The 53,537-nt window shown below is 46.0% G+C and carries 67 protein-coding genes (2 of these 67 only partly in view); 31 read left to right on the forward strand and 36 right to left on the reverse strand.

All coding sequences use genetic code 11. The features are described from left to right. From ICV36_RS02995 to ICV36_RS03020, 6 genes are all read right to left on the reverse strand, one after another. Positions 1-647, reverse strand: the 5' portion of a protein-coding gene (locus ICV36_RS02995) for a branched-chain amino acid ABC transporter permease (protein ID WP_215401059.1). It extends 313 nt beyond the left edge of the window; 647 of the gene's 960 nt are visible here — the first part of the coding sequence; the start codon lies at positions 645-647; its stop codon lies beyond the left edge, outside the window. Between the two features lie 14 nt (positions 648-661). After that, positions 662-1,546: a branched-chain amino acid ABC transporter permease gene (locus ICV36_RS03000; RefSeq protein ID WP_215401060.1), complete on the reverse strand. Its 885-nt coding sequence runs from the start codon at positions 1,544-1,546 to the stop codon at positions 662-664. 86 nt (positions 1,547-1,632) lie between these two features. After that, positions 1,633-2,868 carry an ABC transporter substrate-binding protein gene (locus ICV36_RS03005; RefSeq protein WP_251375060.1) on the reverse strand — a complete coding sequence of 412 codons (1,236 nt, stop codon included), beginning with the start codon at positions 2,866-2,868 and terminating at the stop codon, positions 1,633-1,635. 74 nt (positions 2,869-2,942) lie between these two features. Then, positions 2,943-4,184 (reverse strand): FAD binding domain-containing protein, encoded by a 1,242-nt coding sequence (locus tag ICV36_RS03010; RefSeq protein WP_215401061.1) that lies wholly within the window; start codon positions 4,182-4,184, stop codon positions 2,943-2,945. A 9-nt stretch (positions 4,185-4,193) separates the two neighbouring features. Next, entirely contained in the window at positions 4,194-4,652 is a 459-nt protein-coding gene (locus ICV36_RS03015; RefSeq protein WP_215401062.1) for a VOC family protein, read from the reverse strand. Positions 4,653-4,663: 11 nt separating this feature from the next. Then, on the reverse strand, positions 4,664-5,359 hold the full coding sequence (locus ICV36_RS03020) for a TetR/AcrR family transcriptional regulator (RefSeq protein ID WP_251375061.1): 696 nt from the start codon (positions 5,357-5,359) through the stop codon (positions 4,664-4,666). Positions 5,360-5,471: 112 nt separating this feature from the next. Between ICV36_RS03020 and ICV36_RS03025 the strand changes: the two genes are divergently transcribed. From ICV36_RS03025 to ICV36_RS03050, 6 genes are all read left to right on the forward strand, one after another. Then, positions 5,472-5,927, forward strand: coding sequence for a CoxG family protein (locus ICV36_RS03025; protein WP_215401063.1), 456 nt, complete (start codon positions 5,472-5,474; stop codon positions 5,925-5,927). Positions 5,928-6,073: 146 nt separating this feature from the next. After that, positions 6,074-6,928 (forward strand): xanthine dehydrogenase family protein subunit M, encoded by an 855-nt coding sequence (locus tag ICV36_RS03030; RefSeq protein ID WP_215401064.1) that lies wholly within the window; start codon positions 6,074-6,076, stop codon positions 6,926-6,928. 31 nt (positions 6,929-6,959) lie between these two features. Further along, entirely contained in the window at positions 6,960-7,469 is a 510-nt protein-coding gene (locus ICV36_RS03035; protein ID WP_215401065.1) for a (2Fe-2S)-binding protein, read from the forward strand. Positions 7,470-7,487: 18 nt separating this feature from the next. Continuing rightward, positions 7,488-9,884 (forward strand): xanthine dehydrogenase family protein molybdopterin-binding subunit, encoded by a 2,397-nt coding sequence (locus tag ICV36_RS03040; protein WP_215401066.1) that lies wholly within the window; start codon positions 7,488-7,490, stop codon positions 9,882-9,884. Positions 9,885-10,008: 124 nt separating this feature from the next. Next, positions 10,009-10,785 (forward strand): 3-hydroxybutyrate dehydrogenase, encoded by a 777-nt coding sequence (locus tag ICV36_RS03045; RefSeq protein ID WP_215401067.1) that lies wholly within the window; start codon positions 10,009-10,011, stop codon positions 10,783-10,785. Positions 10,786-10,895: 110 nt separating this feature from the next. Beyond that, positions 10,896-11,489 (forward strand): urate hydroxylase PuuD, encoded by a 594-nt coding sequence (locus ICV36_RS03050; RefSeq protein ID WP_215401068.1) that lies wholly within the window; start codon positions 10,896-10,898, stop codon positions 11,487-11,489. Positions 11,490-11,565: 76 nt separating this feature from the next. Here the strand turns inward: ICV36_RS03050 and ICV36_RS03055 are convergent, their stop codons facing one another. The 3 genes from ICV36_RS03055 to ICV36_RS03065 form a co-directional block, all read right to left on the reverse strand. Beyond that, complete coding sequence (locus ICV36_RS03055; RefSeq protein WP_215401069.1) at positions 11,566-12,735, reverse strand: NAD(P)/FAD-dependent oxidoreductase; 1,170 nt, start codon at positions 12,733-12,735, stop codon at positions 11,566-11,568. Positions 12,736-12,828: 93 nt separating this feature from the next. Further along, positions 12,829-12,996, reverse strand: a complete 168-nt coding sequence (locus ICV36_RS03060; RefSeq protein WP_215401070.1) for a rubredoxin — start codon at positions 12,994-12,996, stop codon at positions 12,829-12,831. A 61-nt stretch (positions 12,997-13,057) separates the two neighbouring features. Further along, positions 13,058-13,543 (reverse strand): rubrerythrin family protein, encoded by a 486-nt coding sequence (locus ICV36_RS03065; protein WP_215401071.1) that lies wholly within the window; start codon positions 13,541-13,543, stop codon positions 13,058-13,060. 146 nt (positions 13,544-13,689) lie between these two features. Between ICV36_RS03065 and ICV36_RS03070 the strand changes: the two genes are divergently transcribed. Beyond that, positions 13,690-14,598, forward strand: a complete 909-nt coding sequence (locus ICV36_RS03070) for a hydrogen peroxide-inducible genes activator (RefSeq protein WP_215401072.1) — start codon at positions 13,690-13,692, stop codon at positions 14,596-14,598. A gap of 28 nt (positions 14,599-14,626) precedes the next feature. Here ICV36_RS03070 and ICV36_RS03075 read toward each other — a convergent pair whose 3' ends face one another. The 5 genes from ICV36_RS03075 to ICV36_RS03095 form a co-directional block, all read right to left on the reverse strand. Next, complete coding sequence (locus ICV36_RS03075; RefSeq protein ID WP_215401073.1) at positions 14,627-14,803, reverse strand: hypothetical protein; 177 nt, start codon at positions 14,801-14,803, stop codon at positions 14,627-14,629. An 18-nt stretch (positions 14,804-14,821) separates the two neighbouring features. Further along, positions 14,822-15,358 (reverse strand): cytochrome b, encoded by a 537-nt coding sequence (locus ICV36_RS03080; protein ID WP_215401074.1) that lies wholly within the window; start codon positions 15,356-15,358, stop codon positions 14,822-14,824. Positions 15,359-15,456: 98 nt separating this feature from the next. Further along, on the reverse strand, positions 15,457-15,648 hold the full coding sequence (locus tag ICV36_RS03085; protein WP_215401075.1) for a hypothetical protein: 192 nt from the start codon (positions 15,646-15,648) through the stop codon (positions 15,457-15,459). A gap of 24 nt (positions 15,649-15,672) precedes the next feature. Then, the gene (locus ICV36_RS03090) at positions 15,673-16,320 is read right to left on the reverse strand and encodes a hypothetical protein (protein ID WP_251375062.1); all 648 of its coding nucleotides are present in this window, start codon (positions 16,318-16,320) and stop codon (positions 15,673-15,675) included. Positions 16,321-16,473: 153 nt separating this feature from the next. After that, a complete protein-coding gene (locus ICV36_RS03095) occupies positions 16,474-17,619 on the reverse strand; it encodes an alpha-hydroxy acid oxidase (protein ID WP_215401076.1) in 1,146 nt (381 codons plus the stop codon). 145 nt (positions 17,620-17,764) lie between these two features. Here ICV36_RS03095 and ICV36_RS03100 point away from each other — a divergent pair, with 145 nt between their 5' ends. After that, entirely contained in the window at positions 17,765-18,667 is a 903-nt protein-coding gene (locus ICV36_RS03100) for a DMT family transporter (RefSeq protein ID WP_215401077.1), read from the forward strand. Between the two features lie 115 nt (positions 18,668-18,782). Further along, on the forward strand, positions 18,783-19,931 hold the full coding sequence (locus ICV36_RS03105; protein WP_215401078.1) for an aminotransferase class V-fold PLP-dependent enzyme: 1,149 nt from the start codon (positions 18,783-18,785) through the stop codon (positions 19,929-19,931). 69 nt (positions 19,932-20,000) lie between these two features. Here the strand turns inward: ICV36_RS03105 and ICV36_RS03110 are convergent, their stop codons facing one another. Beyond that, positions 20,001-20,630, reverse strand: a complete 630-nt coding sequence (locus ICV36_RS03110) for an FABP family protein (RefSeq protein WP_215401079.1) — start codon at positions 20,628-20,630, stop codon at positions 20,001-20,003. 81 nt (positions 20,631-20,711) lie between these two features. On the opposite strand from ICV36_RS03110, the gene ICV36_RS03115 reads away from it, so the two are divergent. Further along, entirely contained in the window at positions 20,712-20,996 is a 285-nt protein-coding gene (locus ICV36_RS03115) for a hypothetical protein (protein WP_215401080.1), read from the forward strand. Positions 20,997-21,013: 17 nt separating this feature from the next. On the opposite strand, the gene ICV36_RS03120 is transcribed toward ICV36_RS03115, so the two are convergent. Together ICV36_RS03120 and ICV36_RS03125 are read right to left on the reverse strand one after the other, a co-directional pair. Further along, on the reverse strand, positions 21,014-21,991 hold the full coding sequence (locus tag ICV36_RS03120) for a DMT family transporter (protein ID WP_215401081.1): 978 nt from the start codon (positions 21,989-21,991) through the stop codon (positions 21,014-21,016). Between the two features lie 6 nt (positions 21,992-21,997). Next, entirely contained in the window at positions 21,998-22,882 is an 885-nt protein-coding gene (locus ICV36_RS03125; RefSeq protein WP_215401082.1) for an NAD(P)H-hydrate dehydratase, read from the reverse strand. Between the two features lie 64 nt (positions 22,883-22,946). Between ICV36_RS03125 and ICV36_RS03130 the strand changes: the two genes are divergently transcribed. Further along, complete coding sequence (locus tag ICV36_RS03130; protein WP_215401083.1) at positions 22,947-24,362, forward strand: MBL fold metallo-hydrolase RNA specificity domain-containing protein; 1,416 nt, start codon at positions 22,947-22,949, stop codon at positions 24,360-24,362. Positions 24,363-24,374: 12 nt separating this feature from the next. Here ICV36_RS03130 and ICV36_RS03135 read toward each other — a convergent pair whose 3' ends face one another. After that, the gene (locus ICV36_RS03135; RefSeq protein WP_215401084.1) at positions 24,375-25,112 is read right to left on the reverse strand and encodes an ABC transporter substrate-binding protein; all 738 of its coding nucleotides are present in this window, start codon (positions 25,110-25,112) and stop codon (positions 24,375-24,377) included. A gap of 79 nt (positions 25,113-25,191) precedes the next feature. Beyond that, a complete protein-coding gene (locus tag ICV36_RS03140) occupies positions 25,192-25,392 on the reverse strand; it encodes a hypothetical protein (protein ID WP_215401085.1) in 201 nt (66 codons plus the stop codon). Positions 25,393-25,556: 164 nt separating this feature from the next. Between ICV36_RS03140 and ICV36_RS03145 the strand changes: the two genes are divergently transcribed. The 3 genes from ICV36_RS03145 to ICV36_RS03155 are packed head-to-tail and all read left to right on the forward strand — an operon-like array spanning position 25,557 to position 28,184. Continuing rightward, positions 25,557-26,414, forward strand: coding sequence for a TIGR00730 family Rossman fold protein (locus ICV36_RS03145; RefSeq protein ID WP_215401086.1), 858 nt, complete (start codon positions 25,557-25,559; stop codon positions 26,412-26,414). 26 nt (positions 26,415-26,440) lie between these two features. After that, entirely contained in the window at positions 26,441-26,953 is a 513-nt protein-coding gene (locus ICV36_RS03150) for a hypothetical protein (protein WP_215401087.1), read from the forward strand. 13 nt (positions 26,954-26,966) lie between these two features. Beyond that, positions 26,967-28,184, forward strand: coding sequence for an aminoacetone oxidase family FAD-binding enzyme (locus ICV36_RS03155; RefSeq protein ID WP_215401088.1), 1,218 nt, complete (start codon positions 26,967-26,969; stop codon positions 28,182-28,184). 40 nt (positions 28,185-28,224) lie between these two features. Here ICV36_RS03155 and ICV36_RS03160 read toward each other — a convergent pair whose 3' ends face one another. Further along, positions 28,225-28,980: a TerC family protein gene (locus ICV36_RS03160; RefSeq protein ID WP_215401089.1), complete on the reverse strand. Its 756-nt coding sequence runs from the start codon at positions 28,978-28,980 to the stop codon at positions 28,225-28,227. A gap of 63 nt (positions 28,981-29,043) precedes the next feature. On the opposite strand from ICV36_RS03160, the gene ICV36_RS03165 reads away from it, so the two are divergent. After that, positions 29,044-30,021 carry a tripartite tricarboxylate transporter substrate binding protein gene (locus ICV36_RS03165; RefSeq protein ID WP_215401090.1) on the forward strand — a complete coding sequence of 326 codons (978 nt, stop codon included), beginning with the start codon at positions 29,044-29,046 and terminating at the stop codon, positions 30,019-30,021. Position 30,022: 1 nt separating this feature from the next. On the opposite strand, the gene ICV36_RS03170 is transcribed toward ICV36_RS03165, so the two are convergent. After that, positions 30,023-30,412, reverse strand: coding sequence for a group II truncated hemoglobin (locus ICV36_RS03170; RefSeq protein WP_215401091.1), 390 nt, complete (start codon positions 30,410-30,412; stop codon positions 30,023-30,025). Positions 30,413-30,516: 104 nt separating this feature from the next. Between ICV36_RS03170 and ICV36_RS03175 the strand changes: the two genes are divergently transcribed. Beyond that, positions 30,517-31,044, forward strand: a complete 528-nt coding sequence (locus ICV36_RS03175) for a hypothetical protein (protein ID WP_215401092.1) — start codon at positions 30,517-30,519, stop codon at positions 31,042-31,044. A gap of 53 nt (positions 31,045-31,097) precedes the next feature. Here the strand turns inward: ICV36_RS03175 and ICV36_RS03180 are convergent, their stop codons facing one another. Continuing rightward, positions 31,098-31,319: a TIGR02450 family Trp-rich protein gene (locus ICV36_RS03180; protein ID WP_215401093.1), complete on the reverse strand. Its 222-nt coding sequence runs from the start codon at positions 31,317-31,319 to the stop codon at positions 31,098-31,100. Positions 31,320-31,340: 21 nt separating this feature from the next. Next, on the reverse strand, positions 31,341-31,658 hold the full coding sequence (locus ICV36_RS03185; RefSeq protein WP_215401094.1) for a hypothetical protein: 318 nt from the start codon (positions 31,656-31,658) through the stop codon (positions 31,341-31,343). A 126-nt stretch (positions 31,659-31,784) separates the two neighbouring features. On the opposite strand from ICV36_RS03185, the gene ICV36_RS03190 reads away from it, so the two are divergent. Continuing rightward, positions 31,785-32,834 (forward strand): fumarylacetoacetate hydrolase family protein, encoded by a 1,050-nt coding sequence (locus ICV36_RS03190; protein WP_215401095.1) that lies wholly within the window; start codon positions 31,785-31,787, stop codon positions 32,832-32,834. A 50-nt stretch (positions 32,835-32,884) separates the two neighbouring features. On the opposite strand, the gene ICV36_RS03195 is transcribed toward ICV36_RS03190, so the two are convergent. Both ICV36_RS03195 and ICV36_RS03200 read right to left on the reverse strand, forming a co-directional pair. Further along, on the reverse strand, positions 32,885-34,474 hold the full coding sequence (locus tag ICV36_RS03195) for a rhodanese homology domain-containing protein (protein WP_215401096.1): 1,590 nt from the start codon (positions 34,472-34,474) through the stop codon (positions 32,885-32,887). Between the two features lie 41 nt (positions 34,475-34,515). After that, entirely contained in the window at positions 34,516-35,490 is a 975-nt protein-coding gene (locus tag ICV36_RS03200) for a tripartite tricarboxylate transporter substrate binding protein (RefSeq protein WP_215401097.1), read from the reverse strand. Positions 35,491-35,648: 158 nt separating this feature from the next. Between ICV36_RS03200 and ICV36_RS03205 the strand changes: the two genes are divergently transcribed. Next, a complete protein-coding gene (locus ICV36_RS03205) occupies positions 35,649-35,837 on the forward strand; it encodes a hypothetical protein (protein ID WP_215401098.1) in 189 nt (62 codons plus the stop codon). A 77-nt stretch (positions 35,838-35,914) separates the two neighbouring features. Here ICV36_RS03205 and ICV36_RS03210 read toward each other — a convergent pair whose 3' ends face one another. Continuing rightward, positions 35,915-36,208 (reverse strand): DUF1330 domain-containing protein, encoded by a 294-nt coding sequence (locus ICV36_RS03210; RefSeq protein ID WP_251375063.1) that lies wholly within the window; start codon positions 36,206-36,208, stop codon positions 35,915-35,917. Positions 36,209-36,265: 57 nt separating this feature from the next. Between ICV36_RS03210 and ICV36_RS03215 the strand changes: the two genes are divergently transcribed. Next, complete coding sequence (locus tag ICV36_RS03215) at positions 36,266-36,544, forward strand: cupin domain-containing protein (protein WP_215401099.1); 279 nt, start codon at positions 36,266-36,268, stop codon at positions 36,542-36,544. Positions 36,545-36,568: 24 nt separating this feature from the next. Then, complete coding sequence (mmsB, locus tag ICV36_RS03220; protein ID WP_215401540.1) at positions 36,569-37,450, forward strand: 3-hydroxyisobutyrate dehydrogenase; 882 nt, start codon at positions 36,569-36,571, stop codon at positions 37,448-37,450. 38 nt (positions 37,451-37,488) lie between these two features. On the opposite strand, the gene selD is transcribed toward mmsB, so the two are convergent. The 5 genes from selD to ICV36_RS03245 form a co-directional block, all read right to left on the reverse strand. Continuing rightward, positions 37,489-38,556, reverse strand: coding sequence for a selenide, water dikinase SelD (gene selD / locus ICV36_RS03225; protein WP_215401100.1), 1,068 nt, complete (start codon positions 38,554-38,556; stop codon positions 37,489-37,491). Between the two features lie 26 nt (positions 38,557-38,582). Beyond that, a complete protein-coding gene (locus tag ICV36_RS03230) occupies positions 38,583-39,863 on the reverse strand; it encodes a DEAD/DEAH box helicase (protein ID WP_215401101.1) in 1,281 nt (426 codons plus the stop codon). 143 nt (positions 39,864-40,006) lie between these two features. Then, a complete protein-coding gene (locus ICV36_RS03235; protein ID WP_215401102.1) occupies positions 40,007-40,585 on the reverse strand; it encodes a hypothetical protein in 579 nt (192 codons plus the stop codon). 16 nt (positions 40,586-40,601) lie between these two features. Beyond that, positions 40,602-41,033 (reverse strand): YbgC/FadM family acyl-CoA thioesterase, encoded by a 432-nt coding sequence (locus tag ICV36_RS03240; protein WP_215401103.1) that lies wholly within the window; start codon positions 41,031-41,033, stop codon positions 40,602-40,604. A gap of 6 nt (positions 41,034-41,039) precedes the next feature. Continuing rightward, a complete protein-coding gene (locus ICV36_RS03245; protein ID WP_251375064.1) occupies positions 41,040-41,477 on the reverse strand; it encodes a GNAT family N-acetyltransferase in 438 nt (145 codons plus the stop codon). Between the two features lie 162 nt (positions 41,478-41,639). Between ICV36_RS03245 and ICV36_RS03250 the strand changes: the two genes are divergently transcribed. Continuing rightward, a complete protein-coding gene (locus ICV36_RS03250; protein WP_251375065.1) occupies positions 41,640-42,221 on the forward strand; it encodes a hypothetical protein in 582 nt (193 codons plus the stop codon). Between the two features lie 100 nt (positions 42,222-42,321). Here ICV36_RS03250 and ICV36_RS03255 read toward each other — a convergent pair whose 3' ends face one another. Together ICV36_RS03255 and ICV36_RS03260 are read right to left on the reverse strand one after the other, a co-directional pair. Continuing rightward, positions 42,322-42,546, reverse strand: a complete 225-nt coding sequence (locus ICV36_RS03255; RefSeq protein WP_215401104.1) for a molybdopterin-binding protein — start codon at positions 42,544-42,546, stop codon at positions 42,322-42,324. Positions 42,547-42,575: 29 nt separating this feature from the next. Next, the gene (locus ICV36_RS03260) at positions 42,576-43,391 is read right to left on the reverse strand and encodes a substrate-binding domain-containing protein (protein WP_215401543.1); all 816 of its coding nucleotides are present in this window, start codon (positions 43,389-43,391) and stop codon (positions 42,576-42,578) included. Positions 43,392-43,476: 85 nt separating this feature from the next. Here ICV36_RS03260 and ICV36_RS03265 point away from each other — a divergent pair, with 85 nt between their 5' ends. Both ICV36_RS03265 and modA read left to right on the forward strand, forming a co-directional pair. After that, positions 43,477-44,499, forward strand: coding sequence for a substrate-binding domain-containing protein (locus ICV36_RS03265; protein WP_215401105.1), 1,023 nt, complete (start codon positions 43,477-43,479; stop codon positions 44,497-44,499). 55 nt (positions 44,500-44,554) lie between these two features. After that, positions 44,555-45,304 (forward strand): molybdate ABC transporter substrate-binding protein, encoded by a 750-nt coding sequence (gene modA, locus ICV36_RS03270; protein ID WP_251375066.1) that lies wholly within the window; start codon positions 44,555-44,557, stop codon positions 45,302-45,304. Positions 45,305-45,315: 11 nt separating this feature from the next. Here modA and ICV36_RS03275 read toward each other — a convergent pair whose 3' ends face one another. Beyond that, positions 45,316-45,948, reverse strand: a complete 633-nt coding sequence (locus tag ICV36_RS03275) for an FMN-binding negative transcriptional regulator (RefSeq protein WP_215401107.1) — start codon at positions 45,946-45,948, stop codon at positions 45,316-45,318. A gap of 174 nt (positions 45,949-46,122) precedes the next feature. Here ICV36_RS03275 and ICV36_RS03280 point away from each other — a divergent pair, with 174 nt between their 5' ends. The 3 genes from ICV36_RS03280 (at position 46,123) to ICV36_RS03290 (ending at position 48,745) form a co-directional block, all read left to right on the forward strand. Further along, positions 46,123-46,368, forward strand: a complete 246-nt coding sequence (locus ICV36_RS03280) for a FeoA family protein (protein WP_215401108.1) — start codon at positions 46,123-46,125, stop codon at positions 46,366-46,368. Next, positions 46,361-48,274 (forward strand): ferrous iron transporter B, encoded by a 1,914-nt coding sequence (locus ICV36_RS03285; RefSeq protein ID WP_215401109.1) that lies wholly within the window; start codon positions 46,361-46,363, stop codon positions 48,272-48,274. Before ICV36_RS03280 ends, ICV36_RS03285 begins: the two co-directional genes overlap by 8 nt. 78 nt (positions 48,275-48,352) lie before the next feature. After that, positions 48,353-48,745, forward strand: a complete 393-nt coding sequence (locus ICV36_RS03290) for a cytochrome c5 family protein (protein WP_215401110.1) — start codon at positions 48,353-48,355, stop codon at positions 48,743-48,745. Positions 48,746-48,750: 5 nt separating this feature from the next. Here the strand turns inward: ICV36_RS03290 and ICV36_RS03295 are convergent, their stop codons facing one another. After that, positions 48,751-49,752, reverse strand: coding sequence for a tripartite tricarboxylate transporter substrate binding protein (locus tag ICV36_RS03295; protein WP_215401111.1), 1,002 nt, complete (start codon positions 49,750-49,752; stop codon positions 48,751-48,753). A 106-nt stretch (positions 49,753-49,858) separates the two neighbouring features. On the opposite strand from ICV36_RS03295, the gene ICV36_RS03300 reads away from it, so the two are divergent. Both ICV36_RS03300 and ICV36_RS03305 read left to right on the forward strand, forming a co-directional pair. After that, positions 49,859-50,140, forward strand: coding sequence for a SemiSWEET transporter (locus ICV36_RS03300; RefSeq protein WP_215401112.1), 282 nt, complete (start codon positions 49,859-49,861; stop codon positions 50,138-50,140). A 35-nt stretch (positions 50,141-50,175) separates the two neighbouring features. After that, the gene (locus ICV36_RS03305) at positions 50,176-50,868 is read left to right on the forward strand and encodes a fumarylacetoacetate hydrolase family protein (protein WP_215401113.1); all 693 of its coding nucleotides are present in this window, start codon (positions 50,176-50,178) and stop codon (positions 50,866-50,868) included. Between the two features lie 56 nt (positions 50,869-50,924). Here the strand turns inward: ICV36_RS03305 and ICV36_RS03310 are convergent, their stop codons facing one another. Next, complete coding sequence (locus ICV36_RS03310) at positions 50,925-51,704, reverse strand: enoyl-CoA hydratase/isomerase family protein (RefSeq protein WP_215401114.1); 780 nt, start codon at positions 51,702-51,704, stop codon at positions 50,925-50,927. Between the two features lie 111 nt (positions 51,705-51,815). Between ICV36_RS03310 and ICV36_RS03315 the strand changes: the two genes are divergently transcribed. From ICV36_RS03315 to ICV36_RS03325, 3 genes are all read left to right on the forward strand, one after another. Continuing rightward, positions 51,816-51,974, forward strand: coding sequence for a DUF5993 family protein (locus tag ICV36_RS03315; protein WP_215401115.1), 159 nt, complete (start codon positions 51,816-51,818; stop codon positions 51,972-51,974). A 5-nt stretch (positions 51,975-51,979) separates the two neighbouring features. Next, a complete protein-coding gene (locus ICV36_RS03320) occupies positions 51,980-52,543 on the forward strand; it encodes a disulfide bond formation protein B (RefSeq protein ID WP_215401116.1) in 564 nt (187 codons plus the stop codon). A gap of 90 nt (positions 52,544-52,633) precedes the next feature. Then, positions 52,634-53,537, forward strand: the 5' portion of a protein-coding gene (locus ICV36_RS03325; RefSeq protein WP_251375067.1) for a tripartite tricarboxylate transporter substrate binding protein. 41 nt of this gene lie beyond the right edge of the window; the window shows 904 of its 945 coding nt (coding positions 1-904); its start codon is at positions 52,634-52,636; the stop codon falls past the right edge of the window.

Raw genomic sequence — 53,537 nt, forward strand, 5'->3', positions numbered from 1 at the left:
ACAAATACCAATAGTTTGGTGCGAGCCACGTCGAATCCACAGGCTGCGGCGCGTTTTTCATTCTCACGAATGGCCTCCATCACGGCGCCTAAAGGAGAGCTCAGGATGCGAGAGATTAACCAAATTGCGATCACCACAAAAAATAGAATGATGTAGTACTTCACTAAAGGGTTTAAGAAGTCAGTCGGAATGCCAAGGATGTTGAATTCATTGACGCGAACTCCGCGCAAACCATTCTCGCCACCAGTAAGGCTTTCTGCTTTGTAAAAAATGTAATACACGATTTGACCAAGCGCTAATGTCACCATGGAGAAGTAGATACCCCGAGTGCGGATAGCTAGATAACCCATGATGAGCCCACCAATGGCAGCACCAATAATCCCAACCAAAATTGCGGCACCCCATGGCATTCCGTAGTGAACAATGCCGATACCAGTGAGGTAACTGCCAATACCTAAAAATGCGGCATGGCCAAAAGAGAGAAGGCCCATATAACCAAAGAGCAAGTTGAAGCCCATGGCGAACAAACCAAAGATCAAAATATTGATTGCCAAAGCTTCGTACGGCATGATGAACGGAAAGATCGCCAAGAACAGCGTGCTAGCGAGTACGCGATGGCGTGCGATGAGTTGTAAAAATGATTTCATATATATACGGAGCCTTAGCCCATCGCTCCTGCTTTGCCAAATAAACCTTGTGGGCGAATTAACAACACGACCGCCATCAATACAAAGATGGAGAGCTCTGCCAAGTCAGGGAAGAATAGAGAAGTCATGCTGTAGACAATACCTACAAATAAGCCGGCAACAACAGCGCCTACTGGTGAGCCCATACCACCGACGACCGTTACTACAAAGGACTCAGCCAAAATCGGAATGCCCATTTCTGGATTAACTGAACGTGTTGGTGAGGCCAGAATGCCAGACAAGCCAGCAATTGCACATCCCAAACCAAAGACTAAGAGCCAAACCTTGGCAATATCAACGCCAAGCACCTTCACGATTTCTTGATCTGCTGCACCTGCTTTGATGATGAGGCCATAGCGTGTTTTCTGAATGAAGAACCAGACACCCAGAATGATGATGGCAGTCGCAACTATTAAGAAGAGACGGTATTTGGGGAAAAAGCCAATGCCTACGTTCAATGTTCCGCCTAGACCCTCTGGGGTGATGGAAGGTAAGCCTTCGATGCCAAAGGTGACGCGCATCACTTCGATCAATACATAAGAAAGACCGAAGGTGAGTAGTAGAGGGTAATCTAGGCCGCGACCATAGAGCGGTCTCACTAAGAAACGCTCAGTGAGAAGTCCTATGCCGCCTGTTATCAAAGGGGTGAGCACTAAGCTAAACCAAAAGCTTCCAGTGACGCCCAGGAAATAAACCCCTAAAAAAGCGCCCACCATAAAGAAGGCTCCATGAGCGAAGTTCACCACATTCAGCATGCCAAAAATTAGGCATAAACCTAGTGCTAGAAGTGCATAAATACTGCCTAAGGCGATGCCTGTAAGCAATTGCATGCAAAGAAGTTCAAATGTAAGACCAGTCATAAATGTACTCAGAAAAACTCCCCGCTACCGACTGGTTTTGGGAAGTGGATCAGGGTGAATGATTAATCCACCCTGAAATTTTTGGATTAGGCTTTGTGGCCTAGCTCTGCGCAAGAACGCATGTTTTTCTCAGTAGTAGGTTCAATCGTCAAAATATTGAAGACGTCATACTTGTCTTTCATATTCTTAGATTTGGACTCTACGATGATGACGGTTTGAACAGCTTGATGATCGCATTTGCGATAGTACTCAGGACCCTTGTACCAGTCGTATTTCATGTTTTCCATTGCTGTAACCACTTTTAGCGTGTCGGTGGACTTTGCAATCTTCACTCCAGCCAAGACGCTCTTCACACCTGCATAACCCAGTGCGCCGTAATCAGATGGCACGGAGCCGTTATACATTTTGCGGAAAGCATCATTAAATGCTTTTGCAGTCGGAATGCGATCCTCAAGACCCCAGTAATAGGAGGTGCCACCGATGATGCCTTCAAAAGCTTCGGGCCCACCTGCTAGACGTGAGGTGTAAAGCAGTACCGGTGTCACAATCTTCATACTGGATTTAAGGCCGAAGTCAGTGCACTGCTTAGCGGCATTTACCAAGTCGCGACCAAAGTTACAGAGCACCAAAATGTCTGGGTTTAAGGCTTTAATACGTGGTAAGAAAGCGGAGTAATCAGATGCGCCTAATGGGTGACGAATGTCAGCCAACGTTGTTGCGCCCATTTCTTTGCCAGCACGCTCAAAAGCACGAACCATTTCATGGCCGTAAGCATAGTCAGCCGTTAAGAACACAATCTTTTTGCCAAAGCGAGGAATGGAGTAGCGTGCTACAGCACCAGCAGTCATTGTTGGGTTTAGTGCTTCATGGAACGTATACACACTCCAGTCTTTTGCTTCGTTAATCGCATCAGATTGGCTGATGGAGTTAAACAGAACCTTACGCTCTTTACATACTGCATTGATTGAGAGTTGTGTAGCAGCAGAAAGTGAGCCAACAACAAAATTCACTTTATCTTTTTCAATCAACTCTAATGTGCGAGTTGCCGCCTCACCAGGATTGAGTTTGTCATCGCGCACCAAGAGTTCTGCTTTGCGTCCATTGAAACCGCCGGCATCATTAAATTCTTTGATAGCTAATTCAGCAGCTTTTACCTGGTCTTGCGCTTCCGCAGAGAATGGACCAGTTAAGGGTGTTGGAAAGCCGATCTTGATGGTGTCGGCTTGCGCATTTGCAACGTTTAACCAAAGTGGGGCGCTTGCTGCAGCTGCTCCACCAATCAACATCTGGCGTCTAGTTTGATTCGTTACTTTTTGTTTCATGGTTGTCTCCTCCATATAAAACTTTGTTAAATAAGAATACTTTTGTTTTTCTAAATCTTAACTGAATGCGCCTTTCAATGTGCGGACTCAGGCACTGCTTTCCCTTGGGCTAATAGATCGCTGATATCAATCGCGGTTTCCGCCATTACAGTATCGGCATTTCTTTTGAGCTTCTCGTTATCCCTATTACCCTTGCTGCCCTGGGCTTGCATATAGCGTCCCAAATATTGCGCTCTAGCCACTACTTGCTGTCCTAGTTTGAGTCGCTCATCGCTATAAGCATTCAGTGCTGCTGGGGTGGCTCCAAGTACGGCAATGTGCTTTGCAATTACCATGGCTTCATCGCCTGCTTTGGTGACCCCCATTCCCACGTGAGGTCTGCCAACAAATGCTGCATCACCCATTAAGGCAATTCTGCCAAATACAATTTGTTCTGATCGCACGTCATAAATTGCTTGTAAGAAGGGGGCTGCTGTTTTTTCAAGAATCTCGGCGTATTGCGGCGCCAGAATTTCTTGTGCCACTTTGCGCATATGCGCAATATGCTTCCAGGAAACCTTGAGTGGTGGGATACCGGTGGGGTAATAATGGCCATCATCATCGGTCAGAAGACTTACCAGCTCCTCATGTTCCGATGCGGGGCGATACCATACAAAGTTATAACGACGCTTGCCTGGGCGAGTGTCATTGCCTGTGCCAGCAACTGGATACCCGAGCATTTGCTCGCCATTCGGTAAGCAAAATCCAAAGCGATTAAATAGGGTCTCCAAGGTGTACTGAGATAAGCAGGCCTCATCGCACACACCACGCCAAGCAATATAGCCAGCGTATTCAGGTTGAATCTGCGGCGCGACTTGTGCTCTTACTGCGGAGCGTATGCCATCGGAAGCGATTAATAGCTCCGCATCATATTTACTGCCATCCTCACACAGCACATGCACAGCGTTCACATCTTGAGTAACGGTCTTTACTGTTTTGCCTTGAAGGTAGCGCTCGCTTGGGAAGCTTTCTTTGAGCATGTGATAGAGGCGGCTCCAGGAGGTAAGTACCTGAGGTAGATCCATTTCACCGAGGCTTTGGCCGTCTGCGCCTAAAGTGATGCGTTTGGTCACAGGAACGCCCAGAGTTTCGTCAACGGTGACCCCAGCTGCTCTTAATGCTTCTGCTAGGGCATCGTGCGTCACAATACCGGCGCCACGACCGTCTAGAGAGCCAACAGTCTTCTCTAGTAAGGTGACGTCATGACCTTGTCGCAGCAAAATGTTTGCCGCAAATAATCCGCCAAGAGAGCCGCCAACAACTAGAATTTTTGCCATCAATTTCTCCTATGCTGCTTTCGCATCTAAGGCAGTTTTTTCTGCTGCTGGATAGTTCAACTCAATCACAATGCCATTCGGATCATCCAAAAATATTTGATGGAGCCCTATAACAGGAACGGTTCGCTCGCGATAGGCAATATTTAATTTTTGAAGTAGGGCAATTTTTTCTTCCAAGCCAGTTGCAAAAAATGCGATGTGATCAACCGCCCCAGATCCATGTAGGGTACTAGGGTCGCGATCTCCTAAATATTTTTTGAGTCCATTCGGATCATTTTTATCAATAGCAATCAAGTGCAAGACTGCGTTAGCCCAACTACTTTCATCGCCGTTGTAAAGCCATACACCGGGAAACGGAAACTCTGGCCTTGGTCCAACAGTTAAGCCAAGCAATTGCTCATAAAACTCAGTTGTTTTTTCGATTTCGAGGCTGCGAATGGAGAAGTGATTGAGGCTTAAGTTAGACATGATGACCTTTGTTATTGGGCAAATAGTGATTTGGCGGAATGAAGGTAAGACTGCACTCGATCTCGAATGATTTCTTGTTCTGTATTAGGGCTCTCAGCTGCATAGATAGCTTGTCCGTAGATCCAGCGTCGCATACCGATATAGAAGATTCCACCATGCAGACCCATCAAAAATTCAAGCTCACGTTGCGTCGGCTTGGATGTATCTGATCTACCGCAATACTTACGAGTTTCGCGAATCAGTCTTGGTAACAAGCGTTTACGTAAAAGTTCGAAGAAGCGATCACTGATGGAGTGATCGCTCAGTCCCGAGAAAATCAAGATGCGAACAAAGTCATACGTCAAGACTGTGTTGGAATAGTCCAAGTAAAACGCATTGAATTTTTCTTCGGGCGTAAGTGACTCATCATCAAGTAACTCTTCCCACTCCGGTTTCCAACGAGACTCAAAAACCTCTTTGTAGACTTCCTGAATCAAAGCGTCTTTGGTTGGGAAATAGTGATAGAGCAGGGTATGGGTGATCCCGAGCTCTTTGGATAAATTTCTGAGCTGCCCATCAACTCCATTTCTGGCAAAGAATTGAATGGCGCTGTCGACTATTTGGCGTTTCCGTTCGGCTGTCCCCATCCGCTTTCGGATTGGCGTTGTTCCACCCGCTGAAATTTCAGCATTATTTGGGCTGGAAACGCTATCTTCACTAAATCGCATGGATTCTCAGGGTTTATCCGAATTTGGACTTATTGACCAAAAGTTAAATAATGGTACATTGTTGAACAATTGGTAGATAAGACTCTATTCGTACAAACCCCAAGGAGATCAAATGGAATTAAATGGCGAGCAACTGATATCGGCTCCAATCCCAGAAGTATGGAAGGGTTTGAACGATATTGACGTCTTGGCCAAGTCTATTCCTGGCTGTGAGGAGATCAATCGGATCTCTCCAGATGAGATCCACGCCAAGGTGATGTTCAAGATTGGGCCCGTAAGAGCCCGTTTTGCCGGGAAATTACTCCTGAGCGACATCATTCCAGACCAATCTTGTTCAATGGCTTTTGAGGGGTCTGGCGGGGCGGCTGGATTTGCCAAAGGAAAGTCACGGGTAGAGCTAAAGCAGGCTGAAGGAGGCACTTTGGTTTCTTACACAACCGAAGCCTCGATTGGCGGCAAATTAGGTCAAATTGGCGGGCGCTTAATTAGCGCATCGGCCAAAAAGATTGCGGACGACTTTTTTCAGAAGTTTGCAAAAGAATTAGGCGGGGAGACAGTGGCGTTGTAGTCATACGCTAGCAGTGAATAAAGAGTAGCAGCAAGACTCTAAAAAATAAAACTACAAAAAGTAGTTGTCGTAAACCAAGTAGCAAACAGAGCGGTACAAAAATATAAAGCTAAAAAAGCTAATGACATTGGTGGTGGAGGAGACGAATGAAATCTGCAGCATTTGATTATGTAAAGCCTAAGGCATTGCAGGAGGCATTATCTTTGCTTGAACAGGGCGGTGATGATGCTCGCTTAATTGCGGGCGGCCAAACTTTACTGGCTACCTTGAATATGCGCTTGTCTGAACCTAGCGTATTAATTGATATTACCGATGTAGCTGAGCTGAAGGGCATTTCTATTGTTGGTAACAGCCTGCGTATTGGTGCGTTAGTAACGCATACTGAAATTGAAGATTCGGAGTTGGTGGCAAAACATGCTCCGCTTTTAAAAGCAGCCGCCCCACATATTGCTCATCGGGCAATTCGCAATCTGGGCACCTGGGGCGGATCTTTAGCCTACGGTGATCCAGCCGCTGAGTGGCCTGCCTGCAGCTTGGCCTTGCGTGCAACCATGATTATTCATGGTCCAGCCGGCGAACGAAAAATTCCAGCTAAGGATTTTTTTATCGATCTCTACACAACATCTTTAGAGTCCGATGAAATTTTGGTTGCCACTGAGATTCCGCTTGCAAGTCAGCAAGAGGTTTTTTATTTCCATGAGCTGGCCAGGCGTCATGGTGATTACGCAGTTGCTGGATTAGCTGCAACAGCACAAAAGCAAGGTGATGTTTTATCTAATTGTGCTTTTATATTCTTTTCGGTTGGCGCCACACCAGTGATGGCAACAAAAGCGCAGGACTTGGTAAATGGTCAAAAATTAAATGATCAATTGATTGCCAAAGCGGTAGCTGAAGCTCGCAATGAAATCGAAGCGATTGCCGATATCACTAATAGCGCAGAAGCCAAGCAACATTTAATTGGTGTTTTGCTTGAGCGTGGTCTCAAGCACATGATTGCTTAAGCTCAATCATTATAAGAATTTGGAGATCAGAATGAGTTTGAAGAAAAAAATTTCAATGACTGTGAATGGTCAACTGGTATGCGCAGAGATTGAGCCGCGCCGACATTTGGTGGATTTTTTACGTGAAGACCTTCATCTCAAAGGGCCTCATTTGGGTTGTGAGCAGGGCGCATGTGGAGCCTGCACTGTCAAAGTGAATGGGCAAATTATTCGTGGATGCCTTTTTTTGGCAGTCCAAGCAGACGGCAGCGTGGTTGAAACGGTTGAAGGGCTTACTAAGAGCGGTGTCTTAACCGATCTACAAGAGTCTTTTATGCGTCACAACGCAATGCAATGTGGCTTCTGTTCTTCCGGAATGTTGTTAGCTGCAGCGGAATTAATTGAGAGGCAGCCTAAGGCAACTCGCGAACAAGTGCGCGAGTGGATCTCCGGCAATTACTGCCGTTGTACTGGCTACCACTCGATTGTGGATGCGATTGTCGACGTATTAGAAGTCCGAGCTAAGGGCCAAAAAATTAAACCCGTCCTCGCTAACGCTTAAGGTATTAAGGAACGCATTATGAATAAGCCAAGTGATTTAAAAGGAATGGTGCTTGATCCGGTAACAAACGATCAGCGTTATATCGGCCATAGTGAGCCGAGACATGGTGCTCGCCGTTTGCTTGAGGGTCAAGGTACTTACATTGATGATATTCAATTGCCGCGCATGGCTCATGTAGTGTTTTGGCGCTCTCCAGTGGCACATATGAAGATCGGAAAAATTCATACAGATCATGCTAGCAAGATGCCAGGTGTGCTTGCAGTTGTTGATGGCGTGCAAATGGCAAAAATCTGTAAGCCTTGGGTTGCAACTTTAGGGCATCTCGCTGGCATGAAGTCTGCACCACAACACGCGCTCGCAATTGATCGTGCGTGCTGGCAAGGTGAGCCGGTGGTTGCGGTGGTTGCTGAAACCAGAGCACAGGCAGAGGATGCTTTGCAGCACATTGAGGTTGAGTGGGAGGAGTTGCCGGCGGTTGTTTCTATGGAAACTGCGTTAGATGCGGACACTCCAGTCATACATCCAGAGCTTGGTGACAATCTATGTTTTACCCGCAGTCTAGATGTTGGTAATGTAGATGAGGTATTTGCGACAGCAGATGTGGTGGCTGAAGCTACCTTCGGATTTGGTCGCCATACTGGTGTCACCCTTGAGCCACGCTGCCAAATTGCGGATTACAGCCCTGGCGATCGTCGTTTGACGGTGTATCACTCTCAACAAGCGCCACACATGATGCAGGATTTATATTGCCGTCAGTTTGGATTATCTGAATCTGACGTGCATGTGATCTGCAAAGATGTAGGTGGCTCTTTTGGCATTAAAGTTCACGCATATCCAGATGACTTTGCAACTGTGGGTCTCGCCATGATGTTAGAGCGCCCTGTAAAGTTTGTGGCGGATCGCTTGGAGTCATTTACAAGCGATATTCATGCGCGCGAGCATCGCATTAAGGGCCGTATTGCTGCCAATAAGGCGGGCGATATCTTGGCTTTTGAGATTGATGACTTAACTGCTATCGGTCCTTATTCGATGTTCCCAAGAACCAGTGCCATTGAAGGTAACCAGGTAGTGAATCTGGTTGGAGGTCCCTACAAGCATCAAAATTACCGTGCACATTTAAACGTAGTCTTCCAGAACAAAACCCCAACGTGTCAGTATCGCGGGGTAGGCCATCCGATTGCCTGTGCAGTTACAGAAGGCTTGGTTGACTTGGCTGCGCAAAAATTGCAAATGGATCCACTGGAATTCCGCAAGCGAAATGTTATCCCTGATGATGCTTATCCATGCTCTGGAATTTCTGGGATTAAGTTAGAAGTTCTTTCGCATCAGCAATGCCTCAATACCATTGAAAAAATGATGGACTATCCAGCATTGCGTAAGGAGCAGGCTGAATTGCGAAAGAAAGACATATATCGCGGGATTGGGTTTGCAACCTTAATTGAGTTAACGAATCCGAGTCCCGCTTTCTATGGAGTAGGCGGTGCTCGTATTGCTTCTCAGGATGGTGCTACCGTGCGCATGGACCCTAGTGGTGTGGTTTCGGTATTGATTGGTGTTGGAGAGCAAGGTCAGGGGACCGAAGGTATCTACACGCAAATCGCCGCTGATTCTGTGGGCGTCTCCATTGATCAAGTTCGTATTGTTACTGGCGATACTGATGTCACTCCTTATGGCGGCGGTACTTGGGCGTCACGTGGCGCTGGCGTTGGTGGTGAAGCAGTTCTCTTGGCGTCACAAGCTTTGCAAGAAAATATCCTAAAGCTTGCTGGTGCTATTTTGAATCGACCAGTTACAGAATTAATGGCGCGCCGTGGTCACATCCTAGACAAAGCAACTGGCGAGCAGTTGCTGCCATTTAGTGAGGTGGGAAGAGTAGGTTATTTCCGCACGGATACTCTGCCAGCGGGGTTCTCTGCTGATCTTATGGTGACACGTCACTATACCCAAAAAGATTACCCATTTATTTTTACCAATGGCGTTCAAGCCTCTTATGTTGAAGTCGATCCAGACACTGGTTTTGTGAAGTTATTAAAACATTGGGCGGTTGAGGATTGTGGTCGAGTAATTAATCCGATGTTGGTAAATGAACAAGTCCGTGGTGCAATTGTTCAGGGTATCGGTGGTGTTCTATTCGAAGAGTGTCTCTATGATGAAAGTGGTTTACTGCGGAACGGCAGCATGGCTGACTATTTAGTTCCAATGGCTAATGAGATGCCAGATATTGAAGTTGCTCACGTAGAGACTCCAACGCAATCATCCAAATTGGGCGCCAAGGGGGCGGGTGAGGCTGGTACAGCAGGTGCGCCGGGTGCAGTTCAAAACGCTATCAATGATGCTCTGGCACCATTGAACGCAAGCGTCTTTGACCAGCCCATCACCTCCGAAAAGATCCTGCGGGCGCTCAAGAAAATTTAAGATCCAGTCGATCCTGGCACCCCCCAAGGATTGTCTTGCGGGGTGGTCCTTTACATCCTGTAACATCAAGTTTTGGGGTAAATCAGCTGATGCGCCCTCTGGTTAACTTGATACGGTAAAAGAAATGTCCACATTAAAAGGTAAAACAGCCCTCGTCACTGGCTCCACTAGCGGTATTGGTTTAGGTATGGCTATCGCATTAGCGAAGCAGGGTGTCAATATTATGGTTAATGGTTTTGGCGAGAAAGATGAGGCTATTGCCAAAATTAAAGCTTGTGGAGTGGAGGTTGATTACCACGGCGCTGATATGAGCAAACCTGCTGAAATCGCAGATCTCATTCAGCAAACAGAAAAGCGCTTTGGATCATTGGATATTCTTATTAACAATGCTGGCATTCAGTACACGGCGAACATTGAAGAGTTTCCGACAGATAAATGGGATGCCATTATTGCGATTAACTTGAGCTCTGCATTCCACACAACGCATCACGCATTGCCTGGTATGAAAAAACGTAATTGGGGCCGCATCATCAATATTGCCTCGGTACATGGTTTAGTGGCGTCTACTCAGAAGTCCGCCTATGTTGCCGCTAAGCATGGCATCGTTGGTCTTACCAAAGTGACTGCGCTAGAAAATGCACGCACTGGAGTTACTTGTAATGCAATTTGCCCAGGTTGGGTTTTAACGCCATTAGTGCAAAAGCAAGTAGATGCTCGTGCAGAGCGCGAAGGTATCTCCAATGAGGCAGCTAAGACTGCTTTGGTTTCTGAAAAGCAACCATCTGGTGAATTTGTTAGTCCTGAACAACTAGCTGCATTGGCAGTATTTCTTTGTGGTCCGGATGCTTCAGAGGTTCGTGGTGTGGCCTGGAATATGGATGGCGGTTGGACTGCCCAATAAAGCGTCCTAAGTGTCTATTTTTAGTAAGAATTCTGGATTTTAGGGTGCTCAAACAAAATTAGCAGAATCGTTTATAGTTAGACCCATTATTACTTATAGGAGATCCTTAAATGGCCTCAATCTTGACCTCTTTAGGGCGCACCGTTTTAGCGGGCTTTGTCCTTCTTGTTTTAATTATTCTTGCTTTGGGCGGCAACTTTAGTTCTGCTGAGCTCCCATTTGTTTTCCGTTGGTTGCACGTGATGTTTGGTGTGATGTGGATCGGTTTGCTTTGGTACTTTAACTTTGTGCAAATTCCGTCTATGCCAAAGATTCCAGATGAGCAAAAACCAGCAATTGGCAAAGTAATTGCGCCAACAGCATTGTTCTGGTTCCGTTACGCAGCATTATTCACGGTAGTAACAGGCTTGATTGTTGCTGGCTTGAGTGGATATTTGCATCAAGCTTTCACATTGCAAGCACCGTTCCGCGCAATCGGTTTAGGTATGTGGATTGCTTTGGTAATGGCTTTCAATGTTTGGTTCATCATTTGGCCAAATCAAAAACGCGCTCTTGGCATTGTTGCTGTTGAAGCTGATGTCAAAGCAAAGTCAGCTCGCGTTGCAATGTTGACATCCCGTTTGAATACATTGTTATCAGTACCAATGTTGTTCTTGATGGTTGCTCAATCCCACAACACCACTTGGTTTGTGATCGTTTCTTAATCACTGCCAACTGCATATTAAAAAGGCCCGCAATTGCGGGCCTTTTGTTTGCTCAATCGATTTGATTTAAGGATGCTTAAGTCAGAATTGGAGGGAGCTCCTTCGTCAGGGTGCTACGTTGTGCAGTAGCGGTACCCATCAACGCAAAGCCTAGCAATTTGCCATCAGGAGATTCAAAACGAGCCTCAAGACCCCCTTCAACTGGAGTGGTAGACCATTTGCCTTGAGCGCCTTTGGCTGGAGGAGAAACTACAGTAGCTAAAGCAGGTGTCTTCACCATCACTGGCATCGCTGGATACGTTAGCGAGGTAGTTTGTCCAATTAATGTGAGGGCTAATGCTCTTGCTGCTTGCATGATAGGCATGACGTAAGGCAACACCAAACCATCAACCTCTGCACAATCTCCAAGAGAAAAAATATTTTCGATATTGGTTTCCAGTACTCGATTAACTTGAATGCCAACTCCAGTATTGATGCCAGTAGCCTTTGCTAATTCCACTCTGGGTTTTAGACCAACGGCCGAGAGAAATACGTCACAAGAGATGCTGTTGCCATTGGCTAGAGTTACTTGCAACGAATTGCCTTGGCGGTCAATTGTTTGAACAGTTGTAGAAAGGTGCCAACGCACACCAGCTGCGCTTAATTTTCCCTGTAGCTCCTGGGCAGCAACCTCCGGCAGTAGACGTCCTAAAGCCTGAGAAGCCAAATCAATTACATCTACTTCATATCCGCCTAGCACTAGATCGTTGGCAAACTCACACCCAATCAGACCTGCGCCCAGAATGGCAATTTTCTTTTTCCCAGTAATCGCGGTGCGAAAGCGCGCATAGTCTTCAAGATCATTGACAGTGATGACTTCGTTAGCAGCACTGCCTTGTAGCGGTAAGCGTATTTGATCTGCACCCAAAGCTAGGACAAGCTTACCGTAGGGCACTTCACCTTTATTGGTTTGTATGGTGCGCGCACTAGGATTAATTGAGCTGACATCACATTCACCAATGACGGTCATCTCTAGTTGCGCTGCCATACCATCAGCGGGCGTAGAGATTAATTGCGCTGCTTCTTTCTTGCTAGCCAATGCAGTAGAAAGCATTGGCTTTGAATAGAAGTATCCAGGCTCTCGCGTTACCAGTGTGATGGGCACCGCCTTATCCAATTTACGAATTTCTCGAATCAGGGTGTAGCCAGCCAATCCGCTGCCAATGATGACGATCGCGGATTGGGATTGAGGGGTGGTTTGATCCAAAGCTAGGCTCTCCAAAAAGACGAGTGGTGAATAGGGTGTAAAGGACGTAAAGGACGTAAGGGCGTAAAGAGTATTAAGGGTTCTGAGCTGAAATTAGCTTATTTGAACCATCTCGAAGTCTGCTTTTGCAACGCCACAGTCCGGGCACTCCCAGTCCTCGGGTACATCAGCCCAAAGGGTACCAGCAGGAATGCCGTCTTCTGGGATGCCTTTTGCTTCGTCGTAAATATAGCCGCATACGATACATTGGTACTTTTTCATCTAGATTCCTTAAATAGTTTGTTCATTTTAGATTTAATTTCTAAATATTTCTGCTGTGCTCTTATTGAGTTGCAAATGCCTTCGCTTTTTCTAGTGCTTGCTTGTAATGATTAGCATGGCGCTCTTCAACGTTTGCCAATGCTGCAAAGCGTTTTGCTGCTTTTGCCAAAGTCGCTTGAAACTGCTCAGCATGTTCTTTTGATTCCGCAATTTGCTCATCAATCTCTTGGATTGCAGCAGCGTTACCTTCCTCTGCTGCCGTTTTACGAAAGGATGGATACATTTCTGTGTATTCATAAGTTTCGCCCTCAATCGCAATCTCTAAAGCGCGCGTTGGGGTGATGGTGTTTGCGGGGTAGAGTAAGTCCAAGTGACCAAAAGCATGCATGACCTCCTGTTCCGCTGTCGCTTCAAATATCTTAGCGGTTTCTTCATCGCCGGCAGCGCGGGCCAATTTTGCGAAGTAGCGGTACTTTATGTGGGCCATAGATTCGCCAGCAAAGGCGGATTCTAAGTTTTGGATAGTTTTGATTGCTGGTCGTGTCATTTCAATTCCCTTTTAAATTCAATGTCCGTTTGTTGAGGCGTATTTACTTCTTTCTCAACCATGCATGAAGTGTGCGCTGAATTTATTAATCAGTCCAATGAATCATTGTGATAGTATTAATCTAATAAATCGATAACGGAGGCGGTATGGCTTATTTACCATCTTTAAGGCAGCTGGGCTATTTCGTCGCACTGGCTAAGGAACTCAATTTCACACGTGCAGCCCAAGCCTGTTTTGTCGGTCAATCAACTTTAAGTGCTGGTTTAAAAGAGCTGGAGGATGCACTTGGAATTCATTTAGTGGAGCGTGATCGTCAAAACGTATCCATCACCCCAGTTGGGTTGGAAGTTCTCGCACGTGCCAAAGTAATCTTGGCGGCTTCTGAGGATCTGGTTGAGTATGCGGGCGCAACCGGTAAACCAATGACTGCCACTATTCGCTTGGGCGTCATACCTACCATTGCTCCATTTTTATTGCCAACAGTGTTGCCAGAAATTCGCACTCGTTTTCCAGATCTCAAAGTTACGTTGCGAGAAGATCTCACTGCCAACTTACTTTCTAGATTGGCTGAGCATAAGCTAGACTTTGCTTTAATTGCTTTGCCGTATGACGTAGATGGTTTGCTGGTTCAGGAATTATTTGATGATCCTTTTTGGTTGGTCGCAAAAGAGGGCGACCCAGCCCTAAAAGGAAAGGTAGTAACTTTGCCTGCCAAGATGGCTGAACGACTTCTCTTATTGGAAGAGGGGCACTGCCTGCGAGAGCATAGCCTGCAAGCGTGTAAGCGGGCTGATATTCGTAAGGCAGAAGGCTTGGAGGCGACTAGCCTGCTGACCTTGTTGCAAATGGTGGAGTCTGGTCTCGGTATTGCTTTGCTCCCCGGAATGGCAGTTCACAGCAGTCTTTTGAATAATTCTGAACTGGTGGCAAAGGAGTTGGCATCACCAGCACCGAAAAGAGTGATTGCTTTGGTGGCAAGACCATCTACCGCACACGCCCAAGAATTTCATGCGTTAGCAGACTGTATTCGGGAGCAATGTGGAGCGGGGGTTTAAGCAATCAATCCCGTTCTAACAGGTGGGATTATTTTTTGTCTTCCGGATCTTTTAAAAGATCGTATTGATTGGCCACCAGTAGTAGCGCTAGAGATGCGCAGCCCATCGCAAAAAATTGCCATTGGTGCAACATGGCAGTTCCCACCACCGTCATCAAGACGGTCCAGCCGACAGCCATCTTGGCTTTTTTAGATAGTGGCTTCATTTATTGCTCCTGCTTAATTTAGGCGCGTACCTTATTCAACATACGACGAAGTGTATCGTCCTTTATGACGTAATGTTGCCATAAGCCTGCTAAGGCATGAATGCCGATCAAAAAATAGAGCGTGTTCCCTAAAAATTCATGAATGCCTTCAACGACTTTTTTCATCTCCGGATTGGGCGTCACGAATTGAGGCCATACCAAGCCAAAGAAGTGGATTTCTTTACCGCCATATTGAAAATACAGAAGGCCAAAAATGGGTGAGATCAAAAGTAGGGCATATAGTAGCCAATGCATTGCCTTGGCCAATGAGACAAACATTGGTTTTGGGTTCGTTGGCACAGGAACGCCATACTTTATGCGAATCATTAGGCGAAGAGCCATCGCAATAAAGATGAGTTGACCAATCACCCCATGGACTGTTTTGCATAGCTCACGAGGTTCACTTCCTTTGGGGAATTGTCCCCTGAGCTCGATGACTACAAAAGCAGCCGCAACCAGAAGGGCAACAAACCAATGAAAGAAGATCGAAGCGGGGTGGTATTTGGTTGTTGACATTGTGCTTGGGTATTGGGTGTTAGATGGATTCATCATAAATGATAATGAATCTCATTAACATTGACAATACTAGGGACATTTCCCTAGAACAAGCAAAATTAGGTATTGAGTCTGACTTTGGCGCTGAGTTCGTTTTCGGCGCCGCGTTTATCAACCTGAGACAGCCTAAGAGCCTCCACCTCAAAATCAAGCTGACCAGGATGAAATTCTGCATCGTTGTGTAGGTGGATGACATAGGTCCAAACCAACTCACGACCACGGTTTTTAAATACATCCACTACACGTTTCATCTGGGTTGCCTTTAGGGGTGAATCTTATTTTTTGCTGATGGATGGGGTGCTGGCATTCATCTGTTGCGTTAAGTTATTTTTCAGCGCCACTAAATTTCTGGCCTCAATGCGAATGACTCCGCCTCTTGGGCTGTCGATATCGGCAATTAAGAAAAACGAAACCGAAATGATAAAAGGGAAGATCATGAATAGGCCGGTGTTCTTCTCGAAATTGCGCGCACCAAATCCAACTAGTAGATTGGCGCAAATAGCGATCGCCGCCATTAATCCCCAAGCCGTTGAGGGAATGCGATTCCACCAAGCTGCCTGAACATAGCCTTGGGAATTAATCACATCATTCATACCAGAAGCAACGAGCGCCATAGTGGCGGTGTTTTGCGTTTTAACGGTTGGCAGAATCTCGTTCCAAAGAGCGGTTTGAAGTTGATCTGTCTTATTGCGAATCTCTTGAATCTTCTCGGGGCTTTGTTTGGAGTAAAACAGAATGCGCTGATCGATGTATTGCAGCAAGAGATCTTTAGTGGCTTCAGCTGGCTTTGGGGGAAGGAGATCTGCGCGTAAATATTCAGTTCCAATAGCGTTTGCCTCACCTTCTTCAAAAATTTCTCGCTGATCATGGCGATCAATGGCCATTGAAAAAGTAAAGCCAATAATCAAGGCCAGCAAGGTCAAGGTGGCTGTCTGAATGATGCCTAGATCTTCAGAAGTCTCAGTATCTTTTGTGCGATACCGGCTCAGTGCGCTATGTCCAAACCAAACAGCACAAGCGAATACTGCAAATGAGACTGCAAAGATAGCAAGAGGGTGATTGAGCAGGTGAAAAATTTAAAAAGTTCCTGGATACAAAATATCTTTAGTTACGTTCTGAATATCGCGATGACCAGTAAACGCCATGGTGATGTCCAGTTCGTTGTGTATTAGTTCTAAGCACTTGGTTACACCAGCTTCGCCCATGGCGCCCAAGCCATACAAGAATGGGCGACCAATCATGGTACCGCGCGCACCCAGCGCCCACGCTTTGAGAACATCCTGACCGGAGCGAATGCCCCCGTCCATCCAGACTTCGATATCTTTGCCAACAGCATCCACGATTCCGGGTAAGGCTTGAATGCTAGAAACGGCGCCATCTAATTGGCGACCACCATGATTGGAGACTATCAAGGCATCTGCTCCCGAGTTTGCGGCTAAACGAGCATCACCTTCGTCCAAGATTCCTTTGATGATGAGCTTTCCACCCCACAGTTTTTTGATCCACTCAACGTCGCCCCAATTCAGGCCTGGATCGAATTGCTCTGCAGTCCAGGAGGATAGGGAGGACATATTCCCAACACCGGTTGCATGACCAACAATATTGCGAAAGGTTCTGCGGGGGGTCATAGCCATACCCAAGCACCAGCGTGGCTTAGTTGCCATATTGATCATATTGGCAATTGTTAGCTTCGGAGGTGCTGATAGACCATTCTTCAAATCTTTATGGCGCTGTCCCAGAATTTGTAGATCCAACGTCAGAACCAAGGCAGAACATTTTGCTGCTTTGGCGCGTTCAATTAATCGCTCGATAAAACCGCGGTCTTTCATCACATACAGTTGAAACCAAAATGGTTTTGTTGTGCGCTCTGCCACGTCTTCAATTGAGCAAATACTCATAGTGGATAAGCAGAATGGCACACCAAACTTCTCTGCAGCTCTAGCCGCCAAAATTTCACCGTCAGCGTGCTGCATACCGGTGAGGCCGGTAGGAGCGAGAGCAACAGGCATAGCAACTTCTTGACCGACCATGGTTGTTTTGGTGGTGCGATTGGTCATATCTACTGCTACGCGCTGACGTAATTTAATTTTTTGAAAATCGGATTCATTGGCGCGATAGGTTGACTCAGTCCATGATCCTGAGTCAGCATAGTCATAGAACATCTTGGGAGTGCGTTTTTGATGGAGGACTCGCAAGTCTTCTATATTGGTGATGATTGCCACAATGATTCCTTCTGTTTGATGCTTTTTGACAAACTAAAAGCTTAATTTAAGCTCTATCTTAGCAATACCAGGGATTTGTTTCTACAATGCTAGGGTATCCCTTGCTTGGGGACCTCAAATAACTACTTCCCCAATAAGCGCCTGAATGCACCAACTGAATTTCTCTACCATTCTTTCCTTGCTTACAGCCACTGCTTTGTGGGCGGGTAATGCAATCGCTGGCCGTGTATTGGTGGGTAGCATCTCTCCAATTACCTTAAGTGCAGTACGTTGGGGATTGGCTGCTGTGTTTTTGCTTCCTTTGGGCTGGCGTGTCTTTGTGCCGAGCAGCGCCTTATGGCGAAATAAGAAACGTTTTCTGCTCTTGGGTTTATTTGGAGTGGGTAGTTATAACGTACTGCTCTATCTTGCTCTCCAAACCTCCACTGCAATTAATGTCACGTTGATTGGTGCCAGTATGCCGATTTGGATGTTATTCATCGGCGCTGTGTTTTATCAGGTCAAGCCGAGCATCTTGCAAATGGTTGGTGCTGTAGTAAGTTTGCTGGGCGTTGGAATTGTGCTCACACGCGGGGATCTGGCATCTTTACTGTCTATGCAAATGGTGGTGGGCGATCTTTTGATTATGTTAGCCACTATCTTGTGGGCTTTTTATAGTTGGATGCTAAGTCGTCCTGGAGCTAGCAATGAACGTCAATGGCCGTGGGCTGAATTTTTGATGGCGCAGGTTACGGTGGGATTATTGTGGACGGGTTTTTTTGACGGCTTTGAAATCGCAACGGGCCATGCTTTTATTGACCTCAATTGGTGGACTGCCTCATTGATTGTCTTTGTAGCTATTGGACCTTCGCTGATCGCCTATCGCTGCTGGGGTTTTGGTGTCAATGGGGCGGGACCTACGGTGGCAGCTTTTTTTGCCAATTTCATCCCCTTATTTACGGCACTTCTATCTGCTGCGATGCTTGGCGAACCTCCACAGCTCTTTCATGGACTTGCCTTTGGACTTATTGTTGCGGGCATTGTGATTTCTTCAAAGCGAGCTCAGTAAAGCTAGGAAAACGGTTGAAATTACCCTTTTAGAAGGGGTTTTAAGCCTAAGTCCCCAAAAAAGTCGTAAATCAGTATCATTTAGGGCTAATCACAGAAATTCCTAGGAAATTACTATGCCAGGCCTACTTCCCAATGTTGATCCAGACGGTTTATTAGAGTTCTCGGTTGTGTATACCGACCGCTCCTTAAATCACATGTCTGAAGAGTTCAAGCGTGTAATGGTTGATATTTCTAGCGTCCTTAAAGATGCTTACAACGCGAGCTCTGCAGTCATTGTTCCTGGTAGCGGTACCTTTGGTATGGAGGCGGTTGCCCGTCAATTTGCTAATAATGAGAAATGCTTGGTCTTGCGCAATGGCTGGTTTAGTTATCGCTGGACTCAAATCTTTGATTTGGCAAATATTACTAAGGATGTTACCGTTCTCAAGGGGCATCAATTAGAAGATTCAGTACAGGGTGTATTCGCACCAGCTCCTATTGAGGAAGTGGTGGCATTTATCAAGAAAGAAAAACCAGCGGTTGTCTTTGCGCCGCACGTAGAAACTTCTGCCGGCATTATTCTTCCAGACGATTACCTCAAGGCGGTTGGCGAAGCGGTACGTGCTGTAAATGGCTTGTTTGTATTGGACTGCATTGCCTCTGGTGCAATGTGGGTTGATATGAAGGCTTGCAATGTTGATATGCTCATTACTGCGCCACAAAAGGGTTGGAGTAGTTCTCCATGTTGCGCATTGATCGCTCTTGGTGATCGCGCTCGTGAGCGTATTGAGGCAACTCAAAGCAGTAGTTTTTCTATGGATTTGAAAAAATGGCTTCAGATCATGGAGGCATACGAAAAAGGCGGTCATGTCTATCACACAACCATGCCTACAGACGCTTTAAAGATTTTGCGAAATGTGATGAAAGAGACTCAGTCACTTGGATTTGCATCCCTGAAAGCGAAGCAAGTGGAATTGGGTGCCAAGGTTCGTAAACTTTTAGAATCAAAAGGCTATAGCTCAGTATCTGCCCAGGGTTTCCAAGCTCCTGGCGTAGTTGTTAGCTATACCAAAGACCCTGATATTCAATCTGGCAAGAAGTTCATTGCATTAGGTATGCAAACTGCTGCGGGTGTTCCTTTGCAGTGTGACGAGCGCCCTGATTTCCGCACCTTCCGTCTGGGATTGTTTGGCTTGGAAAAGTTGGCGCACATTGATCGCACGGTGGGTCATCTTGCAGCTGCATTGGAAAAAATTACCGAGACTGAAGCGCAGCCTGCATAACAATCTAGGTAATTTAGCTTTAAAAATAAAGGCCATCAGATGATGGCCTTTATTAATTTACCGATCGCTTTATCTAGCAAGTGGATTGGGAGTGGCTTCACCAATCTTGTAAAGCGTGTTGTGATCCACGTGATGGAATAGTTCTACTTGGTCCTTAATCTTCATCACGGTGTCTTGCTCATAAGACCACGTGCCGTCATCGTGAATCGAAACCTGAATTCGAAATTCGACTGTCCTAAAAGCGTAATCCAAGAATGGGTTTGATGAGATTCCAGCGCAACGATCATCCTCTTTGGCATGAAGCTCAAATTGATTTGCATTTGGCGCCGCTGTTCCACTTGCCATCGTAATCATGCCGCGGGGGATACTGAGGGTGTGAATGATATTGCCAGTCGCTGGCTCCCATAACCAGTAGCCAACCTGATCATGATAGGTCTTTACTTGGTCGGGTTTGGTGATGTGCGTGTGGTACCTCAAGCCATAAAACAATTGAGGGCCATTCGTTTGAGGGTCAATCGGTTGAAGCTCAATACGCTCTACGTAGGCTTGCTTCTTAGGGCCTTCGGCTTTGGGTTTGACATCCAAGCCACGGGTGCCTTCCCATATTCCCGCCATACCGGTCAATGGTCCGAGTTGCTCTAGCGTGTTCACTGAGTAACCTTGGGGTTCTGTAAAAATATCGCTCGGGAAATTTCCCATAAGCAACCTCCTAAAAATGAAGCATTTCTCTCAAATTTTTGAGTATTATCAAATTATCCACAAACTATCTTGGAGAATTACATGATTTCTCGTTTCGCTCGCTTGAGCATAGCCTCCCTTGTTTCTGCAGCTATTGGCGTTGCTCCTATCTCTGTAATGGCTGCTGATCCGGCTCCTGCGCCAGCGCCAGCGCCTGCGGCAGCACCTGTGGCCGCCCCAGTAACAACCCCTGCTGCAACCCCAGCTGAGAAATCTGCTGAGAAGAAGGCAAAGAAGAAAGCAAAGAAAGAGAAGAAAGCTGAGAAAAAAGCGAAAAAGAAATCAAAAAAGAAATCTAAAGCTGCTGCCGACGCAGCCGTTCAGTAATTCGCCGTCAGCCCCTCTTAATTGAGGGGTTCTGCACCATCAAAGTCATCCGATCTTTTGGGATCTGGTGACTTTTTTGTTGCGCCATCATTACGTACCAGTAACCACATTGCTACTATGACTAGAGCCATGCCGCTTATCTGAGTCCACGTAATTGGCTCTGACAGAATTAAATAGCCCATAAAAATGGTAGACACTGGGCCGAGTATTCCAGCTTGAGCTACTAGCGGTGAGCCAATGCGGTTGATGGCAATCATGATGAGCAGCATCGGAATGACGGTGCATAAGCTGGCGTTAAGTAGGCTAAACCAATAGATTAGCGGCAGTTGTTCAAAAATTGCTAATGGATTATGAATGGTGGACTGCGCAATGCTGAGGACAGCTGAGGCAGAGCTGGCATAAACGACCAGACGAACGCTACCAATCCGTTTTACCATCTCGCCGGCGCCAATCATATAAGCCGCATATGAACATGCACTGCCAAATACGAGCGCCATGCCAAACCAAGCGCTGATTCCTGTGGAGCTGGCATCTTGAATGAAGACGATAAATACCCCGATATAGCCAACAACCAGTGCATACCACTGCAAGCGGGAGATGGGTTTCTTTAGTACGAAATAGGAGATCAGCAGAACAATCGTTGGCGTGAGATATAAAACAATTCTCTCCAGGCCTACTGAAATGTATTGAAGTCCTAAGAAATCGATATAACTGGATAAGAAGTATCCTAAAAATCCCAGGAAAAACAATTTACCGCGATCAAGCCATGTGATTGGACTCATTGCTTTTCGACGGGATTCCCACCAGAAAATTCCCCAAAACAATGGGAGCGCCATGAGCATGCGCAATGCTAAAAGAGTTTCTGCATTTGCACCGTATTCAAAGGCCAGTTTCACTAGAATGGCTTTTCCCGAAAAAAGCATGGAGCCTACACCAGCCATCAGAATGCCATAGAGATAACGTCGGTGGTGATGTGCTGCGCTTACGGAATGCATCACTATTTATAACAGCTTATTAAGCAATGCTCGCATTTCTAAAATGGTCTCAGAGGGAGTAAGGCCAATAGGACCCACTCCTTTATTGACGAGATTATCTGCTGCTCTGGCATGAAGCTCAACTGCAATCCCTGTGGCTTGCCACAAATCTATATGATGGCGAATTCCTTGGCCGGCTATAGCAGCAATGCTTCCCGTCAGAACATCTCCCATGCCGCCAGTGCCCATCCCAGGGTTGCCAGCAAGGCATTGCAAGGGCGCATGTTGTGGGGAGGCAATGAGTGTGTGCTGTCCTTTAAGAACCACAATCGATTGTGTGATTTCAACAAGTCGTTGAATGGCACCTAGGCGATTGGCTTGAATGTTTTCAGTGGAGGCCTTTAAAAGTTTTGCTGCTTCACCTGGGTGAGGGGTGAGAACGGTAAGTTCTGGAAAGTTGAAGTTGCGTTTCTGCAAGCACGTCAATAACTTATCAGATTCACCAATGAGATTGAGTGCATCCGCATCGATTACCAAAGGGATTTTTTGGGAAGCAAGCACCTCCTCTAAATATTGGGATGCTAAGTCAGATTTTCCAAGGCCTGGACCGATGGCAATGACATCAGGGTTGGCGGCATCAAGAGTTGTATGAACATTCTCTGAAGCAAGACGAATCATCAGTTCCGGATGATCAACATCGGCGTGCGCTGAGTTGGGGTCCAGCATTTCCAAGATAGTCCAGCCAGCACCTAGGTGCAAGCAAGCCTTGCCTGCCAAAAGAAGGGCGCCTGCCATTCCCGGTGCGCCACCGATTAATATAACTTTGCCTGCATTGCCTTTATGTTCTGCAGGCTCGCGTTTTAGTCGCTTTACTAAGCTCAGTACATCAAGGGTGGTAGGTTCGAAATTCATATGACTAGTATCGCTCTGATTGCAGAGGTCTTGAGCTCATTATAGGAAAGAGTATGCTGGGAATATGAAGATCCAATTTCTGGGTGCGGCGGGTGAGGTAACAGGCTCACGCCATTTGGTGGAGGCAATGCTTTCTGGGAAGCCAAGGCGCTTCATGGTTGACTATGGCATGTTTCAGGGTGGGCGCGAAGCAACTAATAAGAATTTAGAGTGCTTGCCATTCTCGCCAAAGGATCTTGATTTTGTTGTGCTCACCCATGCACATATTGATCATAGCGGCTTACTACCACGTCTTTGCGCTCAGGGATTTACTGGACCTATTTACTGTACAAATGCCAGCTTTGAGTTGTTGAAAATTCTCTTGCTCGATAGCGCTCACTTACAGCGTGCCGATGTTGAGCGGGCTGAACGAAAAATAAAGGCAGGTAAGTGGCGTGGCGAGGTGCCAGTTGCTCTCTACACCAGAGAAGAAGTGGAGATGGCTTTATCCCAGTTTGTGCCTTTGGAATATCAGCAATCAGTAGAGCTGATTTCAGGAGTTCAGTTGGAATTTCTAAATGCTGGACATATTTTGGGCTCTGCTATAGCGGTTATCGATATCACTGAAGATGGGGCCAAGAAAAAACGCTGCGTATTTTCTGGGGACATTGGTATGAAGGGCAAAGTGTTGATGCCCGACCCCGATCTGGTAAGAGATGCTGATGTGGTTATTGTCGAGTCTACTTATGGGGACCGCCTACACCGAAGCTTGCAGGATACAGAGGATGAGTTGGTTGAGGTAATTCATTCAACGATGACCGCGCATGGCAATGTCGTAATGCCTGCATTTGCAGTGGGGCGTACACAAGAAATACTCTTTCTCTTGATTGATTTGGTGAGAAGAGGGCGTTTACCCCATTTAAGTATTTGGGTAGATTCACCAATGGCTACTGCAGCAACGCATCTCACACAGCATTTCTTCTTGCAATTAGACGGACAATCTCAAGCCACTTTTGATTGGTATAAAGCCAATCCGAATGCAGTCGATCTTCGTTTTATTGCTGATGTTGAGGAATCTAAAGCGCTGAATAAAATTAAGGGTGGTGCGATCATTGTTTCGGCTAGCGGTATGTGTGATGCGGGTCGTATTGTTCATCATCTCGCTAGCAATTTGCCCCGAGCGCAAAATGCTGTTGTGATTACTGGATTTCAGGCTTATGGCAGTCTGGGAAGGCGCTTGGTGGATAAGGTGCAGAAAGTTCGATTATTTGGCGAGGAGGTGCCTGTTCGAGCTTCGATACATACTATTGGAGGATTGTCAGCTCATGCTGATCAGGCTGGTTTATTGGATTGGCTCAAGGGTTTTGAGCGGGATCCAAACGTAGTATTTGTAGTGCATGGCGAACCAGAGTCATCTTCCGTTTTGGCTCAATGCATTCGAGATGAGTTGCATTGGCACAATGTCATCATTCCCGAGCGCTTACATACTTATGAGTGTTAAATCAGGCTGGATTTAGTCAGCTACTTTAGCGCCCTGAATATTGTGGTGTTTCATGGCATCAGCTACAAAGCCAGATTGCTTTAATTCTTCAATGACGCTGCTAAGGTAAGCGGTGGTACTTTCATAAAGTGCCCTAGATTTAGGAATGCCAATCGCTTGATTAATCACCATAAAACGTCCAGGCAACATGCGTAAGCCTTCATAGCGCTTTGCGTCATTCTCTAATTGTTGTTTTACGCCTGCGGCTACATTCCCTTTGCCGGACATAAAGTCATCAATCACTGCTTGTGAGCTGGCGGCACGAAGGAGGCTGGCATTCCTAATCTCGCGCGTGAGGTAAAGGTCATAAGCGCTACCTTTACCAACTACGATTTCGGTGCCAGCAACGTCTACCTCCTCATTGACCTTCAGCGGCGATGCGGCTTTGACCATATAGGCGCCTTCAATCTGAATATAGGCAGGTGTGTAGCTAATATCTGCGCCACGAACCGGATCAATCGCCACAAATACCAAATCAATGTCTCCAGTCTTCACGGCATCGACTGTAGCGCCTGCGGTTTTAAAGGGGATGAGTTGCACTGGCAATGCAATTCTCCTGCCAATCTCATTGGCAATATCAATCGTCACGCCATATAAACGTTTTGTTGTTTGGTCCTCATTAGCAAGAATGGGATTGCCCAAATTAATACCAACACGCACAGTGCCAGTTGGCGCAAAAGAAGAGAGTGAGGAAGGGTCAATAGTTTTCATAGCGAGAGACGGTTGGCTTGATCAAAATAAGGGAATAAAAAAACCGCGGCGCACCGCGGTTTTCCCTATGCCTACAGTATTACTTCTTAGCGTCAGCCGCAGGCGCTGCTGCTGGAGCTGCTGGAGCAGCAGGAGCATCTTTTTTGGCTTCTTCCATGTGCGCAGCTTCTGAACCATGTTTTTCGCCACCCATGTCAATGTCGCCATCACCTTTGAGGAGTAAATAGGCTGTGGCACCAATTAAGACTAGTACCATGATGATGATTGAACGGTTGCTCATTGCTTTTCCTTCGATTTGGTTGAAATTACGCCAATATTAACTCGGGAAGAGCGCTGGGTAAATCCCAAAAAGCCCTAGCCCCCCATATCTGCAGCAGAAATAGGTATTAACACTAGTTTGGGGCGCGAGTTAAGATGGTCTTAACTACATCGAGAAGGTTGCATATGAGCCCAAAGTTACCCGTCCATAACTCACAGACGATTACTGATTTTTTACATCTTCACCCTGGTCAAATATCCGAGGGGGACTCAGACGACTCCTATAAATTTGCTTTTGATGATGAAGCATTTTTGGCTCGTAGAGAGACAATGGGTATTCGCTTCGAATTGGAGCTTCTTAAGCCCGAGGTTCTCCTCAAAGAGCATGGCATTGAACATACGATTACGGTATTTGGCTCCACTCGTTTTATCAGTCATGAGCAAGCTGTGGAGTTGAGGGAAAGAGCTAAGACCCCAGAAGAAATTGCGGCCGCTAATAAAGCGCTATTGCATAGCAAGTATTATGAATCTGCGCGGGAGTTTGGGGCTTTGGTAGCAGCTTATAACGCTACTCAAAATAAAGACTCCAACAAGCTTCATATTTGCACGGGCGGTGGGCCTGGAATAATGGAGGCTGCAAACCGAGGGGCATTCGAAGTAGGCGATCAAACTATCGGTTTCAATATCAGTCTTCCTAGAGAGCAGCACCCCAATCCATACATCAGCCCCGGATTAAGTTTTCGTTTTCATTACTTTGCACTGCGTAAGATGCATTTCATGTTGCGCGCCAGAGCAATTGTTGCCTATCCAGGGGGTTTTGGTTCCTTTGATGAGTTATTTGAAGTGTTAACTCTGATTCAGACAAAGAAAGTGGTTCCTATCCCAGTCATATTAGTGGGCAAAGGATATTGGCAAGAAATGGTGAACTTTAATCACATGGTGGAATTTGGCGTGATTGATCGGGAAGATTTGGAAAGTATCCATTTTTCAGAAACGGCCGAGGAAGCCTGGCGAGTCATACAAGGCTGGTATCAGTTGGGTTAACCGTATCCCCCTGTAAAATCTGTGCCATGCATCCATCACAAGTAAGCCTCGCCACCTCCCTTGATCTCCCGGGCTATCTATTGGGTGGTGCTATGTTGTTGTTGGTCATGGTTTTTCATGGTGTGCTGCTATTGCAGATTGCAAAACGCTATGAAGTCAAAACCTTTCTGTATTTGGCTGAAAAAAAATATTCAGCAGTCGCAATCTGTTTCTACATTAGTGTCTTCTGCTTGTTCTTAACCCATATCGCTGAAATTCTGATTTGGGGTATTGCTTTGTATGTATTTAAATTATTGCCTGTCTTAGGCCAAAGCATTCTATTTAGCGGTAGTACCTACACTGCGATGGGGTTTATGGAAGACACTCTGCCCGATGGCTGGAAGATGCTTGCAGTCATCATTGCATTTTCTGGAATGTTTTCTTTTGCATGGACTGCATCAGTCATGATTTCGATGACTAAGAACTTCCGCCAAGCCTATACCAAGATTCATATGAGAAAACTGAATATCTCATCTGACATCATTGATCGTTTTGAGTAACCCATGATTAAGCATGAGTAAAACTTGGGATGCCATCATCATTGGTGGTGGTGCCGCAGGCCTATTTTGTGCTGGGGTAGCTGGTCAACTCGGTAAAAAAGTGCTGGTGCTTGATCACGCAGCAGTGCTAGGTGAAAAGATTCGCATCAGCGGTGGTGGACGTTGCAACTTTACTAACTTGCATAGCAGCCCAGCGAATTTCCTATCTCTTAATCAACATTTTGTTAAAAGTGCACTAGCGCGGTATCCTGCGGCCGAGTTTATTAAGTTGGTCAGCGCTCATGGCATTCATTACCATGAGAAACACCAAGGCCAATTGTTCTGCGATGACTCAGCGAAGCAGATCATCGATATGCTGTTTTCTGAGTCCGCCAAAGGAAAAGTAACCATACGTAACCCAGTGTCAGTGCAGTCTATTTCTCAAGAGGGTGGGCAATGGGTTGTGCGGACCGACGCAGGCATTGAAAAGACAAAAGCAGTAGTGATGGCTACAGGCGGTCTGCCAGTCCCTGCTATTGGAGCAACAGCATATTCACTAGATATTGCAAAGCAGTTTGGCTTAAACGTAGTGGACCCCAGACCTGCTTTAGTGCCGCTCTCATTTACTGCAGATCATTTTGGTGATCTTAGTGAGTTAGCGGGTCTGAGTGTCCCCGTTCGAATTGCCGCAGGCTCTAAAGGCCATCGGTATGGTGCTTGTAGGTTCAATGAGGATCTGCTACTGACGCACAAAGGACTATCTGGCCCCGCAGTTTTACAAGCAAGTAGTTATTGGCAGGAAGGTGAGCCAATTCAGATTGATTGGCTTGGTGCCGTAGAGCGTCCTGGCGGATTTAACTGTGATGCGCTCTTTAATAATGAAGAGAATCGCCTAAAACTGACTGAAACGATTTTGGCATCAGTAATGCCGCAGCGCCTAGCAAAAGCATTTACAGATCAGAGGGGATTGACGGGTCGTAGATGGGCGGAAGTATCTAAAAAGGATCGACAGTCACTGAAAGAGTTAATCACCAATTGGTCGGTAAAGCCGGCAGGAACCTTGGGATGGAAAAAGGCCGAGGTAATGCTAGGCGGTGTGGATACGAAAGAGCTTGATAGCCAAAGCATGATGTCACGCAAACATCCGGGCCTTTTCTTTATTGGTGAGTGCGTAGATGTTACTGGTCATTTGGGTGGTCATAACTTTCAATGGGCCTGGGCAAGTGGCTTTGCTTGCGCAAACGCTCTGTAACAAATAGATCCGATCTAGTTCGCTTACTTAGCGTGCTTGCCTATCGCCTCTTCTTTTCCCGGGAGCGGATGTTTAAAAGCTCCACGGATAGTGAAAACGCCATCGCAACATAAACATATCCTTTGGGAATATGAACCCCCATACCTTCAGCAATTAAAACGACACCTACGACCGTCAGAAATGACAAAGCCAGCACTTTGATAGAGGGATGACGATGCACAAAATCCCCAATAGGCTTTGCGGCGACGAGCATGATGAGCACAGAAGCTAATACGGCTGCAATCATGACGCTAATTTGGTCGACCATGCCTACTGCTGTAATCACGCTATCCAATGAAAAAATGATATCCAGTAGGCCAATTTGTAAGACGGAGCCAATAAATAAGGTCATCATCGATTTGCCGCTATTTTGACCCTTTGCATTACCGTGATCTTCGTGATGTTCGCCAACCTCAACCTCTGTATAAATTTCTTTAGAGGCCTTCCAGATCAAGAAGAATCCACCAAGCAATAGGATTAAGTCTCGACCGCTAATAGATTTTTCAGCAATACTAAAGAGTGGTTCGGTAAGGCCCATCACCCAAGATAGGCTAAGCAATAGAAGAATGCGCGTGACTAAAGCGAAAATTAGACCAAAGCGACGTACTCTTTCTCGAATCTCTGCAGGAAGTCTGTTGGCGATAACGCTAATAAAGATGATGTTATCAATGCCTAAAATAATTTCTAGAGCGGATAGCGTGAGAAAGGCGATCCATACATTTGGGTCGCTAAAAAGCTGCAGTATGCTTTCGATCATTTTTTACTTTGCTGTTGTGGCCTTAAGGTAAAGTGTAGCCAAGTAAATTAAATACTTTGCTCTATGTATAAGCCCACACAAATAATCAGGATATTGCTACTCAGCGCAGTAGCACTTTTGGGCACTCATTCAGCAATTGCAGCCTATCCCGATAAACCCATCAAGATCATCATTGGATTTCCTGCGGGAGGGCCCTTAGATGCGCATATTCGTCTTCTGGTTGATAAATTGCAGAGCTCCCTGGGTCAAACGGTAATTGTTGATTACAAGGCGGGTGCGGGAGGTGCGGTCGGGGCTCAATTTGTCATGCAATCACCACCCGATGGATATACCGTGCTGTTGGCAAATACGGGGACGATGGTTATCAATCCTGCCATCTATACAAAATCACCCTATGACACCTTAAAGGATTTTCAGCCGATTGCCAGAACTGCACAGCAACCACTTGCGTTAATCGTAAATAAAGATGTGCAAGCCAACACACTCAAAGAGTTTGTGGCTTATGCAAAAGCCAATCCTGGAAAGTTGAATTACGGCTCGGCTGGCAATGGTGGAATTTCTCATTTGGTACCCGAGATGCTCAAGAGTGATACGGGAATATTTATGGTGCATATTCCTTTTAAAGGAAGTGCGCCAGCATTTACAGATTTGATTGCGGGCCATGTGCAATTTATGGCGGAGTCCGTGCCGCAAGCAGCTAATTATGCCAAGCAAGGCAAAGTGAAAGCGTTGGCTGTGACTAGTGCCAAACGTAACCCAGCCTTGCCGAATACACCTACCGTAATTGAAACCGGGGTTGCTAACTTGGATGTTGTTGGTTTCTATGGAATCCTAGCCCCCAAGGGAACGCCACCCGAAGCGGTAAATAAGTTAAGTCAGGCATTTAAAGAAACGTTGGAATCACCTGACATCCAGAAAAAAATTATTGATCAAGGCGCTGATCCTGCTTACTTAAATGCCGAACAATTTACAAAGTTCCTTAGCGCAGAAATGCCGCGTTGGGCCAAGGCTGTGAAACAGGCCGGTGCTAAGCTCGACTAATTTAGTTAGGTTGATTTCTCATCCAGTCAGCAGTATTCAAAAAAGACTCCTCCAGTTGCTTTGCGGCGTTGCCATCTATGCCGCATTCTTCCATTGCTTTGTACATGCAAGCAAGCCACTGATTTCGTTCTTTCATGCCGATCTTGAATGGGAGGTGGCGGGCTCTGAGCATTGGATGGCCATACTTGGGTGAGTAGATATCAGGACCCCCCATCCAGCCGGTCAGGAAAAACTTCAATTTTTCTCGGGAAGTCGATAAATCCTGAGGGTGCATTGCCCGCAAATCCTCAAAAATTGGCTCCAAAGCCATTAAATCGTAAAAACGATCCACTAATTCATCGATTTTGTCGATTCCGCCTATGGATTCATAAATGGAGGTTCTTGTAGTCATATTGTCATTTTAATGCGGTAATTTAGGCAATTTGGCAGTTGGCTCAATTCGGTATAGAGTTAAACATCGAAGTCTTCTTAACACTAATTTAAAGGAGCATAAAAATGGATGCAAAAGAACTTCAAAAATGGCAACGTGAAAAAGCAAAAGAATTATTCGATTATTCGCACACTTTGCTTGAGGCAGCCAAAAAATTAAGCGAGCATCATTTGGCTGAGATTGAGTGGGGCATGAAAAACGCTCTAGAAAGCGCCAAGTCTGCCGCAAAGAATGATTTGGCCAAACTCAAGGATCTGCAAGAGGAGGCTGCAAAAGAGACGGCGAAACGTGCTGCTGCCTATCAAAAGAAAGTGAAGTCAGTACTCAAGGAGCTTGGTGATGGTGCTGCTGATGAAACTGAAAAGCATCTGGAAAAGGTTCGCAGCTCTCTAGTAACTTGGCTTGAGGATGCTGAGAATAAAATGCCAGCACATGCCGATAAGTTATCGAAGGTGGTTCACGAAATGTCAGTGACTGGGCAGAATATGTTCAAGGAAGGACGTCGCATTGTGAATCAAGTGGCTGAGACAGCAGAAAAGAATATCGATGAGTTGGTTAAAAAATCTGGGGCCAAAAAGAAATCGGGCGATTAACCCATTCTGTTGATATACAAAACCAAAGCCGCTTCAGAAATGAGGCGGCTTTTTTATTTCCATCCCTGTAGCCACAGTTCAGTATTAGTAAGATCACGCCAAGCAATTTGGGTGGTTTTCTTGGAATAGACCGCTTCAATTTCCACAAATTCAATTTTTCCGTCGGGCAACTCCGGAAGAATCACCTTGCTAACAAGGAAATGCTTTTGTTTGGCAATCGGCTTTACTGCAGTCCATTTTGTGAGGAGCAATTTCTTGGGGCTCAATCGATTCATTGCTAGATTTTTATCCAACCTTTATAAGGCTGCGCATTGGTATTCTTGCCCGTTACTCAGAAGTAGTCCTGAGGAGGGTGTGAAAGTGATGCTAGATTGCGTGGTATGGGCTGGACACTTTTGATCAAAATAACTTTGATTTCCTAGGCTGCCACAGTAATCAAGCTTGGCATTTTTAAATTCCATCTGGGCCTTGCGAAGCACCATAGAAATTTTATTCTCGCTTGGGGACTGGCAGCTCCAGGTGGTGTAGGTTTCTCGTTCGCAGGCGCAAAGACCAAATAATAGGCATGCAGAAGCAAGAAAGCGGATGGAGGCTGAACTAATCAAAGGGCGCATTTCCTAAGAATAGCGATTTTTTCAATATTCTGCCCAAGACCAGAGTTTGGTATTACTATTTACGACAGATCGTTTAAAGAACGTATCAGTATTAATAAAAAATCAATAAAAATTAAAGGAGACGCTGTGGATACAACTCGGAGAGATGCGCTCAAGTTGGGTGCAACTGCTGCTGTGAGTGGCATGTTTATTTCAAATGCGATTGCTGCCCCTGACGGTCGTCAACCTATCGTGGTTGAGCCAATGACAGGCAAGGCAGGCTTTCGTATTGCCAACTACTTGCCCAAAATGGGTGCTACTTCAAGATTGGGTTTGGTAACCAATGACGGTATGGTTGTTGATATTCCCGCTGAAGCGGCCCGTCAAAAAGTGCAGCTCTCATTTGATCCAACATCCACCATTTCATTGGCCGCATCAGGCAATCGAGGGCTTACTGAACTAGCTGCACTATTTAAGGGTCGTGGCTCTAATTTGCAAAACGTGAATCAAGTTATTTTGTTATCACCGATTCCTAAGCCGCAAAGCAATATCTATTGTGTGGGTTGGAATTACTTAGATCACTTCGACGAAGGCAAAGACAGACGCGCTGATCAAGGTGTCAAAGAATATCCAAAGGTGCCCGTTCTCTTCACCAAAGGTGTACAAACGATGAATGGCCCATTTGACCCCATTCCATATGACGGTAGTTACTCCACGATGATTGACTGGGAAGCAGAGCTAGCGGTAGTGATTGGCAAGAAGGGCAAGAATATTGCTGAAGAAAACGCCATGGATTATGTTTTTGGCTACGCTGCCTATAACGATACAACTGCTCGCGATGTTCAGCAAAAACGCCACTCTGGTCAGTGGTTTAAAGGTAAGAGCTTAGATGGTCACGGTCCGATGGGTCCGTGGATTGTGACGGCTGGTGGCGTGAATTTGGATGACACCCGCATCATCTGTCGTGTCAATGGTGTTGAAAAGCAAAACGCTAGCTACAAGCAAATGTACTTCAAGATTCCAGTGGTGATTGCTGAGCTTTCCCGCAGCCTAACGCTGATGCCAGGAGACATCATTGCTACTGGCACTCCTGCTGGAGTTGGTTACAGCAGAAAGCCTCCAGAGTTCTTAAAGCCAGGTGACAGTATGGAAACAGAAATTACGGGGATTGGCATCATTCGCAACAAGATCGCTTAATTCAATAAGTAAATCCCTAGAAGAGCAGTGGCAAGGACGGCAGAGAATGCTTACAGGACCCAGAAGTGGTGGGTGCCGTCCTTACCCAGTTGCTCTACTAAACCAAATTCCCAATCCAAATACGCCTGCATCGCTGCGGGATCAACATTAGTGCCTTCATAAGGACGCTTATAGCGATCCAGAGGAGGTGAGGCTAAATGGCTTGGACCTTTTTCCAGTGCTAAGCCTGCATTTGTCCACGCAAGATTGCCGCCTTCTAAAACAAGTACCTCGGCATTGGTGAGTGTTTGCAGTTCTTCAGCGGCAAAGTAGCTCAGTTCGCTCGGTGAACTACTAATGACATAGCGATCAACCTCAGGGATATTTTTCAAAGCATCAGCAAGTTGAGAGCGCAAGGCAAACCAACTACCGGGTATATGTCCTTTAACGTAATTTGCATGGGTGCTGAAATCAATAGCAATCGTATTGCTATCGTTTTTAAGCCAATTGGAAACAGTTATCGCATCTGCGCTTGCAATCGTTGGAAGGGTGGGCAAAGAGGGTTTCCAAGCGCCTTTCTCCGTAAGATGAGATGAGCTAAAGCCGTCAAGCACATACACATCCCATGCCATCTGCGCCAACCAAGAGGCTGGCATATTGGCGCGCACTCCGCCGCCGCTAGGATCCACCAAAACAATACGAGCACCCCGAACTGGAGCAACCATTTCCGTTTCTTGTACTAACTGTCCACCTGGCACCGATCTAAATCCGGGGAGATGACCCGCCTCATATTCTTCTGGAGTGCGAGTGTCAAAGAAATAGGTGGTTCGATCGATTTGACTTTTCCAAGTTTGAACGTCACTTAGATCAGCGCGCTTGACGCCCGCTCTATCGGCAACACTGCGGGCACGATTTGCGGCATCGCTCTTGGTTGCTTCACTGACTTCCTGAAACTTTCTGCTTTGACCTTTATCTAACGCTTGCCCTGCAAGGGTCCAGCCAATCGTACCATTGCGCAATGCATGAACTTCGTTCGGAATGCCTGCGTTTATCAGCGACTGAGTGCCAATGATGCTGCGAGTTCTGCCAGCACAGTTCACAATTACTTTGGTTTGTGGATTGGGGGCTAATTCAGGTAGGCGAAGTACAAGCTCTGCACCAGGAACGCTAATTCCTGTTGGAATGCTCATGGTGTTGTATTCATCAAAGCGCCGAACATCGACTACAACAACATCTTCTTTTGTATCGATTAATTGTTTTACTTCTTGTGCAGATAGAGAAGGCGTGTGGCGCTTAGATTCGACTAGCTCACCAAAAGACTTGCTGGGTACATTGACATCCTTAAAAACTTCACCGCCGGCTGCCTTCCATGCCTTGACGCCGCCCTCAAATACAGAAACATCAGAGTAGCCAAGTTGAATTAAACGCTCAGCTGCGAGTTGGGCAAAACCTTCGCCATCATCCAAGGTAACAATCGGCACAGTTTTCTTTGGTAGTTTTGCGTAAGCATCGATTTCAATTCTGGAGAGGGGTAGGTTTGCAGCAAATAGCGGATGCTCTTGTGCATGGGGATCTTCCTCGCGTACATCTAATAACGCAATTTCTTCTTTATTAAGCAGTTTATTGCGAACAAAGGAGTAGTTCTTGGTCTGAATGATCATGCTGTCTCTTTATTGTTTGGTATTTTTTTAAACTACTTTGCTTAATCTAACTTGGCGCCAGATTTTTTAACAACTTCACCCCAGCGCGTAATTTCTTGGTTGATGTAAGCGGCCAACTCAGGGCGCGTCAGCTTGGGGACGGTTGCACCCATAGCTGCCCAACGCTCTTTGATTTCTGGGGAGGCCAGTGCTGTCTGCACCTCAGCAGTCATCTTATCGATAATTTCTTTTGGCGTACCTTTGATCGCCCACATGGCATACCAACTGCTCACAATGAAATTCGTTATCCCTAATTCTTGAGCGGTTGGCACATTCGGAAATGCATCTACTCTTTTAGAGGTTGCAACTGCGACTGCAATCAGTTGACCATTCTTAATAAATGGCGCTGCACCTGCAAGTGTGTCAAACATCATGTCGACTTGACCTGCTACCAGATCTTGAAGAGCGGGTCCTGTCCCACGATAAGGAATATGGGTAATGAATAATTTGTTTTGCATCTTAAAGAGTTCGCCCGTTAAGTGCTGCGAGGTGCCATTGCCCGTGGATGCATAGTTGTATTTCCCGGGATGTTTGCGAATCTCTTCCATGATGGACTTCAAATCATTCTTTGGAAACTTAGTGGGATTCACAACGATGACATGGGGAACGCTGCCAATGATTGCGATAGGCTCAAAATCTTTGGTGATGTCATAGGAAAGATTGGTATACATGCTTGGTGCAATCGAATGATGCACCGCACCAAGAAGCCAGGTATATCCATCAGGCGCCATTTTTGCTGCGACTGCAGCACCGAGAGTTCCGCCTGCGCCACCACGGTTATCAACCACGATAGAGTCATTTAATTGGACTGAAAGTTGCTTTGCTAAAGGGCGCCCAAATGCGTCTACAGCCCCGCCTGGGGGGAATGGGTTAATAAAGGTGATTGGTTTATTGGGGGCAGGCCAGGGGCTGGTTTGTGCATTAGCTGTGAGCGCCAAAAGGGCGCCAATAACGAATGGAAGGATTTTTCTGAGCATTTTTGCTTTCCTTGGGCTGTTTTGACGATTGGGACTATTTTGGCTGAACCCTTAAATATAAGAGTTATCCCTGATTTAGGGGGCGATTTTCTATGCTTTTTATAGAGATATACTGACTCGGCTGTCAGGGAAATATTCAATTGTTAATAGGAGACGAGATGTCACAACACGATACATTGTTGACTGCTTTTGAAACTTACAAAGCTGAAAACGAAAAATTCATTGAAAAGGGCATTAAGGCATCTGCTGCGCGTGCACGTAAGGCCTTGCAAGAGATTGCTGGCGCATGCAAAGAGCGTCGTAAAGAAATTACTGCTGCTAAAGAAGCAATGGAAGCTAAGAAGTAATTCTCTCTTCAGACCGATTGAAAAGCCTAGCCTTTATAAGCTAGGCTTTTTTACTTGTAGCGTAGATCTCAGCGGGCTTAGATGGCCACGCTGAATAGGGTGAGCTTCATTGCTTTGCTGCGAATGGGTACGAGCAATTGGTATTCAGAACTATTGGCCCAAGCATGAGCATCTTGCACGCTGGGAAACTCCAGCTCTACAAATGTGTTGAATGGCGCTGCGCCCAGTTCATTCCAAAATAGCTCTGCAACTGAGCCACGGTTTTTGATTGCGCCCTTATAGAGTTCCACCGTTTTGCCAACCTGAGATCGGTATTGTTCAAAGGCGCCTTGATCATTCAACTCCATTAACCCAATTACTTTAACCATCATGACTCCTTAGGAAGATTGCTAAATGCTAAGAGAGTATATCCACGCTATAGTGAGCGTATGAATTCAGAGCAATTTCTGCAGTTACTTCGCCTAGATGGGTTTCCTGATCCAGTAGAGGTTCAGCAGATTCCTAATGGCAGGCTAGACGTACATGAACACCCCTTTGAGGTGATGGCGCTTGTCATTGAAGGTGATATCACCATCGACATCGATGGGGTGAGTAAGGATTACAAGGCTGGCGAGATTTTCCATCTGGAGTTTAAAGAGCCTCATGCAGAATCTTATGGCCCTCAAGGTGTGAAATACTTGGCATCAAGAAAACAAATAAACAAATAAGCAATAAATAAAAAGGTTAGGAACATTATGAAAATCGGATTTATTGGACTAGGCAATATGGGTTTACCAATGGCGCTGAACTTATTAAAAGCGGGTTATCAGGTCACTGGCTTTGATTTAGTCAAGAACCAGTTAGATGCGTTTGCTACAGCTGGCGGCGTGGTTGCAATCAGTGCCAATGAGACCGCAAAAGATGCGGATGTGGTAATTAGTATGTTGCCCGCTTCACGTCATGTGGAAGGTTTGTACCTTGGTGACGCAGGCTTGTTAGTCAATGCAAATCCTAAGACCCTGCTAATGGATTGCTCAACAATCTCTCCCAAAGTTGCGCAAACAGTTGCTGCTGCAGCAAAGGCAAAAGGTTTTGTCATGATTGATGCCCCAGTTTCTGGTGGGACTGCAGGGGCGCAAGACGGCACCTTAACGTTTATGGTTGGCGGCGATGCAAGTGCACTTGAGTGTGCACGCCCATTGCTAGAGAAGATGGGCAAGAATATCTTTCATGCAGGTAGTAATGGGGCGGGGCAGACCGTTAAAGTCTGTAACAACATGCTCTTGGGAATTCAGATGCTGGGTACTAGTGAGGCACTACGCCTAGGCATTGCCAATGGCATGGATCCTAAAGTATTGTCTGACATCATGTCGAAAAGCTCAGGGCGTAATTGGGCTTTAGAGCTATACAACCCTTGTCCGGGAGTAATGGAAAATGTGCCATCTTCAAATGGCTATGTGGGCGGCTTTGGCGTAGACCTGATGCTTAAGGATTTAGGCTTAGCAGTTGAGAATGCTGAAAATCTAGATGCTAGCGTACCACTTGGAAAGCTGGCGCAACAGCTTTATGAGAAACACAGCCAAGCAGGTAATGGCCAGTTGGATTTCTCAAGCGTCTTTAATCTCAAGAAATAGTCGAAGAGATAAGTCTAAGAAAAAACTTAAGAAACCACTTAAGAAACCACTAAGGGCTTTTCTTGACGCTTGCTCATTTGTCCAATGACACGGGCGCCTAAGGAGTGGTGTTGATTAAATATATCGAGCACCTCTTTGACGCTATCGGGGCTACAAGAGACTAGTAGGCCGCCACTAGTTTGTGGATCCGTTAATAGGGCGCGTTGAGCTGGTGTGAAGTCTGCTGGAATGGCTACTTCATCACCATAGCTGAGCCAATTTCTATCTGAAGCGCCAGTAATCACACCGCCATCAGCTAGTGTTTGAACGTTGGAAAGTAAAGGCACTTGGCTCCAGTCAATGTGCGCTGTGCAGTTCGAGCCTCGAGCTAACTCTAGGGTATGACCAGCCAGACCAAAGCCGGTGACATCCGTTAACGCATGTACGCCAGCTAGCTTTGCTAGATCAGGGCCAGCAGAATTGAGTTTGGTGGTATTCGAGATCATCTCTCGATATCCGTCTGGGCCTAATAGGTCTTTTTTAAGTGCAGCAGATAAAACGCCAACACCCAATGGTTTTCCGAGAATGAGTACATCGCCTGGTTTGGCGCTCGCATTACTCTTTACACGCTGAGGATCAACAATACCTATTGCTACTAAACCATAGATAGGTTCAACAGAATCAATCGTATGTCCACCAGCAATTGGAATGCCAGCGCTACGACAAGCTTCGGCACCGCCTTCTAAAATTCTGGCAATGGTTTTATTGGATAAGATCTTAATAGGCATGCCGACTAAGGCAAGGGCAAATAAAGGCGTGCCTCCCATTGCATAGATATCGCTAATGGCATTAGTAGCTGCAATTTTTCCAAAGTCAAAGGGATCATCCACAATCGGCATAAAAAAGTCCGTAGTAGCTACGATGGCCTGTGACTCATTGATTTGATAAACGGCGGCATCATCAGAAGTTGCAATACCAATGAGCAACTCTTTTGGAAAAGGGAGTTGCGGTACATTTTTAAGGATCTCAGAGAGAACGCCAGGAGCAATCTTGCAACCACACCCTCCACCATGAGAGAGGGATGTGAGGCGTGGTTCGGTTCCTAATATTTCTGTGCTTTGACTCATGCTAGATATTCTAAACGTGGATTTGCTTAACGATGAGTGCTTCTTTTAGCTGGGCCGCTGCGCTTTGCCGGAGTCTTCTTGGTCGGCGCCCCACCAGAGCCAGCAGGTCTTGGCCTTCTAGACTGTTGGTGTTGTTGGCTGCGGAGTTGAATGGGTTGCGCCACGGCATTGGGGTCGGGCTCAAACCCTGCGATTACTTCCTGCGGTAATTTTTGCTTAATGAGCTTTTCAATATCTCTAAGCATTTGGTGTTCGTCGACGCATACCAATGACACTGCCACACCATTTGATCCTGCGCGACCAGTGCGCCCAATGCGATGCACATAGTCCTCAGGTACGTTTGGAAGATCGTAATTAACAACGTGAGGAAGTTGGTCAATATCAATACCGCGTGCAGCAATATCGGTGGCAACTAACGCAGTTAATTTACCAGCCTTAAAGTCGGCTAATGCTTTAGTGCGGGCAGATTGACTTTTATTGCCATGGATGGCCATGCTCGTTATGCCATCTTTTTCGAGTTGAGTCACTAACTTATTGGCGCCATGTTTAGTACGAGTAAAAACCAGCACCTGCTTCCAGTCATTGCTCTTAATCAGATGGGCTAAAAGCGGATGTTTCTTGGTTCTATCTACTGGGTGAATGAGTTGCGCAATCGCTTCATTAGTGCTGTTACTGCGGGCCACTTCAATTAACTCCGGCGCGTTTAATAGACCATCGGCCAATTTTTTGATTTCAGTAGAGAAGGTGGCGGAGAAGAGAAGGTTCTGCCGCTTCTTGGGGAGGGCTGCCAAGATTTTCTTAATGTCGCGCAAGAAGCCCATATCGAGCATACGATCTGCTTCATCCAGAACCAGAATTTCTATGTGATTGAGTGAGACGAAATTTTGTGACATCAAATCCAATAGACGACCTGGTGTAGCAACCAAAATATCCAGGCCGGCAGCAATCGCTTTAATTTGAGGGTTGGCACCAACGCCACCAAAGATCACAGTAGACTTTAAGCCGGTGTATTTGCCGTAGGTCTCAACTGATTCTTGAACTTGAGCTGCTAGCTCTCGTGTTGGTGTGAGGATTAAGACACGCAGTAGGCGTTTGCCAGAACTTACATTGGAAGTGCTTAAGCGCTGCAGAATCGGTAGAGTAAAGCCGGCGGTTTTCCCTGTACCAGTTTGTGCCGCAGCTAATAGGTCGCCGCCTTTTAATACGGCTGGAATCGATTTTGCTTGAATCGGGGTGGGGCTGGTATAGCCCTCCTCTTTGATGGCGCGAAGAATGGGTTCTGATAAACCAAGATCTGTAAATAACATAGGGACCAATGATGTATTGACCCGTATTCAACGTATTAAAAAATCGACTATCCCGGTCAATGGGGTGAGCTGCCACGCCAATGCGCTTGCAGTAAGAAGTTCTATTTTAAGTCACCAACCCTATAAGCTAGGAAATGAGTGGATTACGCAGGATTCCAGAGGTTTGGTACCACGGTATTGGCATAACCAGAGACAAACGATTTCTCTGCTCCGGTGACAGGATCAAATACCGAGCGATGAATGCGCCCAATATTGCCACCATATACATGAATGCTGATCGAGGTCTGGTTGGGCAGGCTATTTTCGACAACATGAATATCATGTGTATCTGGAGAGACGGTGTCCACGTGTCCAGGTAGGCTGATGCAAGCTTTCCCAGCTTTGAAGCTACCATCCGCTTGGCGATAGTAGGGCGTGCCTGTTTCTTTCCCGCGCAGCTGACCAATCATTCCCCAAACGGTGTGGTTGTGTAAAGGCGTTTTCTGTCCTGGACCCCACACAAAGCTCACAACCGAGAATCGGTCTAGCGGGTCGGCATATAGGAGGTATTGCTGGTAATACTGTGGATGAGGCTTGGTAAATACTTCAGGTAGCCAATCATCTGTTGCAACCAGTTTCTCAAGTATTTTTTTGCCGTCACTAAAAATTATCTCTTCACTTGGTTGTTTCTCGAGCATAAGGCTGAGCTCTTTAACAAAAGTCAGCAATTTACCGTCAGACATTTTTTGCTCCATGACATTACTCATCCTGGAATACGCAATCTGGCCATGCCTTGGGTTTGAGTGTATTGGTATCAACGCAAACAATATGGAGCACAGCACTAGCAATCACTTGGAATTCTTCGCTGTCAGGTAGCTTTCTTTGCGCAGTCTGTTTCACAGTCACTTGAGTGCGACCACGATGCTCAATCACTTGATCTATGTATAGCAAGTCATCTAAACGCCCTGGTTTATAGAAATTCATGGTGAGTTCGCGCAGTGGCATCACCATCGTAAATTCATTCGCAAGCTTAGTAGGGCTTAGTCCCCGTTGAGCCAGCCACTCTGCACGACTGCGTTCAAATATCTCCAGATAGCGTCCGTGATAGACAAAACCCGCGGCATCAGTATCGGAATAGCAAACACGATGTGTGTAGATAAAGGCTGGGTTTTTTGAGTGGGTAGTAGTCATTGCTTGCTAGGTCAAATTGGGTAATAAGAGAATCATATTACGATGCGGAATACCTGCCTCGTCATAGGTATCCCCTTGTGCTTGAAAGCCCAGTTTTTCATAAAAAGGAATGGCAGTCAGCTGGGAGTGCAGAATGATGGTCTTTGCCCCTTGATGGATAGCTAGTCCAACCAGCTTTTCTAGGATTTGTTTACCTATGCCCATGCCTCTAGATGGGGTCAATACGGCCATACGCCCAATTTGGCACTGGCCCTCACCCAAATCCACCAGTCTTCCTGTGCCAATACACTGTGCATCTTGGTAAGCCAAGACATGGGTGGCGGATGGGTCAAATTGATCTAATTCAAGCTCGGCGGGCACCCTTTGTTCTTGAATGAAGACTGCCTGGCGTACCCCAAAGGCATCTACCTTAGCCTCTCGCCACGGTTTAATCAGTAATTCCAAGATTCAAAATCCCCTTATTTTTGGATTCCGTAATAATTTAACAAATCAGTAGGTGGGTGGAGATTGCTTATTGCTGTGCAAAACTGCCTTAATCCATGGTTACAATGGATCGTGGTTCTGAACAGGACCCATCCAAAACTTATTACTCAATTAGGAGTTATCTTGAAGAAATCTTTATTAGCTGGTTTGTTTGCGGCAGTGGGCATTACTTTTGCAAGTTCTGTATTTGCACAACTTCCAACGAAGATGTTGCCTTTGGCAGCAGACGTTATCGTTTTGAGCGCAGCGGTTGATTCAGTTGACGCAAAGAAGCGTGTTGTTGTTTTGAAAGATGCAAATGGTAATTTGGTGCAGATGAATGTTGCTAAATCTGTGAATGATTTAGATAAGGTTAAAAAGGGCGACGTGTTCATGGTTGAGCATGCGCAAGCAGTTGCTGTTGGATTAACGGCTGCTGGTAAAGATCAAAAACCAGGTGTCTCTGGTGTGCGTTCTGTAGTAATCGCTGGCAAAGGTTCTGCTAAACCTTTTGAAGAGACAACAGAAACGGTATACGCAACTGTCAAGATTTCCACCATCGATCAAAAGACACGCATCGTTACTTTTGCAATGCCCAACGGTGAAAAGCAAAAAGTTAAAGTGGACCCATCCGTTCTTGGTCTTGAAAAGTTCAAGGCTGGTGACGACGTTATGGTTGAGTTCGTTGACGACACAGCTATTGGCTTTGTAATGCCGAAGAAGTAAACATTAATCAGTAACTCAATGGCTGGGTAGTTCACCAGCAACAAAAAAGCCCGCTATGCGGGCTTTTTTACATCTAAATAAGGTGCAATGTGGTACCTGCTTAGGCGTCTTTGGCAATCATGACATCAGAAGCTTTGATTACTGCCCAGGCCTGATCTCCAACCTTTAGGTTGAGCTCATCAACCGCTTCATTGGTGATAGAGGCTGTAACAATATGACCGCCGCCAATGTCGATCTTCACATGAGAGGTGGTCTGGCCCATTTTGAGTTCAACTACTTTACCGTTCAGAGTGTTGCGAGCACTAAGTTTGACTTTGAGTTCCATGATTTCTCCTTGTTTGTATGGTTAGAATTTTACTTCTTCGCATTAGGAAAGAAGAGTTGCTCGCCATCAATTTTGTAACTAGCAATCACATCTTGCCCATTCTTGGAAATTAGCCAATCAATGAATTCCTGACCTTGTGCTTTTTTCACATGAGGGAATTTTGCTGGATTGACCAACATTACACCGTATTGATTAAAGAGCTTCGGATCACCTTGTACCAAAATGACGAGATCACCACGATTCTTGAAGCTGAGCCAAGTGCCGCGGTCTGCCAAGATGTAGCCATTCATTGCTGATGCTGTATTAAGGGCAGGGCCCATGCCAGAACCAGTTTCCTTGTACCAGGCTGGCCCAGGTGAAACGGAGATTCCAGCACCTTTCCAGTAACGCAATTCTGCAGCATGCGTGCCGCTCTTATCACCGCGAGATATGAATGGCGCTTGCGCTGCAGAAATCTTTTGAAATGCCGCTTGGATATCCTTGCCGCCACCGACTTTTGCCGGATCGGATTTGGGCCCAATCAAAATAAAGTCGTTGTACATCACTTCGTAGCGCTTGGTCGAATAACCTTCTTCCACGAATTTTTCTTCGGCAGGTTTGTCATGAACAAATACGACATCTGCATCGCCACGACGACCAATATCTAATGCTTGGCCAGTACCGACAGCAACAACCTTCACCTCAATGCCAGTCTTCATTTTAAAAATTGGCAGCATGTAATTAAAAAGGCCGGATTGTTCGGTGGAGGTGGTGGAGGACACCACAATACTTTTTTCTTGGGCGTATAACTCAAACGATGTAATGGATAGGGCTGCTAGTGCCGTAAGGAATAGTTTGCGAATCATTTTTTTCATGTCTGCACTCTAAGTAGTTGATTAAATGTCTATCATCGCATACATTAATACTTAATGAATATGCAAAAGATTACATATGCAAATTGAAGTGCGACCAACCCTAATTGTTAAGACCAAAGCTGAAGGAAAAACCTCGGTGGACCTCATTTGGCTTGCTCAGTTGCTCAAAGATATTGGTGGCGGCAGCTCTCTAGTAATTGCCAGCAAGAAATCAGGTACTTCCTATAGGGGAGCCTGGGGAAAATTAAATCAGGTTGAAGATGAATTAGGTATGCCGCTGATTGTTCGGACAAAAGGTCATGGGTCTAAATTGACTGAATTCGGTACATTTTTAATTCAGTTTATTGAAGACATGCAAGCGGGGTATCTGAAGTACGATGCCCAGTACCATGATCTTCTGGTAAAAGAGATTCAGAAAATACAAAAGTCAGAAAGAATTCGTTGGAAATTTTTCTCCAGTAGTGATTCCATTATTCAAAAAGCAGCTGGAGAAATAAAAGGAGTTGAGCTCAAGATTGCGGGCTCAGGCGAATCTTTGGAGAAGCTTCTGAACAATGAGGCACACATTGCTGGATATCATGTTTCTGACCCTGGTAGTTCGAAGGCAATCTATCAGCGCTTATCAAAAAATAATATTGAAATTTATCCCGTGATGAAACGCATCCAAGGATTGATTGTCAAAAAGGGAAATCCACTACATATTCGTTCGGTTGAGGATTTGATGGGCAAAAGGATTCGATTTATTAATCGACAGATTGGGTCCGGGACTCGATTGTTGTTGGATCAGCTTCTCATGGAGGAAGGGGTCGATCCATTGGAAATTAACGGTTACTTGCATGAAGAGTTTACCCATTCAGCCGTCGCCAACGCCATACTCGCTGGCAAAGCTGATGTTGGTTTGGGGGTCAAGAACATTGCTATCGAAAACGGCTTGGGTTTTGTGCCCTTAAGAGATGAAATTTTCTTTATTGCGATGCATAAAGAGATGGCAGCCCAATCAGTTTCATCTAAATTGATACGCAAAATCCGAAGTTCTTCTGGAGAGACTCCAGGTTATAAGGCGGTTAGCTTAAATAGACAAATTCAGGAATGGCTGTAGTTTTCTTGAGGCTTTTATATAGCGCCGAATCTACTAGAATGGACTGCATATGATCATGCGACTCCTTGCCTTCTTTGCGACATTTTGGCTTTTTACTGCCAGTGCACTTGCACAGGTATCGACTGTCGCGGTTGCCGCAAACATGAAGGATGCCTTTGCGGAAATCATGACCTCATTTAGATCTACAGGCAGGCCGGAGATGAGGGTGGTTTATGGCTCCTCCGGCAACTTCACGACGCAGATTATGAATGGCGCTCCATTTAATTTGTTTATTTCTGCCGACGAGTATTTCCCAAGCGAGCTCTATAAAAATGGCAAGACAGTAGATGAGGGCGTTATATATGCCATTGGTAAGTTAGCCATTATTACTAAATCCTCTTCGGGTATCGACTTACTGGACGGTAAAGCAGATATTGCAAAAGCGATTGCTAAGGCCAATAAGGTTGCGATTGCAAAACCTGAGCTTGCGCCCTATGGTAGGGCGGCAGTTCAGTATTTAAAAGCAGAAGGTCTTTGGGATCTTGCCAAAGATAAGTTGGTTTATGCCGATAATATTGGCGCCGCTACAGCCTACGTGGTGAGTGGTGCGGCTGATATTGGATTTACTGCTTTTTCTTTGGCAAAGTCACCAGAACTTGTAAAGCAAACCCGTTTCGTATTGGTGGATTCTAAGTTTTATGATCCCATTAAGCAGCGCATGGTTCTCATCAAAGGTGCGCCTCCAGAGGCGGTTGATTTGTATCGCTTCATGCAGGGGTCTCAGGCCAAAGCTATTCTGCAAAAATACGGTTACACCACTCCTTAGATCATTCCGGATTACTTGGGTGCTCTCATGTATTGAAGCATTTCTTGTAAAGCTTCTTTGGGCGAATGGCGTAGTTGTGTAACAACCGCCTCGAAGTCCTCGGCAGGGCGATTCTGACTGAGCTTAAATTTTCCAACTAAGCTCTTGATATCGATCTCAATGCCGATAATGGCCTTGAGCATGGTTTGTACATATTCTTCGGGGGCGTCATCTAACTTCCATGTTGACTGATATGTAGGTTCGTGAATATCAGTCATTTGTGAAACGTGGCTTCTGAGCCATTGTGGGTCATCAATCAACTTGATGGTGCCTTCAGCATGCGCTACAGCATAGTTCCAAGTTGGAACTACTTTTCCACTCTCTTGCTTGGATGGGTACCAAGATGGCGTTACGTAAGCATTCGGTCCATTAAATATTGCTGTAACAGAAGGATTGCCGCTACTCGCAAGTTTGGTTAGTGGATTCATCTTGGCGATATGACCGTATAGCTTGGTTCTATCTGCGCTCAACATCAATGGGAGGTGGTTCACTTCTAGATGACCGTCTATATTCCCCGCAATAATGGCAAGAGGGTATTCGGCAATCAATTGAGCCAGTATTGCAGGATCTTCAACGAGAAAATGTTTTGGTAAGTACATAGTCATTCAGATTATGGAATATGTGAATCAGTATGCATTAATCCACCTGTTTTTGTTTTGGATCAAGCCCCTAGGCCCTTAAATGCGGCATTATTCATGTTAAATCGCCCTTTAGACGAATGATATTCATTCTCATTTGTCGTTATAATGACCCATACACAAGCTAAAAAAGCAGATTGAATGAATTTGGACCAGGTCGACTTAGGCAGTCTTTATCGCGTCAGTGAAATCAATGCCCCCAAAGGCGCCCCTCAAATTAAGGGGCAGTTGGAGGATATTGGCTTTTTGCCTGGTGAGCAGGTAACGGTATTGCGCAAAGGTCTTTTGGGTAAAGGGCCTTATATGGTTCGCGTGGGTGCATCTACTTTTGCATTACGCCAATCTGAGGCGCGTCTGATTTTGGTTGAATCTGCAGCGCATGTCTGAAGCTAAAGTTCATTTTTATTCGAGTGATCCGCTCGTAGCCTTATTGGGTAATCCCAATTGTGGCAAAACTGCTTTATTCAATTTATTGACTGGTAGTCGACAGAAGGTTGCCAACTATTCCGGTGTAACTGTTGAGCGCAAAGAAGGACGTCTATCCCTTGAGTCCGGTAAAAATATTCGCATTCTGGATTTGCCCGGCGCCTATAGTCTTTACCCTAGATCGCTTGATGAGCGTGTAACTTGCAATGTACTACTTGGAAGGGCTGAGGGCGAGAAGCGCCCAGATTTAGTTGTTTGCGTATTGAGCGCCATGAATCTGCGTCGCAATTTACGCTTAGTGCTTGCGGCAAAGCGCTTGGGTCTGCCTTGTATCGTTGTTCTCAATATGCTCGATATTGCCAAGCGACAGGGCTTGCAGATTGATACTGCTGCGCTATCGAATGAATTGGGTTTGCCAGCACTCACCAGCGTTGGCATTCAAGCAGATGGTGCCGATGAGATTAAGCGCTTTTTATCAAACTTGGACTGGCGCAATCTCAATGGCCTGCGCACTGGTACAAGCGACGCCACTCTGGAAAATGTGGCATCTCATATTGCCCATACTGAAACCGACAACATTCAAGTGCAAAGAATTTTGCAAAACCTCAAGCTTGATCAAATCATTCCTGACCAGTTGAGCGATCGATTGGATGCGGTGTTGCTTCACCCAGTCTTTGGTCCTTTGATTTTGGTGGCGTTGCTCTTTTGCATCTTCCAAGCGGTATTTAGCTGGGCCACCGTACCCATGGATCTCATTAAGACAGCAGTCGAGTATTTAGGGGCGCAGATTGTGGAGCTGCTGCCAAATGGTTGGCTACGTAGTTTATTAATCAATGGCATTTTGGCAGGCTTAGGTGGCGTGGTGATTTTTTTGCCACAAATTTTGATTCTGTTCTTCTTTATCTTGTTGCTTGAAGAATCTGGCTACCTTCCAAGAGCAGCTTATTTGCTCGATCGGGTGATGGGATCCGTTGGACTCTCTGGTCGATCCTTTATTCCATTGCTGTCTAGTTTTGCTTGTGCTATTCCAGGCATCATGGCCACACGAAGTATTTCTAATGCGCGCGATCGCATGGTGACCATTTTGATTGCACCTATGATGACCTGCTCTGCGCGTTTACCGGTCTACGCCTTATTAATCTCTGCATTCATTCCTGAGCAAAAGCTCTGGGCTGGTATTGATCTACAGGGCTTGGTGCTATTTTTGCTCTACCTTGCTGGAATATTGGGCGCGATGGCTGTAGCCTGGATTCTGAAGCGCTTTACTAGCGAGCAATTTAAGATGAATGCGCTCATGATGGAGTTGCCAAGTTATCACTTGCCACGCATAGGTAATTTAGCTATCAGCTTGTGGCAACGTGCAGAGATATTCCTGCGTCGTGTCGGTGGAATTATTTTGCTCATGACCGTTGGTTTGTGGGCACTATCTAGTTTTCCATTTCCACCTGAAGGTGCGACAGGGTCGCCGATTCAATATAGTTTTGCTGGCATGATTGGACAAGCCCTCGCACACATCTTCTCGCCGATTGGCTTTAATTGGCAAATCAGTATTGCTTTAGTGCCAGGTATGGCCGCTCGTGAAGTTGTAGTCAGCTCACTGGCAACGGTATATGCGCTTTCTAGTTCAAGCGTAGACGCAACAGAGGCATTGATCCCTTTAATTTCTAGTGGCTGGTCTTTGGCTACTGCATTGTCTTTGCTGGCCTGGTTTGTATTTGCACCACAGTGTTTATCGACTATCGCAGCGGTTAAGCGCGAGACAGGCGGATGGAAGATTCCAGTCATTATGCTTAGCTACTTATTTGGCTTAGCTTACTTGGCAGCCTTCATAACCTATCAGCTTGCTAGCGCCCTTGGATTGGCCTAATTGTTTTTGATCAACGCAGTGCAGATATCCTCAATTTGAGATACATTCTTAATCATTCATTCGTTAAGAGGTGTCCAGATGCGCTTTAAGTCCTTTATCTCTTTGGTGTCATGTCTAGCAGCCGTATGCGGCTCAAGTCTAGCAATGGCCCAATCTGGCGAGAATACCTACAAACAAGTCTGCGCAAATTGCCACGCTACTGGCGTTCTCAATGCCCCAAAATTTGGCGACAAAGCCAAATGGAAGTCATTAATAGCTGAGGGTCAGGTAGAGTTGACAGGGCATGCTTATTTTGGCGTGCGAGGAATGCCGCCCAAAGGGGGCAGCCCCAACCTGAGTGTTGAGGGCTTTGCTAATGCTTTAGTTTATATGGTCAATAACTCGGGTGGAAATTGGAGTCCACCAGATGCTAAAACGCTAGCAGCTATCAATAACGAAGTTGAAGCACGCAAAGCGGGCCTGAAAAAGTAAGCCTATCAATCTGATTTGATATTGGCGTCCTTCACTACCTTGCCCCACATAGCTAATTCATTGTGAATGCGCTTGGCAGATTCTGCTGGCGACAAAAAGTTTACATAGACACCAGCGGCTAACATGCGCTCTTGTACTTCAGGGCGTTGCAAGATGATCTTGATATCTGCACTGAGTTTATCGATGATGGGTTTAGGTGTTCCTGCTGGAGCCAAAATACCAAACATACTCACCACGTCAAAGTTTGGCAAACCTGTAGCTTCAGTGACCGTGGGAACATCAGGTAGTTGACTAATGCGTTTAGCGGTAGTCACAGCAAGGGGCCTAAGCTGACCTGCTTGAATAAATTGCAAGGCTGCAGGCACTGTTTCAGACATGGTGAGCACTTGTCCGCCCACTAAATCAGTCATAGCGGGGCCGCTGCCTTTATAGGGAACGTGCAATAGATCTAAGCCAAGCTGATAGCGAAACATTTCCATGGCAAGTCGCTGTGGGGCACCAGCGCCTGACGAAGCAAATGTTAGCTTACCCGGATTTGCTTTGGCATAAGCGATGAACTCTTTCATATTCTTTACAGGGACTGATGGGTTCACCACAAAAACCAATGGCACAACTCCCACCACGTCAACTGGCGTGAAGTCTTTCTCCAAGTTGTATTTGATCTTATCTTTATCAAGATTTGCATTAATGGAGTGCGATGTCAGCGCCCCCATTAACAGCGTGTAACCATCGGCTGGAGATTTAGCAACCATATCGGCGCCGATATTGCCGCTATCCCCCGCACGGTTATCAGGTACGACCTGTTGATTTAGTGATTTGGAGAGTTCTTGCGCCATGATTCGCCCAATGACATCAGTGGCACCACCAGGCGGATAGGGTATTACCAATTTAATGGGCTTGTCTGGATAGTTTTTGATTGTGGCGCTATTGGTTTGGGCTAGCAAGGGCGCGCAAATGAAGCCAGTACAAAGAAGTAGGCCAAGGCCTTTAATAATAGGTTGTCTCATTTTGTATTTTTAATAGTGGGGTAAGAAGGGATTTTCTACTATCTACGGTATAAAAATTCATGCGCTGCGTCAATGATTTCTAAATTTCCCTAACTACAATGGGCAAATGACTTTAGAGCCACACCAAATTGAGATGATTGGTTATTGCGCTGCATTCTTGACCACCATAGCCTTTTTGCCCCAAGCAATTCAGTCTTGGCGTACCCGAGACCTTTCGGGGATTTCATTGGGGATGTACTCTTTGTTTACGGTGGGCGTGGGTTTGTGGTTAGTTTATGGCCTCATTATTGAAAAGTGGCCCCTCATACTGGCAAATGCGATGACCTTTGCTTTAGCGCTTAGTATTTTGTTGCTGAAATTGCGTCATACTTCCAAGTATCAGAAATAAAACATGTATCCATCAAAATTCTTTGAAAGGTTTTTATGTCTTCAGCATTTGTGATTGAACCACCAGCAGTGATTTCTTTGCCAGTAACAGGCGATACTCGACGCTTTGCGGTGAATCGCATTTACTGCGTGGGCCGTAACTATGCAGATCATGCGCGCGAGATGGGTCATGATCCTGATCGTGAGCCCCCTTTCTTTTTTATGAAGCCTGCTAATTCGATTGTGACGGATGGTAAAGATATGGCATATCCAAGCCTATCGAGCGATGTGCACCATGAGATCGAAATGGTGGTGGCGATAGGCAAGGGTGGTGCAAATATTTCTGCTGATAAAGCACTAGACCATGTCTATGGTTATGGAGTTGGTTTAGATATGACTCGCCGTGACCTACAAGGCGAGGCAAAGAAAATGGGTCGCCCCTGGGATACAGGCAAGGCGTTTGATCAGTCGGCTCCTTGTGGCGAGATTACGCCTGCAAGTCAATGTGGCCATCCGGCTAAGGGCGCTGTTAAGCTTTTAGTGAACGGTGAGGTTCGTCAAGAAGGCGATCTCAATCAACTGATATGGAATGTTCCCGACACCATCGCGTATCTCTCTACCTTATTCACTTTAGAACCGGGTGACCTTATTTTCTCAGGCACTCCAGCAGGAGTAGGGCCGGTGAAAAAGGGTGATGTTCTCGAGGGCAGCGTTGCAGGCTTGGCAAACTTAAAGACAAAAATTCTGTAAATGCAAAAGAGGCTTGGGACGATACATGCCCTAGGGTCTGAGTTGCAGTAATCGTTTTACTTGCCTACCCACTGGGGTGGACGACCTTCCAAGAAGGCATTCACGCCCTCCTTAAAGTCTTTGCTGTTATAGGTCTCTCGCATGAGATCTGTGCAGTCCGGAAGATTGCTTTGAAGTAAGCGGGCTAATGTGAGCTTGCTTGCTTTTTGAGTGATTGGCGCTAGAGCTGCCAGTTTCTCAGCAAGCGCATTGACAGATGTTCGAAGATCTGCAGCTTCTGCGGTTTGGTAGAGAAATCCTGACTCTAATAATTCTGGTGCTTTGATCAGTTCTGCTGTCAGCAGCATTTTTTTAACCAACGGAATCCCAAGGTGCGCTGCAAGCCAGGAAAGATTGCTTGGCGATAAACAGTTTCCTAAAGTCTTCGCAACAGGTATACCAAAGCGAGCATCTGGAGTTGAAATACGAAAATCACAAGCGGTCGCCATTAAAAGCCCACTGCCTACCGCCAAACCTTCAATCATGGCAATAGTTGGCAGAGGTAGTTGTTGCAGGGAGGCAAAGATGTGGTCAACAGCCACCTCATAAGCCTCATCTTTTTTAAGGCCAACAAATTGTTCGATGTCACTGCCAGATACAAACGCTTTATCTCCTGCCCCCCGCAATATAGTGACTCGAATAGCCTCATTTGTAGCTAATGAATCACAAATCTGCTTAAGCTCTTCATACATCGGCCAAGTTAGTGCGTTGCGGGCAGCCGGATTATTAAAGGTCACCCATGCAATCATTCCATCGATTTCTAGATCCAAGCAGGGCGGGGTGGAGTGAATAGTCATGGAGCTATTCTAAACAATCGCTTGTCAGTAGATCCATATAAAAGACCACTCCTTAAACCCTGTAATACCTCTTTTGGTGATACGTCGAGTGTCGTGCGCTAGAATTCTCCTATGTATATGTTTCTACCCTTTCTGACAGCTTTTATCGGACTTGTTCTAGTCTGGTTTGAGAAGCGTCTTGCAGGCTTGGTAGTTTTGGCAATTACCGTTGGGATACTGTTGGTTTGGTTCCGTTTTCATGCAACTAGCCACCTCAACATTAGTCTGTAAACGCCGTGACTAGACATTCTTTTCCCTCATTAGCAGCCCTAGGAAATCAGCTTGCCTTATTGGCTGTTGTTGGCGTTTCGTCTTATGCGTTTTTTGATCAGCTGTATTTTGGTGAGCTACCTTGCCCCTTGTGTTTAATGCAGCGCATTGGGTTTGTGGTCATTGGTTTCGCCTTGGTTTTAAATATTCGTTGCGGCGCACATTCCGCTCACTACGGCTGGGGCATTATCGGCGGTCTAGTTGGCATGATGGTTTCTTTGCGTCAAGTGCTGATTCATGTTTTACCTGGCGATAAAGGGTATGGAACCACTTTTCTAGAGTTGCATTTTTATACTTGGGCCTATGTTGGTTATACCGGCTTGTTACTCGGTTTAGCAGTTCTCTTGATGCTACCTAATCGCGATGTTCGCTCGCGCTCTTGGTTTGCAAATGCTTTGATAATTATTTTTATACTTTTAGTATTTGGAAATCTTCTTTCCACTTTACTAGAATGCGGTATTGGTCCTTGTGATGACACTCCCACGAAATACAAGGGTTTGATATGGCTTCGCTCCTACCTTGGTTTTTAACTTAGACATTTCGGTCTAGTTCTCAGTAAATCAAATATGCAATACTCCAGGGCTTGTAAGCAACTCCTGCTTTTCTGTCTAGCGTTGCTGGTGACTATTAGTGCTCATGGGCAATCTAAATCAGTAGCGAATTCCGCTTGGCCGCGGCAGCCAATTCGGATTATTGTTACCTTTACGCCAGGTGGTGCGCCTGATATCTTAGCGCGTGTATTAGCAGAAAGCTGGCAGCAGAGTCTGGGTGTGCCGGTGCTAGTAGAGAACAAGCCAGGTTATGGTGGCAATATAGGCGCAGATATAGTTGCTAAGAGCGAGCCTGATGGCTACACCTTATTGATTGGTACGGTGGGCATACATGCCATTAATGGTGCGCTGTATGAAAAGATGTCTTTTGATCCTGTGAAGGATTTCACGCCCATCAGTTTTTTAGCTAGCACGCCGAACGTATTGATCGTCAATAAAAAATTAGGCGTCAGCAATCTTCATGAATTAATTGAACTGGCAAAGGCAAAGCCAAACCAACTCACTTTTGGCTCTTCTGGGGTTGGCACCTCACTACATATGTCTGGTGAATTGTTTAAGGAAATGGCGGGCGTACAGATCAGGCATATCCCATACAAAGGACGTGCTCAATCGCTGCCTGACTTACTCAGCGGTCGCATTTCAATGCTCTTTGATAACCTGTCATCCTCTTTGGCTTTAATTAAAGCAGGCGAAGTTCAGGCATTGGGCGTCACCACATTAAAGCGTTCACATGCTGCCCCGGAAATTCCGACCCTAGCAGAGCAAGGGCTGACTGGTTTTGAAGCGGTATCTTGGTTTTCTTTAATGGCGCCAGCAAATTTGCCGCCCCAGATTCAAATGCGCTTAAATCAAATGGTGCACCAAACCTTGGCTAACCCTGAGGTGAAATCCCGTCTTCTGGCTGGCGGCCTCGATCCTGCGCCTGGCAGTCCAAAAGATCTTTCTAAGCTGATTTCCTCAGAAGCAAGCAAAT

Source organism: Polynucleobacter sp. MWH-UH35A, from assembly GCF_018687075.1.
Taxonomy (GTDB): domain Bacteria; phylum Pseudomonadota; class Gammaproteobacteria; order Burkholderiales; family Burkholderiaceae; genus Polynucleobacter.

Excerpts from the sequence above, each read along its gene's own strand:
- ICV36_RS03000 (WP_215401060.1), bottom strand. The coding sequence starts at position 1,546 with ATGACTGGTCTTACATTTGAACTTCTTTGCATGCAATTGCTTACAGGC.
- ICV36_RS03005 (WP_251375060.1), bottom strand. The coding sequence starts at position 2,868 with ATGAAACAAAAAGTAACGAATCAAACTAGACGCCAGATGTTGATTGGT.
- ICV36_RS03010 (WP_215401061.1), bottom strand. The coding sequence starts at position 4,184 with ATGGCAAAAATTCTAGTTGTTGGCGGCTCTCTTGGCGGATTATTTGCG.
- ICV36_RS03015 (WP_215401062.1), bottom strand. The coding sequence starts at position 4,652 with ATGTCTAACTTAAGCCTCAATCACTTCTCCATTCGCAGCCTCGAAATC.
- ICV36_RS03020 (WP_251375061.1), bottom strand. The coding sequence starts at position 5,359 with ATGCGATTTAGTGAAGATAGCGTTTCCAGCCCAAATAATGCTGAAATT.
- ICV36_RS03025 (WP_215401063.1), top strand. The coding sequence starts at position 5,472 with ATGGAATTAAATGGCGAGCAACTGATATCGGCTCCAATCCCAGAAGTA.
- ICV36_RS03030 (WP_215401064.1), top strand. The coding sequence starts at position 6,074 with ATGAAATCTGCAGCATTTGATTATGTAAAGCCTAAGGCATTGCAGGAG.
- ICV36_RS03035 (WP_215401065.1), top strand. The coding sequence starts at position 6,960 with ATGAGTTTGAAGAAAAAAATTTCAATGACTGTGAATGGTCAACTGGTA.
- ICV36_RS03040 (WP_215401066.1), top strand. The coding sequence starts at position 7,488 with ATGAATAAGCCAAGTGATTTAAAAGGAATGGTGCTTGATCCGGTAACA.
- ICV36_RS03045 (WP_215401067.1), top strand. The coding sequence starts at position 10,009 with ATGTCCACATTAAAAGGTAAAACAGCCCTCGTCACTGGCTCCACTAGC.
- ICV36_RS03050 (WP_215401068.1), top strand. The coding sequence starts at position 10,896 with ATGGCCTCAATCTTGACCTCTTTAGGGCGCACCGTTTTAGCGGGCTTT.
- ICV36_RS03060 (WP_215401070.1), bottom strand. The coding sequence starts at position 12,996 with ATGAAAAAGTACCAATGTATCGTATGCGGCTATATTTACGACGAAGCA.
- ICV36_RS03065 (WP_215401071.1), bottom strand. The coding sequence starts at position 13,543 with ATGACACGACCAGCAATCAAAACTATCCAAAACTTAGAATCCGCCTTT.
- ICV36_RS03070 (WP_215401072.1), top strand. The coding sequence starts at position 13,690 with ATGGCTTATTTACCATCTTTAAGGCAGCTGGGCTATTTCGTCGCACTG.
- ICV36_RS03075 (WP_215401073.1), bottom strand. The coding sequence starts at position 14,803 with ATGAAGCCACTATCTAAAAAAGCCAAGATGGCTGTCGGCTGGACCGTC.
- ICV36_RS03080 (WP_215401074.1), bottom strand. The coding sequence starts at position 15,358 with ATGTCAACAACCAAATACCACCCCGCTTCGATCTTCTTTCATTGGTTT.
- ICV36_RS03085 (WP_215401075.1), bottom strand. The coding sequence starts at position 15,648 with ATGAAACGTGTAGTGGATGTATTTAAAAACCGTGGTCGTGAGTTGGTT.
- ICV36_RS03100 (WP_215401077.1), top strand. The coding sequence starts at position 17,765 with ATGCACCAACTGAATTTCTCTACCATTCTTTCCTTGCTTACAGCCACT.
- ICV36_RS03105 (WP_215401078.1), top strand. The coding sequence starts at position 18,783 with ATGCCAGGCCTACTTCCCAATGTTGATCCAGACGGTTTATTAGAGTTC.
- ICV36_RS03110 (WP_215401079.1), bottom strand. The coding sequence starts at position 20,630 with ATGGGAAATTTCCCGAGCGATATTTTTACAGAACCCCAAGGTTACTCA.
- ICV36_RS03115 (WP_215401080.1), top strand. The coding sequence starts at position 20,712 with ATGATTTCTCGTTTCGCTCGCTTGAGCATAGCCTCCCTTGTTTCTGCA.
- ICV36_RS03120 (WP_215401081.1), bottom strand. The coding sequence starts at position 21,991 with ATGCATTCCGTAAGCGCAGCACATCACCACCGACGTTATCTCTATGGC.
- ICV36_RS03125 (WP_215401082.1), bottom strand. The coding sequence starts at position 22,882 with ATGAATTTCGAACCTACCACCCTTGATGTACTGAGCTTAGTAAAGCGA.
- ICV36_RS03130 (WP_215401083.1), top strand. The coding sequence starts at position 22,947 with ATGAAGATCCAATTTCTGGGTGCGGCGGGTGAGGTAACAGGCTCACGC.
- ICV36_RS03135 (WP_215401084.1), bottom strand. The coding sequence starts at position 25,112 with ATGAAAACTATTGACCCTTCCTCACTCTCTTCTTTTGCGCCAACTGGC.
- ICV36_RS03140 (WP_215401085.1), bottom strand. The coding sequence starts at position 25,392 with ATGAGCAACCGTTCAATCATCATCATGGTACTAGTCTTAATTGGTGCC.
- ICV36_RS03145 (WP_215401086.1), top strand. The coding sequence starts at position 25,557 with ATGAGCCCAAAGTTACCCGTCCATAACTCACAGACGATTACTGATTTT.
- ICV36_RS03150 (WP_215401087.1), top strand. The coding sequence starts at position 26,441 with ATGCATCCATCACAAGTAAGCCTCGCCACCTCCCTTGATCTCCCGGGC.
- ICV36_RS03155 (WP_215401088.1), top strand. The coding sequence starts at position 26,967 with ATGAGTAAAACTTGGGATGCCATCATCATTGGTGGTGGTGCCGCAGGC.
- ICV36_RS03160 (WP_215401089.1), bottom strand. The coding sequence starts at position 28,980 with ATGATCGAAAGCATACTGCAGCTTTTTAGCGACCCAAATGTATGGATC.
- ICV36_RS03165 (WP_215401090.1), top strand. The coding sequence starts at position 29,044 with ATGTATAAGCCCACACAAATAATCAGGATATTGCTACTCAGCGCAGTA.
- ICV36_RS03170 (WP_215401091.1), bottom strand. The coding sequence starts at position 30,412 with ATGACTACAAGAACCTCCATTTATGAATCCATAGGCGGAATCGACAAA.
- ICV36_RS03175 (WP_215401092.1), top strand. The coding sequence starts at position 30,517 with ATGGATGCAAAAGAACTTCAAAAATGGCAACGTGAAAAAGCAAAAGAA.
- ICV36_RS03180 (WP_215401093.1), bottom strand. The coding sequence starts at position 31,319 with ATGAATCGATTGAGCCCCAAGAAATTGCTCCTCACAAAATGGACTGCA.
- ICV36_RS03185 (WP_215401094.1), bottom strand. The coding sequence starts at position 31,658 with ATGCGCCCTTTGATTAGTTCAGCCTCCATCCGCTTTCTTGCTTCTGCA.
- ICV36_RS03195 (WP_215401096.1), bottom strand. The coding sequence starts at position 34,474 with ATGATCATTCAGACCAAGAACTACTCCTTTGTTCGCAATAAACTGCTT.
- ICV36_RS03200 (WP_215401097.1), bottom strand. The coding sequence starts at position 35,490 with ATGCTCAGAAAAATCCTTCCATTCGTTATTGGCGCCCTTTTGGCGCTC.
- ICV36_RS03205 (WP_215401098.1), top strand. The coding sequence starts at position 35,649 with ATGTCACAACACGATACATTGTTGACTGCTTTTGAAACTTACAAAGCT.
- ICV36_RS03210 (WP_251375063.1), bottom strand. The coding sequence starts at position 36,208 with ATGATGGTTAAAGTAATTGGGTTAATGGAGTTGAATGATCAAGGCGCC.
- ICV36_RS03215 (WP_215401099.1), top strand. The coding sequence starts at position 36,266 with ATGAATTCAGAGCAATTTCTGCAGTTACTTCGCCTAGATGGGTTTCCT.
- selD (WP_215401100.1), bottom strand. The coding sequence starts at position 38,556 with ATGAGTCAAAGCACAGAAATATTAGGAACCGAACCACGCCTCACATCC.
- ICV36_RS03230 (WP_215401101.1), bottom strand. The coding sequence starts at position 39,863 with ATGTTATTTACAGATCTTGGTTTATCAGAACCCATTCTTCGCGCCATC.
- ICV36_RS03235 (WP_215401102.1), bottom strand. The coding sequence starts at position 40,585 with ATGTCTGACGGTAAATTGCTGACTTTTGTTAAAGAGCTCAGCCTTATG.
- ICV36_RS03240 (WP_215401103.1), bottom strand. The coding sequence starts at position 41,033 with ATGACTACTACCCACTCAAAAAACCCAGCCTTTATCTACACACATCGT.
- ICV36_RS03255 (WP_215401104.1), bottom strand. The coding sequence starts at position 42,546 with ATGGAACTCAAAGTCAAACTTAGTGCTCGCAACACTCTGAACGGTAAA.
- ICV36_RS03260 (WP_215401543.1), bottom strand. The coding sequence starts at position 43,391 with ATGATTCGCAAACTATTCCTTACGGCACTAGCAGCCCTATCCATTACA.
- ICV36_RS03265 (WP_215401105.1), top strand. The coding sequence starts at position 43,477 with ATGCAAATTGAAGTGCGACCAACCCTAATTGTTAAGACCAAAGCTGAA.
- modA (WP_251375066.1), top strand. The coding sequence starts at position 44,555 with ATGCGACTCCTTGCCTTCTTTGCGACATTTTGGCTTTTTACTGCCAGT.
- ICV36_RS03275 (WP_215401107.1), bottom strand. The coding sequence starts at position 45,948 with ATGACTATGTACTTACCAAAACATTTTCTCGTTGAAGATCCTGCAATA.
- ICV36_RS03280 (WP_215401108.1), top strand. The coding sequence starts at position 46,123 with ATGAATTTGGACCAGGTCGACTTAGGCAGTCTTTATCGCGTCAGTGAA.
- ICV36_RS03285 (WP_215401109.1), top strand. The coding sequence starts at position 46,361 with ATGTCTGAAGCTAAAGTTCATTTTTATTCGAGTGATCCGCTCGTAGCC.
- ICV36_RS03290 (WP_215401110.1), top strand. The coding sequence starts at position 48,353 with ATGCGCTTTAAGTCCTTTATCTCTTTGGTGTCATGTCTAGCAGCCGTA.
- ICV36_RS03295 (WP_215401111.1), bottom strand. The coding sequence starts at position 49,752 with ATGAGACAACCTATTATTAAAGGCCTTGGCCTACTTCTTTGTACTGGC.
- ICV36_RS03300 (WP_215401112.1), top strand. The coding sequence starts at position 49,859 with ATGACTTTAGAGCCACACCAAATTGAGATGATTGGTTATTGCGCTGCA.
- ICV36_RS03305 (WP_215401113.1), top strand. The coding sequence starts at position 50,176 with ATGTCTTCAGCATTTGTGATTGAACCACCAGCAGTGATTTCTTTGCCA.
- ICV36_RS03310 (WP_215401114.1), bottom strand. The coding sequence starts at position 51,704 with ATGACTATTCACTCCACCCCGCCCTGCTTGGATCTAGAAATCGATGGA.
- ICV36_RS03315 (WP_215401115.1), top strand. The coding sequence starts at position 51,816 with ATGTATATGTTTCTACCCTTTCTGACAGCTTTTATCGGACTTGTTCTA.